Below are 44,877 nucleotides of genomic sequence, written 5' to 3' on the forward strand. Positions count from 1 at the left end.
TAAAAAAATGCCTCATGGAATAAATAAATTGGAAAATATATATTCAATCAAATTAAAAAACAATCCTATTGAAAAATTGCCTGAAAGTATGAATTCTCTCAAAAAATTGCGTTTTTTGGAATTGCCGACAGAATTTTTAGCAACTATTCCTATTGAATTGCCCCAACTGAGAAGTATTAATGGCATTGCACCTAGCAAAATATTACCTTATATTTTGAAGAAGAAAGGTCTAAGAGCTGCGATGAACTTATTACAGGAAAATTTTTATGATGTTGGTTCGCTTTTGCTTAAAAATTTTTATTCAGAGGACTTTTCTAAACAATTCTGTATGGATTTAAATGAATGGATAGATGTCATAGGTTTATTTAGTTCTCTTAAAGATAACTATAGTTTAAAAGAGGATGAGCAATTACTTTGGAAAAAAGGGATATTATTTACAGAGATAACACATTTAACACTATTTGAACAAAAAGAAGAGTATTTTGAAGCCTTTACTAAACTTACTAATTTATGTTCTATCTATCTCGATGGAACATATTCTACTTATACTCTTAATATTATACCAAAGAGCATAAAAAGGCTTCAAGTATTGAGAAAAGTAAGCATATATAACCACCATATATTTGAAATACCCCAAGAAATTTTTGAATTGGAAAATCTTGAAGAATTAAACCTTAAAAATAATTATATATCTAAAATACCGAAGGAAATCATTAATCTTAAAAATTTGAAAAAGCTTAACTTACAAGGAAATCGAATAAATAATGTGTCTGAGGAAGTAGAAAATTTCTTGAATGAATTGGAGGATTATATTTGTTAAAATTTATCACTTTCCTTAAACAGTTGAAATTCAATAAGAATATTCTTTTTATTGGATTTCAATTTGGATACCCTTTATTTTATTCTTTCCAAATTTTATGTTCTCTTTATCACCTTATTTATGTAGGTAGATTCTAAATCTGAATTGTACAACGAGTGATTTATTTTATATTGTCATATGGTCACTTTCTCTGCTCACACTCAAAAGTCCTTGAATGATAATTGGATTATGAACAATAGTCAGCTTGAAAACCCCTTTTTTATTATTCTGTTTCAGTTGAAAAGCCAACCATTCTTTTTGGTAATATATCTAGAGTCCTGATGTGTAAAGTTCGATACTTCTGTTAAAAAACTATCTCCTGAAATAGTGTTTCGAATGGAATAGTCAGTTCGTCTATTATAAAATCCAAAAGCTGCTGCTTTGATTTTTTCATAAATAAATCAATTTGCACATATCAAGGCTTATTTGAATTTTCCTTGTTTAGATAATGGCACTATTTACGATTTTCTATGAATTTCAAAGAAAAGTTAAATGGATATGGTCTACAACCTCTTCGGAATTTCTTCTAAAAACAGTTTATCAACTTGTTTTTTTATATAAATTTGTGTGGTTTGGTAGTCTGTATGCCTTAGTTGTTTCTGAATATAATCTTTATCTATTCCTTTTTCTACCATGATTTGAGCAGCAGAGTGTCTCAAGCTATGTAAGCTTAGTTTAGTTTTTTTTTCTTTTGCAAAAGGTTTTAAGTAGGCTTTATCAACTATTTTATAGAGTTTGTGATAAGACATTTTACCAAAAATCAATCCATCAGAACCAATAGTGTTTTTACTTAGATATTCTACCAATACTTCTTTGGTGTTTTCAAAAAGCCTGATTTTATCAGCCACATAACGTCCTTTTCCTTTTACAAGAATAGTGTTATTTTCTAAATCAATGTGCTTAAGCTCTATAGCACATACTTCAAAAGCTCTTAAACCCTCAAATACTTGTAACGAAATGGCTAGTTTGCTCTTGAGTTCATCTGTTTTAGCTAATAGCTCATCTCTTTCTTTAATATTCAAGCTTTCTTTGTGATAAGTTTCTTTAGGGATTTTAAATGATTTCATTTTCAAAATATTCGCCAAATCTTTCATCTGAATATCATTAATCTCTGATATCAAGTCATTTTGATCAATGAGCCAACTCACAAAACTTTTAATACTGGCAAGTTTGATATTGAGAGTAAATACACTCAATTTCCTGACCAGCCCTTCTTGCAAATAATCTTTAAGCGTTCCATAACTAAATCCTTTGTTCTCTTCTATTAGATGCCTAAAAAAAGCATTAATATGATTGAGATAAGTTTTTTTTGTATTGACATTTTTAAAATCTGTTTGGGCAATAAACCTTAAAATAAAAGGATGCTCTCCTTTGAAAAGTTTCTTATAAAGGAAATATTCTATTTGATTTTTACTACAGAATTTAACAAAGTGATTGATAATACTTTTCAGAGAAGAGGATAAAATATTTCTATGAGCTAGAAATTGATTCAAAGCAATTGGAGACATGCTTAAATTATGCTCTATGCAAAACATCATAAGAGCTTTGGCATAACAGGTGTATTTAATAGTCTGTTTTTTAGAAGATAATTCTTTTTTATAAGAATCCAAAACTTCAGATACCAGATACTTGTGTTTATTTTGATGAATTACAAGATGATTATTTTGAAAGATATCCATCACATATATATTTTTTTAAAGTTAAGTAATATTTCTATATAAAGAAATTCAAATTACTTTATATTTAGAAATATTTTAGATAAAAAATATATGTAGTAGATTTTCATACACTAAAAAAAAGCAACCTTATTTAAGAAAGTTTATGTTTCTCAAATAAGGTTGTAAGAATAAATTGACGAACGTTTTATTGTGAAGGTTTAAATACTACAGTTTTAGGAAATCTGCAAGCAAATGTTCTCCTATTTTGTAATTCATTATTTTTCTTTCTTTTTTAATTTTTCCTGTTTAACAACTTTTTCTTGAAGTTTTATTGTCTTTTTAACAGGTTTAGCCACTTTTTGTGGAAGAATGATTTCTTGTCCATTTTTATAAAACTTTTTTTGAATTGGGCTTTGCTTTCCTTGTTTATAAACATACAACCAACCATTCTTTAAACCATTTTTATATTTCCCTTTTGTGAGGGTGGAATCTTGAGCATTTAACTCTGTAAATTTCCCATTTTGTATTCCTTTGATATAAAATGCTGTTATCGTTTTTTTATCTTGAGAGTAATCTATATTTTTACCATGTAGAAATCCGTTTTTATAATAGTTTTTATATAAAAGCGTTCTCCCATCTTCAGAGAATCTTTCTACTTTACCATTTAATAAGCCATTTTTCCAAGATTCAATACTTTGTAAATGTCCTGTTTGTGGATACCACGATTTCCAAACACCTATTTTTAAGCCATATTTTAGATTGCCCTCCATTAAAATATCTTTATTACTAGTTTGTAGTAAATAGGTTCCATTCAAAAGCTTCCCACTATATCCACCTTGTGTGTTTTTTAATTTTCCACCACTATACCACCAATAAAAGCGTTCTTTTTGGGGTTTAATTTCTTTAGGTTCACCAACAACATGAAAAATGATAACAGAATCACCACTTGTAAGTGTAATTTTTTGGGTATTAGTAGCCTCTTCAAGCATTTTAGATAATTTTTGTGCTTGAAGAGAGTAACTTACACCTATTAATAACCATATCAATTTGAATAATTTCATGGTATTTTATTTTTTGGAAGTAGAATCTTTTTTGATAGTTGTATTGTTTCCTACTCTATCAGCTTTATATTCAGCATTTAAACCTTCTAATACTTCATCAGTAACATTATAAGCATCTTTGGAATAAGCTATTACACCAGCCGAAGAAAGTACCAAAACCATTCCATAGCCTTTTTCTTTTCCATATTTTTGGATAAAAGCATCAGCTTTTTCAAGTACTCTTTGGGATATTTTTAAATCTTCTTCTTCAGATTTAGCTTGGATGACTTGCTGATAGCGTATATATTGGTCTCTTTGTCTTGTAATCAGAGTAATAGACCTTTTTCTTTCATCAAGACTCATTTTAGCTGAATCTGTTCTATATAAAAATATAGATTTATCCATTTCAGATTTTAAGGTGTCCAAGCTTGCTTTCCAATTATTTACTTTTTGGTCATAAGTTTCACGAGCATCTTTCATGGCTAAATAACCTGTCATTAATTTGCTGGAATCAACAAATACAATGTTTTGTTTTTGTGTAAAGTGTAAAATATAAATCCCTATAAGTCCTGCAAGCAAAATGCTACCAAAAATTACTGTATTTCTGTTCATTTTTTTATGATATGTTTTTTGTTTTGATAAATAATTTCTAAATAATCTTTTTGAATACCTTTTACCTTCACCCCATGAGCCTCTGAGCCTTCTTTTAACAAATGCTGCTTTCCATTGATCTGAATAATAGCCACTTTACTACCTACATCTTTATTTTCAACAAGACCTTTATATAATATCTGTGCATCTTTTGGGGTAGAAGATTTTTCTAATTTTATTTCTTTTTGAGGTTTAATAGGCTGATAGTTATATTTAGGCTTTTCATAAGCAATAGGAGTACTATTTTCAGCATTTGCAATATAGGAAACATCTAAAAAAGGGTCTCTATAATTTGCTAATAGCTCAATTTTGATAGAATCATCTTCTACTACATTCTTTTTAACCATTTGATTAGATGATACATTTGTATCAGAGGTGTCATCTCCAAACAAAGTATTTGCTAACTGATAAATAATTGCTCCCCAAACCAATAGGACTGCCACTAATAAGAAAGGGGTTAGTTTTTTATTCTTCATTATTGTATTCTAAATTGCCTTTGAATAGAAAGAGGACTTTTATTACCTGCTCTATCTATAGATTTTACAGCCCATTTATATTGTCCAACTGTTAAGCCCATTGCATTTGTAATATCAAAGCTTGTATTGGTTACAGCTTTTGGGAAACCTGATACAATTTGGGAACTATTATTATAGACAAATAAACTATCTACATCTACATCTGTTGCTGTTCTACTCCAACTTAATGTGATTGGATAAGTTGTAAATATAGTGTTATCAGCAGGGTTTACGAGATTGGGAGTAGTAGGTAATGTAAAATCTAGGCTAAATCCAAATGTAGCAGACTCTTTGAGGCTTACACTATTGAGTGCAGTTACTTTCCAAGTATATGTTTGTGAAGTATTTGCAAATGTTTTGGTAAAAGTATTTGTGTTTGTAGTAATCAATGTATCAAATTTTGTTGGAGACAGTATTTGGAATAAATATCTTTGAGCTGTGGGCAGCTTTTTCCATTCAAATGTAATGTCTTGCGAATTTGACAAAGTATTGTTAGTAGGTTTAGTCAAGGCAAATATTTGATTTGATAAATTTGCATTAGGGCTTATCCATAAATTTCTTGTAGCCCATTTTGTTGCATACCCATTATTAAGAGCTTGCACTCTCCATTGAAATCGTCCAGAATCAAGTTCTACTTCTAAGGTTGTGTCTTCTATTATTTTATCTTCCCAAAATTTAATAGGATTGTCAAAGTTGGGGGAAGCAACTTGTACTTTATAAGATTTTGCACCATCTATTGATTGCCACTTGAGAGAAAGTGATGAACTTTCTACTAAGGCACTATCTGTTGGTGCTACTAAAACCACATTTTTGTTGGTAATATCAATTTCTATAATTTCACCACATCCCCATAATAAAAATAATACAAGGATAATAATCCAACTAGTTTTCATTCTTTCTATTTTTTAAATTTTGAATATATAGATAAGCGTACAAATATTGAACCCTCATTCTTCTATCTTCTTCTGTAACAAACTTTACTGAAGCAAGCATCCCCAAAGATGTTTTATACTCAATTGTATATATAAGTTTTAATAAGTCAATAAAATTACCTCTAAGCTTAATTTCTTGCGTTTCTATGGATTCTGTTGCTTCTTTCTGAAAAAATGATTCAGGAAGTGATACCATTACTACATTATTCTCTTTACAAAGTTGTGTAAGAATATTTAATCTATACTCATCTTTACTGAGAGAATCCTGTCCAAACTTTTGCATCTTTGCTTCATAAATTCCTAATTGTTTTTTCAAATTTCTTATTTTTTCAGGAGCATTCTGAGAAAGTATTGCTTTTTTTTCTAAACCTTTATTTTGAATGTATAGATCAAGGGTTTTGCTAAAAGATAAAAAATAAGCCAAAATAACAAATAATATACTTCCTATTATAAGTAATTTATTTTTATTTCTATATGATTTTAAATCAAACATTTACAAAGTAATTATGATTTCAAAATTAGCATGTTTTTTAGCATTATCATAAGTATAATTCTTGTTTTCTACTGATTTTATCCAATCTATTGTAGATAATTTTTGAATCCATTGATTGAAAACAACTGCTTCTTTGGATATACCTTTCAATAAAATCACATTGTTAGTAAATTGATATTTTTTATCTTGTCTTAAAATGAGATCATCTACAGGGTTTATGAACATCTCTTTGAGTATAATACTATTTGGTACACTTGATGCCAACCTATCAGCATAGAAACTATGTTTACTATTACCTAAATTATAATTTTTGACTAAAATTTCTTTCTCTTTTAAGTTCTTTTGTAATTTCTCAATTTGTTCTAAAGTGGATTTGTTACTGCCAATTTGCTCATTAAGTACATTGTTTTTTTGTTGAAATTGATAAAAAAGCAAAAAATTTATCAACAAAGTTATAAAAAATGTAATTAATAAAGTTAAAGATATATTCTTGAATCTTTTTTTGGCTTTCCATTCTAAATTGTTTTCTTTAACAGATACTACATTTATTGTAAATAAAGCTTGGAAGGTATCTATTAAAAAACATAAACCTGTTGCATAAGCCAATAAATAAGTGTTTTCTATAATTTCTTCTCCTATTGTATAGTTTTGTATTTGATTGTTTTCTTGGTATTGATAGCTCTGAACAATATCATTCTTGATAGAAACATGACCATTTTCTAGAAAAATATCTTTATTTTGCCACTCAGTTAATATGGAAGATATGGTATTACAAATAAAACCTCCTAAACACAGTTCAACAATATATACTCCTTCTTTTCCTGCATCATTTAGTAACGAATCTATAGTTTCCTTTCTAATAATAGATAAAAAAGCTGTTTTCCCTAATTCTTTGTTATATAGTTGAATGTAAAAATCTTTTAAAACTATATTGGGAATTGCATTATTAGCAATTTGCTCTATTGATAGTCCCTCTATTTGGTGGTTGATAGTCTTATTGATGATGCCTTTGCCTGTAACACAAATAGTCCAAGGAATGCTCTTACTTTCTTCTTTGAGACACTTTTGCCAATCTGTATAGACTTTTTTATGATGTATAGATATAGTATTTTTATCAAACACCAAATGACATACTCTAATTGATAATCCACTATTACCAAAGCTTATCTCTACACCCAAAATCTCTTTAGGAGATGTAAAAAATGATTTCATTGGATTAATGGATTAAAGTAGGTTTAATAAAGACTACCAACTTGTTTTTTTGCTTTGTTTTGGTTCTAGAACTAAAAAGCCATTTTAAAATTGGTATTCTTGAAAGCAAAGGGACACCCGAACCAGAATTAGACTGTCTCGCTTCCTCTAAACCTCCTAAAACTATCATTTCCTCATTTTTTACTCTGATTTTAGAAGTAAATTTTCTAGTTGCGTTTCCTGGAGGAGCACCATTCACTGTTGGAGGAATAAAATCTGAAAATTCAGCAGATACATCAAGTGTAATATTCTCATCTTCTGAGACTTTGGGATTTATTTTTATATTCAAGTCTGCATTAACCCTTTGAAATCTTTGTGTAATGGTTGTAATAGGTGTAACACCAGGATTAATATTTTGAGTTTGTTCAACATAATAAACAGACTGACCTATTGTAAGATTAGCCTCATGTCCATTTAAGGTTGAAAGTTTTGGTGTAGAGCGAACTTGTAGATTTTCGTTAGTTTCTAATGCTTGAAGCGTAAGATAGAAATTAGAGGTTACTCTGCCAATATTGATACCTGCCCCACTACTTAATGTTGATAAAAAACGATTAATAGCTTTTGAACCTAATGTAAAATCTAATCCTGATAATATTTCACCTCCTGTTCTGACTGTGCTATCAGAAACGCCAGCTTTTATGCCTGTTTTAATAGTATTCCCTTTCCTTATCTCAACTACAATTACTTCTATAAGTACATTTTTTACAGGTTGATCTATTGCTTGTAAAAACAATTTAATTTCTTGAATTTGTGGACTACTCCCACTCAAAATAACAGCATTCAATTCTTCCATTACTTTTATTTCTACCCCTTGTTTGAGTTCTTTAGGGATCATTTCATCTATTTTTTCTGAAGGGCGATGAGCTAATTTCACAAGACTTACACTTCTAAAACCTTCTGAAACACGCTCTCCTATTAAATAGACCCCTTGCGAAGTTTTATAGGTGTGTGCTGTTCCTTGTAAAATAAGAGAGAGAAAACTATCATAAGTAATATTCTTTACTCTGAGTGTTGTATTACCTTTCACATCTGAAAATAATACATAATTGATTCCCAACTCAGAAGAAATCATTTTAATTAAATCTGCTATAGGGGTATTTATAGCATCTATATCAATAAAGGTATTGCCATTTTGTTTGTTTATCTTTAAAGATGCTCCATCAGCTATTTCTGTTTTCTTTTTAGAATTATTAGAAGAAATATTGTTTGTTATTTGTTTCCCATTTTTATCTATTTCTCCAGCAGGCAGTTCTAAAATATATGTACTATCATCTGTTTGGGATAAAACTAATCCATTTGTAAGAGCTATCTTTTCTAAGCCTTTCTTAAAAGGCATTTTTTCTACATAAGCTGATAGAAGTTTAGGTGGCACACCAGAAGCCACCAAAACATTTTTATGTGTTAATTGTGTGATTTGTTTAGCAAAAAGGCTTAAACTATCATTAGCCAAATCTACAGAAACCCAATCTTTAATATCATCATAAATAAGTTTTAATTTTTTGGGGCTATAAGCTACTTTTTCTTGTGTAGGTACATATTTTACAAATGATAAAATATTGCCAAAAAACCTAATATCCAATTCATACTCTTGACATAAATACAACAAAATATTGATGACACTTGCATTCGTAAAATTATTGGTTATCAATACTTTTATATTAGGGTCAATACTGATATTAAGATTATGCGTTTCTGCAACACTACGCAAAAAATCTTGTATAGGAGCATCACTCACAGAAAAATTAGCTAATTCTTTGAGACCTTTATTACCTGTGTTTGCTAAATCGTTTAGTTTTTGTTGAATTTTCGCTATTCTTTCAGTATAATTATTTGTTTGCCCATGTGTATAAATAGGCAACAAGAATAGAAATAAAATACAAACTCTAACCCAACAATATAGGATAAACTTCCTCCAAAGAAGTTTCTCCTTTTTCGAGTAATTCAAAAGCATTATCTGCTAAACTTTTTATATTTTTTTGTTCTAAAATATTTTTTATGTCAAATTCATTACTACGTATAGATTTTGATAAATCCTGATCTATTAGTATAACTTCATAAATGGCTCTTCTGCCTTTATAGCCAGTATAAAAGCAATGTTCACAACCTTTAGGTGTATAATGTTTAGTTATTTTTTTAGGAGGAATATAGTTTCTGGGTAATTTAACATTAGAATTTTCAAAACTCTCTTCTTCTTTACAATTATTACACAAAAGTTTTATCAATCTTTGTGCAACTGTTAAATTTAGAGTATTAGATAATAAGTATGCAGGGACTCCCATATCTGCTAGTCTCTGTACTGTTCCCCATGCTGAGTTAGTATGTATTGTAGAAAGTACTAAGTGTCCTGTAAGAGCTGCACGAATAGCCATTTGGGCAGTTTCAACATCTCTAATCTCTCCAACCATGATAATATCAGGGTCTTGTCTTAAGAATGTTCTTAAAGCACTAGAAAAGTTTAAACCTATGCTTTCCTTTAACTGTACCTGATTGATACCCTCCAAGGTATATTCTATGGGATCCTCTATTGTCAGTATGTTCCTGTTTTCTTTGTTGAGATACTTTAAAGTTGCGTATAAAGTTGTTGTCTTTCCTGATCCTGTTGGACCACTAATTAAAACAATACCATTTGATTTTTGAACACCTGTTAAATAATTCTCTAATTCAATTTCAGACAAACCGATATTTACAATATCCAAATGGCTTGCATTATTACCCAAAAGACGCATTACTACTTTTTCACCATAAAGAGTAGGTACTACAGATACCCTGATATCAAACTTTTTATCTCCATTTTGAAAGAATATTCTACCATCTTGGGGTAATCTTTTTTCTGCTATATCTAAATTGGCTAATATTTTAACACGATTAATTAGAGAAGGATAATCCGTTTTAATAATGACATAACGTTCAACCAATGAACCATCTATTCTTATTCTAATTCTACATTTTTCTTCATAAACTTCAAAATGTATATCACTACTTCTCAATACTTTTGCTTCTTGAACCAAATCAAGCAAAAAATCATTGCTTTCTGTACTGATAGAACCTTTACTTAGACTTTGTTTATCTTCTTCTTTAAAATAGTATTGAGATAAAGTTCTTGAAATGATTAGAGATTCTGTAAGTTCTAAGAGAACTTTTTTCCCGAATAAAACTTCTAATTCTTCTTGTATTTGAGAAATATCATTAGATTTATCAATAAAAAAACATATTTCATGGCTGTGATTATAATTGGGTATTATTTTATAATGCCATGCCTGTTCCTTTGATATGATTTGTATTTGTTCTGGAGAAAGTGATATAAATTGATTATAAACCATATAAAGTTTTCAAAGTAATATTTTCATCTCGACACAAGTCGCCCCATAAATGTAATAAATTCCCTAAGATCAATATAAAAAGCAAAAAAGCTTGAAATCCTGCTAAAGGAATTAATTTTTTATTATATTTTTTTGCAAAGCTACACAATAAATGTAATATCAAAGAAAATATTAGACTAAAAGGTATAAATAATATAAAGTTAAAAAATGAGAACTTTAGTGTAAGTATTGTTACAAACAATATGTCACCCAACCCTATAGCATTTTTGATGCCTTGTAATTTATTTTTGATATAAAAATAGATAGTTATAAAAACTGAAATTAAAACTATCAAGAAACAATTTAATAACAAATCTTCCCAAAAATACCAACCATTTAATATTATAGATTCTGTAAAGCTTATAAGAGCCAAGATAACAATAAAGATGATAGAGATTGTTCTTTTTTGTAGGTCTTCAATAAAAATGATTAATAGGATGATTAGATATATAATATTTAAAAATAAAATCATCATTAGTCTTTCACTACTTCTTTTAGATTTCCTTCATGATCTATCTCCCAAACATTCATTTGACCATCTCCATCAAAATCTACAACAGCTGTAGCTTTTGCTGTAAATGTTGTTTTACTTGCTCCTATAACTTCTATACGATAATTAGCTTTTCCAGTATCTCCGTCTCCTGATAATTTCTCTTGTTCAAAGCCTATATCATCTAAGCTATTGGAGTATTTGGCATGCTCATAAAAATAAGCTTTTTGTAAAGAGTGAAGATGCTGTAAAGCTTGTTTTGCTTCTAAACTTCTGGTTTTACTTATCAAAGGCATTAATACAGGTAATGCCATGAGTATCAAGATACCAATAATTACAAGTACTACTAAAAGCTCTGTAAGTGAGTAAGCAGGTAGTTTGTTTTTTTTAGAAAATATCAAAAATTCTAACTTTCTCAAAATCATAGTTTTTGTATTTTAATTGTCTTTTTAATAAAACCATCTTCAATTTGTAATAGATACATTCCTTGTGGAAATTGATTTAATTCTATGGCAAACTTGAATATTTCTGATGAAACGGTTTTTTTGCCAACCTTTAAAGTCTGCCCTAAAACATTTCTTAATGTCCAAATCAATTCATTAGAAGTTGGGCTTTGTATTTGAATATTTATTTCATTTAAAGTTGGATTGGGTGATACACTTACCTCCCAAGGCAATATGGGCTTTTTTATACCTCTACCCTTTACTATAAATGAAGAATCTCCTTGTGTTGCATTACTTGAAATTTTAATAAAACCTTCATAACTTTCTTCTTTTATAGGCGTAAATTCAATCTCTACCTGTTGAGTTTGATTTGATAGAATATCTCCTAACCATTGACCTTTAAAAACTAAAGAGTTGGATGTGATACCTTTAATTTGAAGGACATCTACACCTGTATTCTTAATTCTAATAGTTTTCTTACTAGATTCACCTATAAATACATCTCCAAAATCTAAAATGTCTGTTACATCCAAAATAGCTTCATAAGCAATGATATTTAAGGAGTATGTTTTTGTGGAAATACACGCTTCTGTACTTGCTTCGACTACAAAGTGAAATACTCCAAAAGAATTCGTTTTTCCACTAATGATACCAGTAGATGAATTTAAAGTAAATCCTATGGGTAAATTTCCACCTACAACAGACCATGTTATATTTCCAACTAAGCCTGTTTGTGAAATATTCTGAGTATAATCTACATATTGTTTTGCATTTGAAAGAATACTAGGTTGTATCTGTGTGTTTGGACAATCAATAGCTATATCATAAACCTTAGTAATAAGGCAGTTACTATTGTTTTGAGAGGCTGTAACTGTATAAGAAGTTAAAGAACTTATGTTTGTAGGCATTCCTGTAACCATCCCTGTGGTTGTGTTTAGACTCAATCCAGCAGGTAAACTGGGAGCAATGGAGTAAGTTAAAGGTTGTGTATTACCAACCACACTTGCATTGAGACTATAACTTACACCCACAATTCCAAAGTTAGTATTTGGATTGACAAAAGTTAATGGTGGACAATTAACAGCAAAAGTATATGTTTGTGAAATACTACATGCACCACTGTTTTGGGAAGCTGTAACTGTATAAGTTGTGTTGGGTGTACTTGTTGTAGGAGTCCCTGATATTAATCCAGTATTGGTATCTAAACTTAATCCAGATGGTAAACTTGGGATAATTGAATAAGTTAAGGGTTGTGTATTGCCTGTTACACTTACATCAAGATTATAATTGACACCTACAATTACTGTAGAAGCAGATGTATTTGTAAAAATTAAAGGTGGGCAATTAATAGCAAAAATATAAGTTTGTGATACGCTACATGCACCATTATTTTGAGAAGCAGTAGCTGTATAAGTTGTATTAGGAGAACTGATTACAGGAGTCCCTGATATTAATCCAGTATTAGTATCTAAGCTTAATCCAGCAGGTAAACTTGGAGTAATAGAGTACATTAAAGGTTGTGTATTGCCTGCTACGCTTGCATCAAGGCTAAAACTTGTTCCTACTACTCCATTACTCACAGATGTATTATTAAATGTTAAGTTAGGACAATTGATAGCAAAAGTATAAGTCTGAACCTTTTGACAACTCCCTCCCAAGCCTTGAGAAGCAGTAACTGTATAAGTTGTATTAGGAGAACTGATTTCAGGAGTACCTGATATCAATCCAGTATTGGTATCTAAGCTTAATCCAGCAGGTAAACTTGGATTAATAGAATATGTAAGAGGTAATGTATTTCCTGTTACCCCTGCATCAAGATTAAAAGGTAATCCTACAACACCATTGTTCACTGATGTGTTATTGAATATTAAATTAGGGCAATTAACAATAATTGTAAAACTTTTTTCTAGCACACATACAGCACTTGCTTTTACTTTAAACTGGAATGTTCCTATTGTAGTGGGTATTCCTGATATTTCTCCTGTACTGGTATTAAATGTAAGTCCATTGGGCAAAGAACCTTCTGATAAACTCCAAACAGGTGAGGTTAAATTAGTAGTGAGTGTTTCACTGTAAGACAAACCTTGAGTTGCATTAGACAAAGTATTATTTTGAATTGTACCAGCAAAGTTAGAAATATTGAAATCTAGAAAAGTGCCATTATTTGTCATATTATTATCTAAATGACTTGATAATAAGATAGAACCATAAGCTCTAAAATTTCCAGAGGTTGTAGCATCTCCTTCCAATGTCAAGGTTTGTGTTGCTCCAGGAGCAATAGATGGAATGTTCCAGTATCCAGAAGACATGTTATAAGTGCCACTACTTAAGCTATGAGAAATATTAGAAAAAGCAACTGGAAAAGCTCCTGTAGCAACTATGTTATTCACAGTTTGGGTTCCATGATTGGTAAGCGTAAAGGTAAGACTTATTCTAGAGTTTTTACAGGGATTGGTGTTAGAAGTGGTAACAGATATTCCTATATTAGATTGTTGTGTTGGGGTTGTTCCAAAAATCAAAGCTCTATCCATAAACCTACCCACAACAAATAATCTACCATACAAATCAAAAGCAGCATTGTAGATTTCAGCCATATTTTTGTTATCAATAAAACCGTTAGGATGATAATAAGTGGATGTACTAAAATCTGCTTGTCCTAGCACCACATCAGCAGGTTGTCCATTAGTGGTGGGAATGGAGTTATATACTAAAGCTCTATTATTGGCAAATTCCCCTACCACCAATCTTCCTGTAGGAGATACAGTTACCCCACTAGGCTTATTCATTAATGTGGAAGATGTACCAGATGTAACTGTATTAAAGTCTGCTTGTCCTATAACTATATCAGCAGGTTGTCCATTAGTAGTCGGTATTGAATTCCATACCATAACACGATCATTATTTGTATCTGCTACAAATAATTTTCCATCAGGAGATATGTAAACCCCCCAAGGACTTTTAAGCTTACTACTTGAAGTACCAGCCTCATTACTATTAAAGTCAACTTGTCCAATGACTATATCAGCAGCTTTTCCATTGGTAGTAGGTATTGTATTCCATATCAAAATTCTATGATTATTTCTGTCACTTACAATTAATCTGCCATCTGGAGTCACATATAATGCTGTTGGATATCTTAACTTGGTGCTTGAAGTTCCAGCACTATTTGTAGTAAAGTTTACTTGACCAATTACAACATCGGCAGCTTTCCCATTCGTAGTAGGGATCGTATTCCATATCAAAATTCTGTTATTGTAAGAATCAGATGCTAATATTTTATTTCCATCAGGAGAAAATGCTATTCCATCACAACTAGTCAAATAATAGTCAGCAACCATTACTTGAGCATCACAAAAAGTATTTGAGAATTTACCCAATACTAAATCAGAGGGTTGTCCATTATATGAATATGGTTGTGTCCAGAGTTTAACTTTACCATAACTTTGTTCATTTGCTGCAATAATTCCTTTAGAACTAATAGCAACATGAGTTGGGCTTTGAATATTAAAAATTTCACAATCATTGCTTGTAGAAGTAAAATCTGGTCGTCCAAGCACCATATCAGCAGGCTGAAAATTAGTAAGAGGTTGTTGGCAGTAGGCTTTACTAATACCCCAAATAATAGTTATAAAGGTTAAAAATAGTTTCATATATTCAAATATTAGATATATGATGCAAATATACAATAAAGTTTTCAAAAATATAAAAATGGAATAATCAATAGTTTAAGTACTAAAACAACCTTATTTGTTTTATATTCAAAACTATTTTCTTGAAAAAATAATGATTCCAACAAAATTTTTAATTAAAAAACATGGATTTGTTCTAAAAAACTGTTAAAGTAGCCAAAAAAACACTTTGTAGCATTAAAATAACAGTTTAGAACATTTATTTTCAAAAGTTATCAGTTTATAACATAATAATATAATATGTTTTGAAAATGAAAACAAGTGTTTTATAAAACCCAAAAAGATACAAATTGGAGCAAGAGTTACCCTTATTTATGCTGAAATCCTTGAAATGTTCTCTGAAATCAATGAAGATAGTATGAGTGAAACTATTCAGTTTACTTTAGAGAAATATTTTAACCCAGAGCTTCTTAAAAACAAGAAATCCAGTCTATTATTAAGAAAAAAGAATTTAGAAACTATTTTAAAGCTAAATCCTGAGGATGAAAATATCAAGAAAAAAATTGAATATTTTGAAAAATATATAGCTAAAATGGAGGTTTTTATCAAGGAACTTTCTACTCCACAAAAAAATAAAGAAAGATTATGAACGCTAAAAGTTTGAAAATAAGTGAAGAGAGTAAGAAAAACTTAGATGCTTTGTGTGAATATCACAATATAAATATTGGTGAGGCTGTAGAAACAATGATAGCTTTTTTTCATACAACCCACCAAAATCCTAAGAATTATAAAGACCTCAAAAGTGAGTTATCTAAACTTGTAGAAAAACAAGTAAGTACTCATCAAAATACTATTATTCAAGCGATTAGGTCTCATAAAGCAGAAGAAATAGCTAAAAAAGCTAACAACTTATTCAAAAAATTTAAAGAAGACTTAGAAGAGCAAAGAACAAGTGTTGGTTATGTGGGTACAGTCGTTTCTGATACTATTAAAGTTTACCTAAAACAATTTGACACCTTAGAAAAAGAAAATTCTACTTTTATTTTTCCTGTAAACAAATAAGAATCAAAATATTATAAAATATTTTTAAAGTTAATTCTACTAAATTATTTTTACTGAATATTTAAGTATTTTTGGTAGAAAATATATTGTATATATTATCTGTCATTATTTTATAATATAAAAATTGGTGGAAATTATAAATTTATATAAAAAGTAGTAAGGGATTAAAAAATCATTTTTTAATCCCTTTTACAGTTATAATCTACTTCTCATAGCTTCAAACATTTGAACTAATGTAGATTTTAAATCATATTTGTAACTCCACTCTGGGTAATGCTGTTTAAACTTAGAAACATCTGAAACCCACCAAATATGATCTCCAATACGATTATCTTCAACATAACTATAATTCATTTTATTTCCTGTAATTTCTTCACAAAGAACTATTCCTTCTTGCATAGAACAGTTAGAAAAACGACTACCCCCAGCATTATATACTTCTCCTTGTCTTGGATTCTGGTAAAAATGCCAAAACATATTCACCAAATCCCAAGAATGAATATTATCTCTTACTTGCTTACCTTTATATCCAAAAACACTATAATGATTACCTGTAATAGCACATTTCATCAAATATGATAGGAACCCATGTAATTGAGTGCCAGAATGTTGAGGACCTGTCAGACAACCTCCCCTAAATACACCTACATTCATACCAAAATATCTTCCATATTCCTGAGCTACAACATCACCAGCTACCTTAGAAGCTCCAAATAAAGAATGTTTGGTTTGGTCAATACTCATGGTTTCATCTATTCCATTTTTATAATAAGCATGGTTTTCTGAAATTTCCCAACGAGTCTCAAGTTCAACTAATGGTAGATAGTTAGGAGTATCTCCATATACTTTGTTAGTTGAAGTGAAGATAAAAACAGCTTTTTCAGCGTATAGCCTTGTTAATTCTAAAAGATTAAGCGTTCCGTTGGCATTAATCGTAAAATCTGTGAGGGGCTCTTTGGCTGCCCAGTCGTGGCTTGGCTGAGCTGCTGTGTGTACAATGAGTTTTATATCACTACCATACTTCTTAAAAATAGTTTCTACATCTGTATAATTACGAATGTCTAAACTATAATGTTCATAATTATCTACTTGTTTTTGAAGGCGTTCTATATTCCATTGAACAGAGGCATCTGTTCCAAATAAAGTTTGTCTGTAGTTATTGTCAATACCAATTACTTTATCAAACTTTTGGCAAAAAAAATTAACAGATTCGCTTCCTATGAGTCCAGCGGAACCTGTAACAATAGCTATTTTCATATTTTATGATTAATTTAATTCTTTCTTTTTAAAATCTCCTCTAGAAAAAAACTTCTCTATAAGACAATACAAAAGTATAAAAAAGTATCGACTTCCCATCTCTTTAATTTTAAGTTTAGAGACTCCATATTTCCGATTTGTCCAAGAATTTGGCAAAACTGCATAAGAATAGCCCCTTACAATTGCTTTTAAAGGTAATTCTAATGTGAGATTGAAGTGAGGAGATAAAAATGGTTTTAAGCCTTCCATTGTTTCTCTTTTGTAAAGTTTAAAAGCATTTGTAGTATCATTATAACGCATACCAACAGTAACTTTTACAATGAAATTAGCTAAACGATTGATGATTTTTTTTACTTTGGGGTAATCTATTACTTTTCCACCTTTCATAAATCTGCTTCCAAATACACAATCAAAATTTCCATCAATCATTTTTCTATAGAATTTGACTAAATCTTTTGGGTCATCAGAGAGATCTGCCATCATAATTGCCACACAATCACCTGAAAATCTTTCTAAGCCATATCGAACCGCATATCCAAAACCATTAGGACCTTTGTTTGTATAGTATTTAAGTGTAGGTATTTCTTTTGATAATTGTTCTAAAGTTACCAGAGTATTGTCTTTGGAATTATCATTTACCACAACTATTTCATGTTCAATTTGCTCTTGTAAAAGCTCTTGGTAAACATCTTGAAGCGTTTCCGTGATAGAGCCTTCTTCATTATAAGCAGGTATAACAATGCTTAATTTCATATTTTTTATAACAATAATTTTTTTAACTGAATTTTGATGGTACTTTTTATGCCTTTTGGTTGTGTATTGACAATTTTAAATGCTGTAATATTAGGATTTTCTTTTCCTTTATAAACTTGCAATGCCAAAGCTTCTAAATTATCTAAAACTTGTTTATTAATTAAAATACCCTCTTTAGCAATTGTTAGAGGCAATCGAAAAGGATGTTCTATACCATTTTCAAATCGTAAATAAATAACAACGTGAGGTGGTTGGAATAGCAAACGTCTTATTTTACCATACCAATCATGTTGGATATCTGCAAATAAATATATTAAATCATCCGTTTTAGGTATTTCAATCCATTGATTTAGGGTCAATGTATCAGATTTAATAGTTTGCCATTTTAAAGGTTTTATGGTCTTATTTTTTTTTAGTAAAAATGGTAAAGCAGATGATTCTTTGTTTTCTAAATATCCTATATTTTTATAATGATCTTCAGCTTTTTTATCTTTATTGATTTGTAAATATGCACTTACTTCAGCAGAGTAATTATTTCCATAAATATTAGCATCAAAATTAAAGTTTTGGTAATAATCAATTTGTCTTTTTTCTTTACGTCCAAAAGTAAGAAAATGATGTAGGGGACTTCTCGCAACACCTTTTTTTATTAGAGAATCAACATCAGAATATTTTTCTAGATATTTCTGAGCATCAAAATTAAAATGACTAGGCAATACTAGACTGTAATTTTGTAATAATGCAGTTTTAACACCTACATCATCCCAATATGGGTATCTATCATCAATGCTACTATTTCTATAAAAAACAAATTCTGGGGCATTAGAAGAATAGTATTTTTTTGTATTTAAATCAATAAGATATTTATTTTGAACTGCATACGATTGCATGACAGGACGTGGCGTATATTGGAGTTGATTATAATATATATTTGCTATATCCCAAGGTATTATATCAACAGACTGCTTTCCTATTTTATGAAGTATACTATCTGATATCTTTAAATGCCCTCGTAAATTATTGATTTCTTCATTTTTTTTCTGAGTATGTTTTTCTTCACTTAAATAAGAAGTATATCCTTTTATACTAAGAAATTTATGGTCTATCCATCCCCAAATTCCTTTATCAAATGAAAATAAATCTGTTTTTTGTAGTCCTATTAAAGACACAACTAAAGCTATACAAGTCGTTGTTAAAGCAAAATATTTATATATAGTTTTTTCAGAACTAATGTTCCAATAATGTAAAATAGCAAAGATACTTACAAAAGAAAAGAATGTTACATAATGTGGTTGGTCTGCTCGAACAAAAGATTGTTTTAATAAAACAAAATATATAAGCAATTGTATAGCAAATATCCATTTTAGAAAATGATCTTTCCAAAGAGTTTTGTAAAAAAATACGACCGTAAAAGAAAAATATAAAAACAAACCATTATAACCTAAATCAAAAAGCCTATCTGTTGGATTTTTGGGAGGAAAATCCAAATACATCACATCATTGTAACTACTAATGGTTTGGAGATTGCCTATAGTATAATTCCATAAATCAACACGATAAATAAGAGCAATACCTATCATCATCATTGATAATATACCTAAAGAGAGTAGTAACCATTTTATACTTATCTTTTTTAATAAAGCAAAATATCCCAAAGAACTAAAAAAAATAAATAAGGCTATCACTCCATTACTAACTTTAATAAAGTAAATTATGCTGGTTAGAATAATTGCTTGGATAAGAAAAAATTTCTTTTGTTCTTGATAGAAAAGACTTAAAAAAAAGATTTGTAAAAATATAAGCAAACTGCCTTGTTCTAAAGTAACGACAAAATATCTTTCTGAGAAAAGTATAACTACACCTAAATATAAAATTAGATAATGATAAAATCCTTTGTTTTGAGACAAAAAACGATGAAAAAAAAGAGCTAAACTTGCCATTATATAGATATCTAGTAAAGCAATCAACCATGGATTTTGAATGATTGGTAAACGTAAGGTAATGGTACTTAAAGGTCCATATGTAAAAACAATATCATTGCCAAAAGATAAGCCTTTTTCAACAGCCTGATAAATAGCAATTTGCCAAGAAGGGTCTATATGAAACCCCATTGGGTTGAAGAAGTTATCAGGAAATATGTAAATTATTAGGAAAAAAATAAATGAATATTTAAAAAAATACTCATTATTTTTAATGAACCAACTCTTAAAAAAATCAAATGTCATAATATCTTAATTCAAAATGTTTTTTAAATCAGTTTCATTGGTTTTTATCCATTTAAAAATATCTTGAATAATATCTTGTACAGAGATAGAAGGTTTCCAACCTGATAACTTTTCTATTTTTTCATTATCAGTCAAATAAATTCTTAAATCTGCTACTCGGTTTTCAACTACTTTGGTTATATCAATCTTGTTTCCTGTTACTTCTTCACAAACTTTTGTGAGTTCTTGTAGGGAAATACTAGTTTCTAAACCACCACCTACATTAAAGGTTTCACCATTTACTTTATCAAAATGATGGATTTGCCAATCAAGTAAATGAAATAAATCTTGAATATGTAAAATATCTCTCACTTGTTTTCCTTCTCCACCATAACCAAAATAACCTAGTTTTCCTTTCCAAAAATGTCTTGCTACCCATAAAACTACTACTCCCTGATCAACTTTACCCATTTGCCAAGCTCCTGTAAGAACGCCACAACGGTTAATAACTGTTTGAAGTCCAGCTAATTCATTGTATTCTTGAATTAATAACTCAGAAGCTAGTTTAGTTGTTCCATAAAATGAACGACTGCCCTGAAGTGTAAAATCTTCTGTAATTCCTTTTGAAGAAACCCCTTTTAATATTTGACTATCTGACCATTTAAATCTTGTCGTATCTTCTGTAAAATGAACATTTTCAAGATGTTTGATAGGATAAACTCGACTAGTAGAAAGAAATATAAACTTAGCTTCATTTTTTTTTGCAAGTTCTAAACAGTTAACTGTTCCAAGTAAGTTATTATTAACGACTTGTTCTACTGGAGATGTAATGCCTGCTAAAACAGATGGTTCAGCAGAAGCATCTATAACTACATCAAAACCTTCTAATTCTACTAAATCTTCTTTATTACGAATATCACCATGTATAAAATGGATATTATAAGCTTTTAAACGAGGTAAATTGAGTTCTGAACCTCTACGTTTTAAATTATCAAGGCAAGTTATTTGATAATTGTTATATTTATTTTTGAAATAAATTGCAAGATTTGAACCTGCAAAGCCTGCCCCACCTGTAATCAGAACTTTCATAATTTATAATAGAATTTGGTTGGACAAAATAATATTAAATCTATTAAAATAACAAGTATTTACTAATATAATTAAACAATTATTTAGCTTTTTATAGTGATTTTTTTATAATAGTCTAATCATTTTTAAAACATAAAATTTTGTTAGTTAATATTTTAAATAATTAAAACATATTATTCATATTATATGTTATTTATGATTAAAAAATATTTGTCATACAATATGTTTTTATCATAAAATATGTCTAATATTGCTTTTGCATATAATATGTTATTTATGAATTACTCATATTATGTGTATTTATCATAAAGTTCATATAAAACATATTATACACATTTTACATAATTGTCATATCATACATAAAACTTATGGGCAAAGTCATTGCAATTACAAACTATAAAGGTGGTGTAGGAAAAACTACCTCAACTATTAATTTAGCTTATTTTCTTGCTAATGAACACAAAAAGAAAGTATTATTAATAGATTTTGACCCTCAGGCGAATCTATCGTATGGTTTTGGAATAGAAGATGATATTGAAAATAACATTTATTCTGTTCTTCGTAATGACTGCAAATTAGAAGAAGCTATTATTCACAAGTTCAACATGGATATTATTTCATCCACTCTTGATTTATCAGTAGCTGATGTAGAATTTAGTGGACGTACTATGCGTGAGTTTATTCTAAAAAAGCTATTAGCACCCATTAAAGATAATTATGATGTCATTCTTATTGACTGTCCTCCAAACTTGGGATTACTAACCATCAATGCAATTGTAGCATCAGATTATTATCTCATACCATTACAAGCAGAGTTTTTTGCATTAAAAGGGCTTACAAAACTTGTAGATGCAGTAAAAATGATAAAACAAGAAACAGAATGTAATATAGAACTCATAGGTGTATTCTTGACTCGTTATAACCCACGTAAAACACTTAGTAGAGATGTTCTTACACTTGTACAAGAAAATATGGGTAATAAGGTTTTTGAAACTTACATACGAGAAAACATAGCCCTTTCAGAAGCCCAAAGTTTAGGATTGCCTATTGCTGTTTATGACGAAGAAACTGAAAAACAAAATAATGGAACAGAAGATTATCAGAACCTTACCAAAGAATTATTGAACAAAGTTAAACTCTAGGAAATATGAATAAAGAAAAGAAAGGTTTTCTAGGAGCTCTTAAGAAAAATATATCATTCACAGATGAAGTACAAGAAAAAGAAGTTCCTCAAGAAAAAACTATAACCCATCAGTCTAAACAGGAAACTCTCAAAGAGACAAAAAAAGTAATTCCAAATGATGTTCAAAATAACTTGGAAGTTCGTACTACACTGGTTTTAGAAGCTTCTTTATTTGATCTTATGGAGAGAGAAGCCTATTGGGAAAGAACAACTCTTAAAGATGTTCTAAATGAAGCTTTAAAGGTTTATTTTAAAGAAAAAAATTATGACCCTATCCCAAATGGAAAGAGAGTTAATAAAAGAGGTAAAAAAAGAATTAAATAACTTTAAAAACGAAAGTCTTAAAAGAACCTAAAAAATAAAAGCAAAAAAATCATCACAATTTGTGTATTTGTTATATATTTATATATTTGAGAGAGCTTATAATATCTTAATATACAAATAGATATGAGGTCTAAAAACTACCTTTTATAAGTTAAAAACTACCTTTTATAAGTCTAAAAACTACCTTTTATAAGCTAAAAACTACCTTTTATAAGTTAAAAACTACCTTTTATAAGTCAATCGACTACCTTTTTTTGTAACAGTAGTTTTTATATGTATTTTTTTATTATATATTGCTCAAAAAATAACATCATTATCATGGCGAAAAACAATTCAGTTGAAATTAGGCAAAGTAATGCAATAACCACAGCAAGATATGATTACTCTGCTTGTCAGTTGGATATTATTTTCTATTTACTCTTTAAATTGAAAAAAGATGATGTTGGTACTCCTGAGCTTGAATATACTATTTATGTTCGTGATATTGAGAAAATTACAGGCAGAACATGGAACTATCAACAACTTCGAGAAGCTACTGAAGATTTAGGTAGAAAAATGTTTGAAGTAGAAGATAGCTATTCTTATAAACAAATTTGGACATTTCAGAAAGTAGAATACATCAAGGGAAAAGGTTGTTTAGAAATAAGTCTTTCAAATGCTATTATCCCATACCTTTTTGATTTAAAAAATAATTTTACTTCCTATCAATTACAATCAGCTTTAAAGGTTTCAAGTAAATATGCAAAACGTATTTATCAAATTTGCTCTCAGTGGAAAGATGTAGGAATGACAAAAACCTATGAAATTAGTGATTTAAAAGGAATCTTGGGACTCAAAGATCCTCATGGGAGAACTCCAGAACAGTTTGAGCGAATCAGTGCATTCAAGGCCAAAGTATTAGATATTGCAAAAACACAAATAAATCAAAATACAGATTTATCTATTGATTATGAATTAGTAAAACAAGGAAAAACATATAGTCATATTAAATTTTTTGTTGCCAAACAAGGTCTGAAACAAATACCCATAGATTTTGGTGGAGATGAGAAAAAGGGTAGAGCAAAGCAATTGTTAAATAAGTTAGGAATTGCAGATGAAAAGATAGTGGCTGAGATAGTGACTAATCATCTTGATAAATTTTTCAAATGGCATTATGATTACCAAACCAATAAAATTAAAGTCAAAACCAATCCTGCGGGTTTATTGCTAAAAACTTTAGGCTTGTTATGACTTATAAAAGGTAGTTTTTAGAATAATTTCCACTTATAAAAAGTAGTTTTTGGAAATGAAAACATATTATTATTGAGCCTAAATAATGACTATAATACCTATTTTGGACACTTCAACATCAAATATTATAAAGAAAAAGCCTTTTATGGGTTTGACTTATAAAAGGTAGTTTTTGGAGAATAAAAATAGGCTTTATGATGTTTAAATAATGATTTTAAGTCTTACTTTTAGACGTTTTAACATCAAATATTATGAGGAAAATGTTTCTTTATATATTAACTTATAAAAGGTAGTTTTTGGAGAATAAAAATAGCTTCTATTGTATCTAAAACAAATATTTTGATTTAAAAAATGTCTCTAAAAAAAATAAAAGCAGGAGTATTCAATTTAGTTTTAGTAATAAGTATTGTTATTACATTTTTAATAACATCATTGATTTTATTATTTTATTATCAAAATAGAGTATTACAAAAAAATAACCTTGAAAGGAAAGTCATCACAAATGCATTTTCAGGGATAGAATATACTTTAGGAACTTATGAAGATATAAAGTTTAATGACACTTTGTTTTTTAATTTATTAAAAGATGAAGAAGATACAACCACTATTATCAAAAGTACTTGGGGTTTATGGGATATTGTCTCTGTTACAGGACAAAAAAATACTTATAAACATACAATACATGCTCTTATAGGAAATATACTATCACCAGAAGATAAAAAAGTAGGTTTGTACATAATTGGAAATAATCCAGACGATTTTATTGGAATATCTGGTAATTTTCGTTTAAAAGGAGATTATTATACTCCCAAATTGGGATTAAAACCTGTAACCATAGAAGGAGAACTAATTAAGAATAGTCAGTATGCAAATGGTTCAAAATTTCAATCAGCAATAAAACTCCCACTTGCAGAAAGTTCTATTATAGAAAGATTGAAAGAAATAAAAGAAAAGAGATTCAAAAACACTGAAAATATAGTTTTGGAAGACTCTATAAATATTTCATTTGGAGAGAAGACAAAAATAATATATTTATCTAACAATATAACTCTCTCTAATAACATGAGAGGAAACTTAATTTTATATAGTAATGCTGATATAAATATATCTAAAAATGCGGAATTAGAAGATATTATAGTTGTTGGAAAAAATGTAAGAGTTGAAAAAGAGTTTAAAGGTAGAGTACAGATTTTTGCAACAGATAGTTTAATAATAGGAGAAAATGTAGTTTTAGAGTACCCTAGTACATTAAACTCCTTAGATGGAGAAAAATCTTATATAAAAATGAAAGAAGGAAGTTATTTACAAGGCATCATCTTGAGTTATCCATTAAACATTGAAAGCAAAAAAAACAGGATTTTATCCATTGACGAAAAAGTTAAAATACATGGTTATATTTATGCTGATGCTCAGGTTGAAATAAAAGGAGATTTAATAGGAGGGTTATTTTGTACAAGTGTTTTTTTGAAAACAGGAAGCAGCTTTTTTGAAAACGTTTTAAAAGATGTACAAATAGATGCTACAAATATCTCACCTTATTTCCTCATACCATCAATTCTCAATAAGAAAAATGAAAAGGCAATACTTCAATGGCTATATTAAAACTTAAAAAAATAAAAGGTTCTTCGTTAATAGAAATAGTTGTGGGGCTTGTCATCATTAGTTTAGTTTTTACCATGTCTGTGATGGTATATGTGAATCTAAGTACAGGAAAAACGAGTGCAACTAAAGTTATATACATTGCTTATTTGAAGGATTATATCGCAACAACAAAGAAAAACAAAGAATACTTCAATGAAAAATTAGAAATTGAAAAAGGGTATTTACAAAGAACTATTGAGGAAATTTCAAAAAATGTTATTTTACTTAAAATAGAAATTAGAAATTTAGAAAACAAGTTAATAGATGGCCATCAAGAGCTTATTTATCAAAGGTAAAGTAAAGGCTTTTACAATTATAGAGCTTTCTGTGGTAGCTTTACTAGGCAGTTTTTTACTATTTATAGCATATTTTGCTTTAGAGATAATAACAAAAAGATATTTTGTTTCTAAAAAACAACAGGATAAGTATGTAGAGTTAGACTATTTTCTACATAGAATAGAGAAAGATATACTATTATCCAATGAAACTTTATTTGATGGGTATAAAATTGTTTTTTTTTATGATAAAAGAGAAGCCAAACATACTTATGAGTTTGAAAAAGAGTACGTTTTATATGAACACCAAGGAAGTGTAGATACATTTCATATCAAATTAGAAAATATTGAATACTATTTTGATAAAAAAAATGTAAAAACAGGGATAATAGATGAAATGGAGGGTATTATACTTATGGATAAAGAAAAAATTCCTTTCCATTTTTTTAAAAAATATGATTATTTAAGACTTTTTCAAAACGAAGAAAATAATGAGTGGACTCAAAATAGATAAAAAAAATATCCATAAGCAACCACAAAATGAGGGTAATAAAACTGCTCAAATCATAGATTTTTTCAATAAAGATATATCATTTGGTAAAAAAACATTATCAAACAACTTTAAGGAAGGTTTTTATACAGAATTGGCTGTTTTGATTGGCTCTGGAGTTGATTTAAAAGCAAGTCTTGAGCTAATTGCTCAACAACAAACAAAAAAAAATCAAAAAGAAATAATACAGGATATTTTAAATAATTTAGTTACTGGTTCTAATTTTTCTAAGGCTATCCAACAAACAGAAAAATTTACCAGCTATGAATATCACAGTGTTAGAATTGGTGAAGAAACAGGGAAATTAGTAAGTGTTTTTTCTAATTTGGCTGAATTTTATGAAAAAAAGGTAAAACAAAGAAGGCAAATCTTGAAAGTTATTTCATACCCTTTAATGGTTATTTTAAGTTCTTTAGGAGCAATCATTTTTATGTTACAATTTGTTGTTCCAATGTTTAGAGATGTATTTAAACGTTTTGGAGGGGATTTGCCATACTTAACAAAAGTAGTTTTAGGTGTTTCAGATTGGGTTAAATCATATTTTTTGTTTTTTTTATTTTTTGTAATCATTTTAGTTTTTCTATTTAGATTTTTATTAAAGAATCCATTCTGGAAATATAAATGGCATCAATTTCAACTAAAAATACCAGTTATAGGAGAAACCATAAGACTTTTTCAACTTGCAACATTTGCAAATTCAATGGCAATGCTAATAGGAGCAAAAATACCTATTGTAAGAGCTATTGAACTTATGGAACAGATGATGACATTTATGCCTATCAATAAATCTTTAAAAGAAGTTGAAAATAAATTAATACAAGGTGAAACATTACACAAAAGTTTAGCGAATTATAAAATCTATGACAGCAGAATGTTGGCTCTGATAAAAGTTGGGGAAGAAGTAAATCAGTTAGAAAATTTTTTCTCAAAACTTTCAGACCAATATTCTCAAAAGTTAGATGTTAGAACATCAATATTAGGAACTTTATTAGAACCTTTTATTATCATATTTTTGGGAATAATCGTTGGAATTATTTTAGTAGCTATGTACTTGCCTCTTTTTGAATTAAGTACAACCATTGGAAGATGATTAATTAAATGTTAAATTTTAGATTTTTTCTTCAAAAAATTTGCAAAAAAAAAATCATGTGATTAGTTTTGTGTGCCTATGTATTAAACTATGAAAATTGAAAACTTTATATTAATAAAATCAAAATGCTTAATAGCAACAAATATTCTGCTATTAAGTCTTATATCCTGCCAATCAAATATTTCGTCTTTAGAAGATTACTCCAAATATATCTCCAATCCATCAAATGGCTTTTTTAAAGAAACCTCAATTTCAAACTTTGATATAAACATAAAATATCTACCAGAAACATACTGGGCTCTCAAGGAAAAAAATCAAAATATTGATAAAAATATAAATGAATTATCTAAAAAATATCAAAATTTTTTAATTTTTCAAGTTTCCATTAAACCTAAAGACAATTCTAAAGTTGTCTTAAAAGATTTCATTCATAGAAATGCTCTCCATCAAAAAGATTATATGGAACAAATATCCATTCTAAATTATCGAATGAGTGATTATTTTTCCATATCAAGTCAAAATAAAGTATTTAAAGCAATAGATGCCAAACTTGAAGATAACGCTTTTGATAAACAAATTAGTTTTTTAATAACATTTATAAGACCTAAGGAGATAACAAACTCTGAAAGTATCTCTTTTTTAATGACAGAAAATTTCTTCTTAAATAATACAGTAAAAGTAGATTTTTTACAAAAAGATATATTTAGTAATCCTAAAATAGAAATTAAACAATAATAATTATGCTAATAGCATTTATAAGAAAACCTAAAATTTTAAAGACATTTGTTAAAGTAGTATTGTTTACAATTGTTTTTGAAATATTAGCTCCCTCCGCTGCTTATGCTCTTACAAGTGGTCCAAGCCAACCAGAGTTCTCCAGCTTTGAACCAGTAAGTAGTAGCAACATGGTAAATGAATTTACGGGTGATTTTACTTACAATCTTCCTGTTTTAGAAGTACCAGGACCTCATGGTAGTGGCTATCCACTTTCTTTATCATACCATAGTGGTGTTTCTCCAGAAGAAGAAGCTTCTTGGGTGGGTTATGGCTGGACACTAAACCCTGGAGCTATTAATAGAAATACAAGAGGTTTGCCTGATGATTATAAAAACACTACTATAAAATATCACAATAGAATGCCTACCAATACTACAATTACTGCAAGTTTGGGTGGTAGTACAGAAATTTTTAGTGGTGATATTGGTGTAAATGCAAGTGTAGGTCTACGTTATAATAACTACAGAGGATTTGCAAGGACTGCGGGTTTGGGCTTAACTTTAGGCAAAGGATTTGTTTCTTTAGGGTTGAATGTAGCCTCAGACCAAGATGCTACATTTTCTGTTGCTATCAATCCAGCAGCTTTGTTAAATACAAATAAATTGAAAGAGAGATTAGTGGTTGAAATGGCAGATAAAATTGACAAAAAGTTTCCTGAATATGAACAACATGGCAAATGGATGAAAGCTTTGGGCAGGGTCACAAAGTTTGCTGGCCAAACAGCAAATAGTTTGACCAGCCAAACAATCAGTTTAGGAGGGAGTTTTGGATTAGTAACACATGCTTATGAAACAAGATCAGTTGCTACCCAAAAAATGATAGGCGTAGCAGTAAACGCTTCTATGGGTTTTGAAACCAATCCCAGTTTTTTGCCTGCGGGTTTTCAAGGACGTGTGATGGGAAGTTATACAGCTCAATACCCTGATAGAGAGAGAGAATTAGGAGGTTGTGGTTTCTTGTATGCAGGTAATGCTACAAATTACAGCATTTCAGACTATTATGTAGAAAAAGATAACCCTTATGAAAAACAAGATGTATTTTTAGGAATACCTTTCAATAATGCAGACAACTTCATGGTAACAGGTGAGGGAGTTGCAGGAGGTTTTAGAATGCATCATAAACAGATAGGAGAGTTTGGACCAAATGAAGAAACAAGTAATATAATTATTTCGAATATTGGTGTAGAAGTTGGAGTTGGAGGAAATATTGGAGGAGGATTAGATTTAGGTCTGGGTTACCAAAAGATGGAAGAAGAAGCATGGGGGAATAGAAACTATAAATTTTCAACTTTAGATGATAGAGAAACAATAGATGAACCCGTATTTTTTAAATTTACCAACGATTTGGCAGGTGAGTGGGATTTGGATGGAAATGATGATCCTATCAATGTAGGTTATACAGGTTCTGGCAATAATTATAATCCATCTTTGCCATTTGCGGGTAAAATAGAAATGAGAGAAAGAGGAAATACAGCTAAACGCAATAGCCGTTCTACCTATATTTCTTTTGGTATCAATAAAGAAATGTTGGCTTCAGGCTCAAATAACTTTTCTGCAAAAGCTATCAATAGAAGGTCAGACATTAGAGATATACAAAACAATAAAACTAATCCAGACATAAGTGATAGAATAGGGGAATTTGCGATACATAATCCAGGTGGTGAAAAATACATTTATGGGCTTCCTGTTTATTCCAGAAATGAGAAAAACCTGCAATATTATCCAAAAAGCTTTCCAAAAAATCTTCCAAATGATAATGATCGTAACCATTTAATATATGGCTCCAATAGTGTTGATAAGGATAAGGTAAAAATAGGAGAAGAAAGACCAGCTGCTTACCCCACAACCTATTTGCTCACAGAAATTACTACACCTGACTATATAGATAAAGGGTTTAATGGACCTGATGTAAATGATTATGGAGGATATACTGCATTCAATTATGATAGAAAATATGGAGGTAGTGGTGCTTGGTATCAGTGGAGAGCACCTTATTCAGGTTTTATGTTTGAAAGAGGTTCTCTTTCTGATAGAAAAGATGATAGAGCCTCATTCTCCTCTGGGGAAAAAGAAATATACTACTTGCAGTCTATTGAAACAAAAAGTCATGTGGCAATCTTTACAACAGGTGAGAGAACAGATGGATATAGTGCTGCACTAGGAGAAAGTGCTGAACAAAAGAATGCAAAAGGATCTGAAAAATTATCCTATTTAAAAAGGATAGATTTATACACAATTAAACAAGTAACAAAAATAGGAGGAAAGTGGCAAGTAAATGATAATGAAAAACCTATAAAAACTGTGCGATTCAAATATGCTAACTTTGATGTGAATCCTGACCCTAATAAACTTTTAGCAAAAGGACTTCCCAATACTTCTAGTAATAATCTTGGAAAACTTACTTTGGAAAAAGTTTGGTTTGAATATAATGGCATAGAAGAAACACAGATAAGCCCTTATACTTTTGAATATAAATATCCTAATTTCAATGATTATCCTGCAAAATATAGAGCGGGTGGAGTAGATGATGTAACCAAAAATTCAGAAGGTAAATCTTTCGCAGGTTTGTTGGAAAACCCTAATTATAGTGCTTTTGATACAGATGCTTGGGGAAATTATGAAATGGATGCTTATGAACAAGATAAAAGCCGTAAAGAAGACATGAAAGATTGGGTAAATCAAAATCCTCCTAATAATTTCGATCCTGCAGCATGGCATCTAAAAGTAATAAAACTACCATCAGGTGGACAAATACATATTCAGTATGAACAAAATGATTATATGTATGTCCAGAATGAGATTGCCCATACAATGGTGAGTGTATTGGATACAGGTCAACCTGACACCTTTATTCTCAATCTGAATGATTTTAATTTGACTAATCAAGAAAAAGAACAGTTAGTACAAATGATACAAAAGAAATACAAAGATGAGAGTATAACACCTCAGAAAGAAAGAATGTATTTTAAGTTTTTATATAAGCTTATGGGAAGTACAAATCCACAAATTGCTCATCAAAATGTTGATTTTATAGATGGTTATGTAAGATTAAAAGATGTTTATTTACAAAATAGTAATGTTATCTTGAAAATAGCAAATGAAAATGGTAAAAATCCCATTAAAAAACTATGCCAAGACTTTGCAAAATATGAGCGTTCAGGTATATTAAGCTTATCTCCTGCTAACGAAATGGATGAGTACACGAACCCACTAGATACTCAAACAGACGTTTTGGAAAAAATAAAATCCTTAGCAGCACAAATGGCTGTACCACAAAATATACTTACATGTATAAATTACAACCCTAATTTATCTTATTTTCGTATTCCAGTAGTTAAGAAAAAGAAAGGTGGTGGAATAAGAGTAAAAAGATTGCTTACTTTCGATAATACACTTAATCAGCCTGTTCTATATGGTAGCGAATATATCTATGAAATTTATGACCAAGATTTAGGTAGAGTTGTGAGTAGTGGTGTAGCTACAAATGAACCTGCATCTATTCGTGAAGAAAATATTTTAACAAAGAATATTCAGAGAAAATCTAAACCTTTCATACAAGAACTCATGGGTGGAAGAGATAGAGAGCAGTCTGAAGGACCAATAGGAGAAAGTATCATGCCTGGACCAAGTATAGGGTACTCTAGAATAATTGTAAAAAATATACATAGTGGCAAAAGCAATGCTGGCTTTTCAGAATCCTTATATTATACAGCCAAAGACTACCCTGTCATTGTAAAAATGTCAAATTTACAAACTCCCAGACCTTATTACAAAAATGGAAATTTTCCTCCATTTGTCATTAATATGGTAAATAATCTCTGGGCTGTACAAAATTTTAGTTTTATATTTAATAATATGCATGGACAAGTTAAACAAAAAACATCTTATGCTGGTGTTTATAGTAATGATTTGTCTAAGGCAAGTGTAATAGCTCGCCAAACATATGAATATTTCCAGCCAGGGGATAAAATACCAATGACAGATTCTAAAGAAGAAGCTTTGAGTAATATAACAACAATACCTAAATACCAACCAGGTAGAGAGGTTGATGTTACTTTGGCAAGCAAGGCAGTAAAAGAAAATATGGTAGATGGAAATAAAGAGGTTGATTTTACTGTAGGTGTCACTTCTCTTATACCTATCCCTTTCTTTGCCTTTATGCCTACGATTACCAAAACACAAGCTGAATTTCGTACTTATGCAACTTCTAAAATAGTACGATATCCTGCAATACTCAAAAAGACTGTAACATATCAAGATGGCATAGAACACACTTCTGAAAACTTAGTATTTGATAAAAATACAGGGCAACCAATAGTTGTTAAATCTTACGATGAGTTTAAGGGAGCTTACCAATCATACCAGACAATGGCTGCATGGGAATACAAAGGAATGGGTAGCAAAGCATTGAATGAGGGTAAAATTGTAAAACCTATTCAAGGAAATTTATTATTTGCTTTAGAAAGTGACAATAGTAAACTCTATTTGAAATTGACAGGAAATAAAGCCTGTGAATATATGTTGGATTTTTCTGAAGGAGATTTAGTAAACTTGGGAGAAGCCAATAGCAATAAACTCTATAATCTTGGAGAAGCAGATTTAGTAAATAATAGGTTTAGACTTTATAAGTCTAATATGCCTAATAGTGTACCTTTGGGTGCAAATGAAGGTATTAATAGAGTAGAAGTCATTAAAAGTGGTAGAACACACCAACTATCAGCAACAATAGGAGGTACTACTTATCATAGCAAAAGTGATACTTTTAAAGGATTAGATATCAATCCTGCTAATGGAACATCTCCATTTACAGCTCATTTACAGACCCAAATACAAGGCCTAAATAGTGTTGAGGGTAATTTTACACTCCCTGCTACTGAATACACAGGCATGAATATATCGGCTTATAATATTGGTAATAGTTGTGTAACAAACCAAGAAGATGCAAAAATACGCCAAGTAAAAATGGCTTACAGAAGGTATAATAATGGTGAAATAGAACTACAAATTATCAGTTTTGAGGTTTATTGTACTAATAGTGCTACTTGGTTAAAAATTGATTAATCTTTTATTTATTAGAATCTGATTAATATGAAAAGAATAGCTATAATTATATGTTTGTATTTTTCTATAAGTATAATTTCGAAAGGGCAAATAGTAGAAATACAAGTTACTAATACTCTCCAATCAGGAGAAGGGTCTTTTGCTAATGCTGTAAGTCAGGTTAATAGTTTCCCTGTAGCATCACCTCCAGTTCATATTATATTTAATATATCAGGTAATGGACCACATTATATAGATATTTCTAATCCTTATTATGTTACTTTTACTAAACCTGTAGTTATTGTTGGGCAATCTTCAGTAATTATTAGAGGGGGAATAGTTTTAAATTATTCAGGATCAACTATAAATGGATTAAATATAGATGGTACACCTATACCAAACCAAACATATTGGACATATTGGTCTCATTATGGTATAATGATTAATGCAAATGATATAGAAATTAAAAATTGTAAAATATCAAATATTTATGCTCAAAGTATATTTGGACCGTGTTTTGCAGCAGCTCCAGCAGGATCTAACCCTCCAATAGTTTCTGTTCCATGCTCTAATCCCCCTGATGGAGGTACAGGTATTTATATTGCAAATACTGTATTGAGAGCAAAAATTAAAAATAATACTATAACAAATTGCCAAAAGAATGGAATTGAAATAAATACTCCTTCTCCATCATTAATTGAAGGTATAATAGAAATAACAGGTAATCATATATACAATAACGCTAATAACCCCTATTTTTTTACAATACCACATCCTAACTCAGGAGGAATTAGAGGTGCAAATATTTATCCAACTTATTCTTTCAATAATATAATTAAGAATAATGGGTTGCTAAGTGAGCATACACAATGGAGTGGTATGGGTGGAACGGCATCCATAAGTAATATCACTAAATCTGGGGATACTTATACAGTAACGGGTACTAAACCTGTTTTTGATCCATATACTGGTTTTCAATCATCTGTACAAATATTTAAGATTGATAACCCATCCGAAAATGTTACTAATAGATATAGTGTAAGTGGGGTATTAGGAGGAAGTCCTGTGACAGTAGGTAACACATGGTCAGTACAAGTTCCAAGTTACTTGTTAGATCCAATAGTTAATTTTTCAGACAACACAATTTATTTAACTACAATATCAACGATAAGTATGTTGTGGTCTAATGTTCCTTATGCTCTATATTCTTCAAGTTATTCAACTAAATTTAAGTTTTGTGTTGATAATGGATTATATCCAACAGTCTATATCAATGGAAATCAAACTCATCCAAAAGCAGGTGAAGAAGTAAACTTCACACCAACAGTAATTAATGGTTTAAGTAATTTGGTGTATCAATGGGAAGTTATTAATTCTGAAAATAATGTAGTTGCAACTTCTAATCAATCAATTTTTAATTATAGTTTCCCTTTTGCTGGAGCAACATACACTGTAAAACTTACTTTGAATTCAATAGATGGGTGTGGAAATGTTAAACAAAGTATAGCAATATACACAATTACTACACAACCTCCTATATGTAGTGGCCGATATATAGGTATTAATCCTGCTAGTGATATTGGTGTTGTAAAAAACGGCTCAACAGGAGCAATCTTATTTTCTTATCCTCTTGTAAACTGTAATGCTAGTATTCCTTTTGACTGTATAGGTGAAAAGGCTACCATAAAATATGATTCAATTGTTTCTGCAAGTGCAAGCCAACTGACTACCAACTGGGGTGAACCCACTCAAGAAATAACTTATAATCCTTTTGAAGCTGGGCATAGAGGTAGATGGTTTGCCCAAAGAGCCTATACATTCAATACTCCTTTAAACGCTAAAAATGCCAATGGTACAGACATGCCTAATTATGAGTCAGGAACTTTCAGTTATATACCATTTAACTGGCAATCTAAAAGCCGTTATCGTCCAACTAAATGGTTAGCACCTACAGAAGTAGAAATATACTCCCCTAATGGAGAAGTTTTGCAAGAAAGAAATATGTTAGGTATAAGAAGTTGTGCAAAATTTGGTTATAATGGTAATTTAGCATACTTAGTAGCAAAGAATGCTTCATTACAAGAAGTACTATTTGAAAGCTTCGAGAATACCTATACAAATGGCTCAGTAACAACACTTGAGGACAACCTATTGTCAAATATTATTATTGTCCCTAATTTAACTAATCCAGAAGAAGTAGCTCATTCAGGGAGGAGTTCTGCTTTAATGAGTGGAAGTACTTACACCCTTGAATTTAATAATCCAGAAGCAAATGGCTTAAAAATGACTGAACACATACAAAACAAGGGTGTGTTAGTGAAATTTTGGGTAAAATCAACTGAATTACTGAATAATGAGAGTAGTAATACTAAGTATATATCAGTAAGAGTCTTAAATAAAAGTAATGCTGTGATAACAAATAAGCGTGTTAATGTGGTAGCTCAAACAGGGGAATGGCGTTTATGTGAGGCTAACTTTGTCTCATCAGAACTTTCACAAATTCTTTTAAAAGATTCTTTCAAGATAAGTTTAGAAAAAAGCGTTGGATTCTCATCTCAAATATTTATTGATGACATTGCTGTACAACCCCTTGATTCTGAGATTGCAAGTTATGTATACGACCCTAAAACTTTGAGATTATTAGCTTCTTTAGATTCTCAACACTTTGGTATGTATTATCAATATAACTATGAAGGAAAGTTAGTAAGAAAGTTAGTTGAAACGGAGAGAGGTATTAAAACAATTCAAGAAACACAATACAATACTCCCAAAGAGGCGAGACCATGAAATTGATAAAATATATCATCATAGCATATTTGACTTTAGGTTTGGAAGGAATTTCTTGGGCACAAGATGATTGTTTAAATTTATTAAAACAATCACACCAAAAAGCATTAGATGAACTAAATAATAATGAAGAAATAGCTTTTACATTAAGAGTAACTAATCATTATCAAACTCCAGACTCAAAAAATATTTCTCAAAACACAGAGCAATCTAATGTGGTTGTAAAAGGTAAAAAATTGCATTATAATACTCCAGATATTGAGTTAATACAAGATGAAAAAAAAATTGTGGTTGTATTCAAAAATGAGAAAAGAATATATATATATAATCAGAATAAAAAAATTGTAAATGGAATTTCTGGTTTAGCATTGCAAACAGAGCTACTAAAAAATGCTCAATTAAAAGAATGTGTGAATGTTTTAGAACTAGGTAAGAAACTGAAAAAAGTAACTTTGAAAGTACCATCAAATTATGTTCAAAAATCTATGATTAATGAGATGGTTATTTGGATAGATGAAACAAGCCAAGAAATGATAAAATCTAGTAGTATATATGACTCAAAAAGTCCTATAAAAAAAATAGATTTAGAAATTATAAAAAAAGAAAAAGTAACTGGAAAATCTATTATTGATGACTTTACACAAAGTAAAATCATTAATAAATATCCAAATTTTACAGTAATAGAAGAAGACAAAAAAAATACTAAAAATATTTATCGTTAGCGGAATATGAAAAAAGTTCATGGCTATTTCAGTTTATTATTATTAATGATTTTGGCTTTTAGTTTTGAAGCTAAAAGTCAGATAGTAGGCAATACTCAAGTTTGTTCTGGTGGGCAAGGTGAGGTATATAACTTTACAAGTGGAATATTAGGCACCAATTACCAATGGTCTGTTACTCCTGCTGCTGCTGCTACTGGTACACAAATCACAGTTGACCCTTCTGATAGAAGAAGGGCTTTAATTGTTTGGAATACTGCTGTTGGTTCTGGTAGTGTAACAGCAACAATACGTATCAGAATAGGTACTGGTATAACAAATGTTGCAATATTAAATCCTATAACAGGACCTGGTTCTGCACCAACAGTACAAGGAGATAATGTTATCAATGGGCCTACTAATCCTTGTGTGGGTGGTATTGTAGAGTATTCCTTTGCAGGAACAATACAGGCCTGGGAACTTTTAAATTGGTCTAGTACCTCAAATGGTATTACTAACTCAATTGTATTACAAAATGTAGATATTATACAAAGAAAAGCCACGTTTTTGATAAATGACTCACAGGGTGGGTCTGTTATAGTAAGAAAAACAAATAGTTGTGGGCAATCTTCACAAATTGTAAAAGCAATAAGTCCTATTAACATTCCTACGATTAGTAATGTAGAAGGACCTTCTGTTGTTTGTATTAATACACAAGCTACATATAATGTAAATAATATAGCTAATACTTCATATCAGTGGACAGTTCCTTCAGGTGTTTCAATAGTAAGTGGAGCAGGGACTAATCAAATTACAGTACAAGTTAATAATTTTACAACTGGACAGATTAAAGTTCGAGCAAGTAATGCCTGTGGACAGAGTGCAGAAATAGTAAAAAATGTTTCTGTAAAGGCTCCCCTTACATCTGCAATGAATTTGCCCTTGAACCTAGGTACAACCTACTTAGGTGTAAAATCTTGTACACCCCAAACAACATGTCCAGAACTCACGCTTAGAAACCTGAGACTAAATATATTATTTGACTTTTTAGCAAGAAGTAACACCTATGATTGGGGTAAACAAAGCATTAGTGCTTCTGTAAAGTTAAAAATTACACCCTACACATCACAAGGTGCTTTACCATCTCTTACTACTACACTACAAATTAATAATAGCAATACATCTCAGTTGTTTACACAACCTTATAATATAACTGTTTATGATTTGGACTACTTTCAAGTAGAAATAGTTGAAATAACAAATGGAAGTGTGGCCTCTCAAGATGTGAGACTACAAGTAAGTTATGAAGAAGATAGAATTTATAATCCTACAGTTGCTAATATAACTTTAACACCATTAACTGTTAATAATACTAATTTCGAACAAATATTCCAATGGCAAAGTACTTGTTATCGTTTTCCATTATACGAATTAGAGATTGTCAAAGATCCTAATGTTAGCCCAAACTGGAAAAATGCTCTTAGAATACAACTAGATGGTAAGAAGTTTTTTGATCAGCAAAATGGGGATAATAATATTTATAAATATCGCCTTGTTCTTGCAGAAGGTACAGGGAATTATCATTGGAGAATTAGAGCTATTGGAAATGTTGATCCTAATGGAGAAATTGCTAATCCTGTCAATTTGGGGATGTGGAGTACCTCTCAAAGTTTTTATTATATTCAACCACAAGGAAATTATAACTGGATATATAGCCGTGTATTCAGTGAAGGAAGTAGATTAGCAGAAACTATGAGTTTTGCAAATGGACTTTTGCAAACACAACAACAACAAAATAGACTTCAATCAAATAATAGAATAATAGGTTCACAAACTTATCAAGACTATCTTGGGCGAAATGTTTTGAGTACATTGCCTATGCCAATGTATAATAAAAGCTTATTTGGTTATGAATCGAGTTGGTTAAAAAATAATTCCAATCAAAATTATTCAGTATCTGATTTCGATGAAGATTTAAAACTGAAAGACCCATCGATTCTTATTCAATCAGGGGGTGATTACTATGGTGGAGTAGACTTGGGAGATGGAAGTAATAAAGGTGTTGCAAGTGCAGAAGGTTATCCTTATAGTCGTACTTTATTAGGACCTGATGGAAGACCTATTGAGCAATCTGGTGTTGGGAAAACTCATCGTTTGAGTTCAACTAATGATGGTGGTAAAACAGTAAGAACATACTACAGCAGTGTTGCTGATGCTGAGCTACAAAGAGTCTTTGGAAAAGAGGCTCCTCCTGCAAAAAATGCTCGTAAGATTATAACCATTGACCAAAATGGTGTTGCATCAGTACAATATCAAACTAAAGATGGCAAAACAATAGCCACAGCTTTGTCTGCAAGTACTCAAAGCCCAACTTTAGATGCTATAGGTTCTAGTTCACCACAAACTATAACAGAAACTATAACAGAAAAGGTTCTTATCAATGGCTTCAATAGTGTTAGCTCAAAATTAATAACCTTTGAACAACCTGAAAATAGCTTTAACTATAGCTATAAAATGACCCCTAAAGCTTTAAATCAAATTTGTGGAACACTACAAATTTGCAAGACTTGTGGTTATAATATAGTCATAGAATTAAAAAGTGTAACCAACCCAACAGGGTTTCCACCAAGAATTTTAGTAAATGAGAAAATAAATCCTGCTGCTGCTTGCCAAGGTTTATCGTCTTTAATAAACCTAACATCTGTTGTTGTTAATGAGATACCTGCAGGTACTTATACAATAGAAAAAAGAGTGATTAGCAATGTTTCTTATGATGTGAATGGAAATTTGCAAAATGCACCTATACAAGATGCTTTAGAGTCACTTAAAAATCACTATAATAGTTATCTTAAAGATAACAATAATCCAAGTCCTATATGGCAACAGATAATGATTTATTTGAACGCTAAAGACTTGCAAGGACTATATAATTATTTAGATACCACTATAGGGCTTATAGAGGTAGGTCAATCTTACCAAGTACCTATTGGATGTGATAATACATTAATATCAATCCCTAAATTAAACTTGAGTCAAATATGTAATCAAACACCATGTTCTAAGCTCGATGTAAGTGAAGCAGCTTCGGAATATATAACTTATCTAAACTTAGAACTTGGTAACTTGGGTTTATCATTAAACCAAATTGTAGATACACATAACCAAGGTGATATTCAGTCTATGCTTGTATCACTATTAAACAACAATCCAACTCCACCTCAAGGGGCATATATATGTTCAAATGTTTGGAATGCTTGGCAACAACAAGTAGGAAGATTAGCTTGGATAAAAGAACAAGCTGCTTTAGAAAATAAAGCAATGTTAGTGTGGATGAAAGAAAATAATCAGGAATTTCTACCAGCATTCTTTAATTCTATTAAAAGAATAACAACAAATGGAGAGATATATGGAACAGATAAAATAGGTTGTACTGTAGCACCACAAACTCTCAATAAAAATGAATTTTATAAAATCTTTCATGTAACAAGTACAAGTATTGATGCTTTTGTTCGATGTGTAAAAATATATAATTCTAGTACCAACAATCTAACTGTTCAAGCGGATTTCCAATTATTGCTTCCAGAAGTGAGAAACAATGTCTATCATTGTTATATAGCAAACCAAAATGCTGTAATAAATGGAGTTCCAGTTACATACCAAGAGATTATAGCACAAACAGAAGCCACTTGTATGGCTGCTTGTGATTTGAGAAGAGAAGAACTCATTAGTAAAATTAGGGCTTATGTAATTGCCAATAGCTTATCTATAGATGATTGTGAAATCAATGAAATGGCTGATAATTGGGTAGCCCAGTGCAAACAAAATTGTGATATAAATTATACTGTTAATGGTGATGGCAGTATCACTGTGAATAACCAAACTGCTGTAACAGCTTGGTATGAAAAACTAATGCTTCATAATTTAGATGTAAATGTACCTAATATTGGTGCAAGTTGTCCCACAGATACTCAAAACCCTTGGATTACAATTTCAGGGCAAAACTCTGTAACTTCTGGTATATTATGGAATGGTAGAACAAGACCTACTGGCACTTCTGTTGAGGGTTCATCTAAAAAAATATTATTTAATAAAGAAAAAACATTTGTTTATTCTTTGTCAGGGCAGTTTTTGTCTAAACATGCAACAAATCTAGCTAATGAGCCGGTATCAGCAACACAATCTCCAAACGCTATTATTAATCTATACGACCATTTCAATATAGACACACATGGATATTATTTTATTGATTTTACTATTGATACAAATAATGATATTTATATTATAGCCTCTTACATGGAAGGTAATACTGGAAAATTCAAATTAAGAGTAAAAAAATATAGTTCTAACTTAGTGACCGTGGGGCAAGATTATTCTTTAGAGTATGATAGCACTAATCCTCAAACTAATCCCTATAATAACCAATTTAGAGCTCAAGGGATAGCACATGACAAAATTTCTAATAATATCTTTATATTATTTAAAAACTTTATTAATGGTAATGAAACTGAACCTCAAACAGAGATTCATGAATTACCATCTAATAATTTGAGTGGAGGAGCTCCTTGGAAAACTTTTGTTGCTCCAGAGATTGCAAATAGTCACGGAGAATTATCCCTTCATATAGACGATTCAGAATATAGAACGATATATATAGCAGCTAAAAATAACAAGATATTAGGTATAAATAAAGATACAAAAGTTATTATTTGGAATAATATAGAGATAGCAGATGTACAAGACTTTAAAGTAAACAAAGGAAAAGCTTATGTACTTAATACAAAAATTGTAAATAGTTTACAGGAAAGTTATGTTACTACCTATTCAAATACTGGTTTTTTGATGAATACAGTTAATCTTAAAGGCTTAACAAGTAATATTGCAGTTGGAAAAACAAAAGTGTATGCCATAAGTAATTTGAGTGGAACGTCTGCTTTCTTTCAAACATTATCATTAGATGGTATAGACCAAGGATTTGCAACTATGACAAACCTTGTACCAGGAACACTCCATGATTTTATTGCAGAAGAAAAAGATAATATCAATGATAGCAAAATTTATATTTTAGGTGATAATTCAAACTCTGGCAGTAATGGTGTTGATGAATATTACAATGCTAAATATACCATGCCCAGATGTGGTTCTAGAAATCTTTGTTATCGTTGGTTAGAACCTCCAACAGTCATTAACCCTCCAGGAGATTTGGGAAGCTATGATCCAGAACCCGTAGATTGTAACTCTGCTAATACAGAGTGGGTATATGGAAACATAAATAATCAATTGCAAGATTGGATTAATTCTCAGCTTTCTACAGCCGAAACAAATATGAATACTCAATGTAATGTAGCTAATTTAGAAGAAGAATTTAAAATCTCGTATTCTATTGGTTATTACCATTATACACTATATTATTACGACCGTTCAGGCAATCTAATTCGCACTGTGCCACCAGCTGGTGTTGATATTATAACACCTAGTCCAACAGGAACACCAAACCACAGAATGGTAACCTACTATTATTACAATAGTTTGGGTAAACTTATAAGCCAAAATACACCAGATGGCGGAGAAACAAAATTCTGGTATAACGCCATCAGTCAAATAACACACTCCCAGAACGCTAAACAGGTTCTTACTTCAGATTATTCGCATACAGACTATGACGAATTAGGAAGAACAACAGAAGTATATGAAGCAAAACTGAATAAAACAACAGATAAAAAACATATCACCAAAACAGTTTATAGTAACTCATATAGTGATGGCTTATATCTGAATGGCTCTACCCAACGCTATTTGCGTAATAGAGTGAGTTACAGTTTTACAGATGCTGATGGTAATTTGAATAGTTTAGAAGACCAAGTAACAACTTATTACAGCTACGACCCCCATGGAAATGTAGAATGGATGGGGCAAAAACAAGACTTTTTGGGTAAATCTTTTGTGAAATATAATTATGATCTTATTAGTGGTAAGGTATTGAAAGTAATCTATAATGAGGGCAAACCAGACCAATTTATGCATCGTTATGATTATGATGATGAGAATAGAATTGTAAAAGCTGAAACTTCCAGAGATGGTTATTTATGGGATACAGATGCCGCATATAGCTATTATTTACATGGTCCTCTGAAACGTACAGAATTGGGTAATAACAAGGTACAAGGGCTTGACTATACCTATACCATACATGGTTGGATAAAAGCGATGAATCACCCTACTCTGGATGCAACTAAAGACCCTTCTAATGATGGTAATGGCTTAGTAGGTATTTACAAAACTGCTAAAGATGCCTATGGGATGTCTTTAGGGTATTATCAGGGGGATTATAAAAATGCGACATCTTCTAATGTTCCATCATCTTTAGATGCTTCACAAGTGTTTAATGTGCAACCACTTATGAATGGTAGTACAGCAAGAAACTTATACAATGGAAATATTAGTACTTGGGTACAGCGTTCAAGAGTGAATAGTAGTATTAACTCTGCTGCTATTGGTTCTACTTCTTATTTGGGTGATATGACTGCTGATGCATTTAGTTATGATTTGCTAAATCGTATTACATCCAGCAAAATGAATATCTTTAATGACCAAACTTCTTCTTGGAGTGTTACTACTGATTATTCTACCAATTATAGTTATGATGGTAATGGAAACCTTTTGAAACTTAGTCGTAGAGCCAATGGAAATATATTAATGGACACTTTAACTTACAATTATAACTTGGTTGGAGGAAAAATTGTCAATAATAAACTAAAAAGTGTTGATGATGCTGTGAACACAGCGTCTATTGCTACTGATATAGAAGACCAAACAACAGAAAATAATTATGTATATGATGCCATAGGCAATTTGGTAAGTGATGCACAAGAAGGTAGTGCTGTAACTTGGAATCCTTATGGTAAAGTGCAAAAGGTTGTAAAAAACTCTACTACTATAGAGTACATTTATGATGCCTCTGGAAATCGTGTACGTAAAAAAGTAACAAATGATAATACTGTATTAAGTAAAACTACTTATTATGTACGTGATGCACAAGGTAACCATTTAAGTACTTACGAAAAAGAAGATACTTCTCCTATTAATTATACCTTTAACCTTACAGAAAGAATGTTATATGGTTCTGATAGATTGGGTATGGATAAGACTGTGGTGGATATTAAGAATCAAAATGAGGGACCTTCTACACCAATCAATTATATACCTCCTGGTGCAGAATGGATTACAAGCGTTGAGACAAGAACAACTTATGTGGGTAATTCTTATTGGCTAAAACAAGACCAAGGGCAGTTAGAGTTATTACCTAATTTTGATGTAGATGTAAATAATGCCCCTAATGGATTCTTTATAGATTTTGCAACAGAAGACCAAATGAGTGTTTCCTCTGGGGTGGTTGCGACTAGTAAAATAGGACAAAAACAATATGAACTTAAAGACCATTTAGGTAATGTGAGAGTGGTAGTAACAGATGTGAAATTATTTACTTCTATAGGTGCTAATAACACTCCACAAGGTTTTGAAGCAGAGATAAATCATATCTCACATTACTATCCCTTTGGTATGGAACAACCTAATAGACAATATACTAATAGTGAGGCGTA

30 protein-coding genes and 2 pseudogenes (2 of these 32 only partly in view) are annotated in these 44,877 nt (G+C 30.3%); 15 read left to right on the forward strand and 17 right to left on the reverse strand.

Annotated elements, in window-relative coordinates:
- Nucleotides 1-16 carry the start of a hypothetical protein gene (locus AD998_21160; protein KOY84379.1) on the reverse strand. 626 nt of this gene lie to the left of the window's left edge, so 16 of the gene's 642 nt are visible here — the first part of the coding sequence; its start codon is at nucleotides 14-16; its stop codon lies off the left edge, out of view.
- On the opposite strand from AD998_21160, the gene AD998_21165 reads away from it, so the two are divergent.
- Nucleotides 1-820 carry the 3' portion of a hypothetical protein gene (locus AD998_21165; protein KOY84380.1) on the forward strand. The gene continues 17 nt to the left of window position 1, outside the view, so 820 of the gene's 837 nt are visible here — the last part of the coding sequence; its start codon lies beyond the left edge, outside the window; it ends in the stop codon at nucleotides 818-820. The genes AD998_21160 and AD998_21165 overlap by 33 nt on opposite strands.
- Before the next feature lie 542 nt (nucleotides 821-1,362).
- Here AD998_21165 and AD998_21170 read toward each other — a convergent pair.
- From AD998_21170 to AD998_21225, 12 genes and pseudogenes are all read right to left on the reverse strand, one after another.
- Nucleotides 1,363-2,538 (reverse strand): hypothetical protein, encoded by a 1,176-nt coding sequence (locus AD998_21170; GenBank protein KOY84381.1) that lies wholly within the window; start codon nucleotides 2,536-2,538, stop codon nucleotides 1,363-1,365.
- A 254-nt stretch (nucleotides 2,539-2,792) separates the two neighbouring features.
- A complete protein-coding gene (locus AD998_21175) occupies nucleotides 2,793-3,578 on the reverse strand; it encodes a hypothetical protein (GenBank protein KOY84382.1) in 786 nt (261 codons plus the stop codon).
- Nucleotides 3,579-3,653: 75 nt separating this feature from the next.
- Nucleotides 3,654-4,169, reverse strand: a pseudogene (locus AD998_21180) (hypothetical protein).
- Between the two features lie 311 nt (nucleotides 4,170-4,480).
- Nucleotides 4,481-4,684: pseudogene (locus AD998_21185) on the reverse strand (hypothetical protein).
- Nucleotides 4,684-5,616 (reverse strand): hypothetical protein, encoded by a 933-nt coding sequence (locus AD998_21190; protein KOY84383.1) that lies wholly within the window; start codon nucleotides 5,614-5,616, stop codon nucleotides 4,684-4,686. The pseudogene AD998_21185 and the gene AD998_21190 overlap by 1 nt, the downstream one beginning before the upstream one ends.
- The gene (locus AD998_21195; protein ID KOY84384.1) at nucleotides 5,606-6,148 is read right to left on the reverse strand and encodes a hypothetical protein; all 543 of its coding nucleotides are present in this window, start codon (nucleotides 6,146-6,148) and stop codon (nucleotides 5,606-5,608) included. Before AD998_21195 ends, AD998_21190 begins: the two co-directional genes overlap by 11 nt.
- Nucleotides 6,149-7,360 carry a hypothetical protein gene (locus tag AD998_21200; protein KOY84385.1) on the reverse strand — a complete coding sequence of 404 codons (1,212 nt, stop codon included), beginning with the start codon at nucleotides 7,358-7,360 and terminating at the stop codon, nucleotides 6,149-6,151.
- A 4-nt stretch (nucleotides 7,361-7,364) separates the two neighbouring features.
- Nucleotides 7,365-9,203 (reverse strand): hypothetical protein, encoded by a 1,839-nt coding sequence (locus AD998_21205; GenBank protein ID KOY84408.1) that lies wholly within the window; start codon nucleotides 9,201-9,203, stop codon nucleotides 7,365-7,367.
- Between the two features lie 79 nt (nucleotides 9,204-9,282).
- Nucleotides 9,283-10,719: a general secretion pathway protein GspE gene (locus tag AD998_21210; protein ID KOY84386.1), complete on the reverse strand. Its 1,437-nt coding sequence runs from the start codon at nucleotides 10,717-10,719 to the stop codon at nucleotides 9,283-9,285.
- Nucleotides 10,709-11,233, reverse strand: coding sequence for a hypothetical protein (locus AD998_21215; protein KOY84387.1), 525 nt, complete (start codon nucleotides 11,231-11,233; stop codon nucleotides 10,709-10,711). Before AD998_21215 ends, AD998_21210 begins: the two co-directional genes overlap by 11 nt.
- Nucleotides 11,233-11,673, reverse strand: coding sequence for a general secretion pathway protein GspG (locus AD998_21220; protein ID KOY84388.1), 441 nt, complete (start codon nucleotides 11,671-11,673; stop codon nucleotides 11,233-11,235). Before AD998_21220 ends, AD998_21215 begins: the two co-directional genes overlap by 1 nt.
- Nucleotides 11,670-15,341 (reverse strand): hypothetical protein, encoded by a 3,672-nt coding sequence (locus AD998_21225; GenBank protein ID KOY84389.1) that lies wholly within the window; start codon nucleotides 15,339-15,341, stop codon nucleotides 11,670-11,672. The genes AD998_21220 and AD998_21225 overlap by 4 nt, the downstream gene beginning before the upstream one ends.
- Before the next feature lie 370 nt (nucleotides 15,342-15,711).
- On the opposite strand from AD998_21225, the gene AD998_21230 reads away from it, so the two are divergent.
- Together AD998_21230 and AD998_21235 are read left to right on the forward strand one after the other, a co-directional pair.
- Nucleotides 15,712-15,969: a hypothetical protein gene (locus AD998_21230; GenBank protein ID KOY84390.1), complete on the forward strand. Its 258-nt coding sequence runs from the start codon at nucleotides 15,712-15,714 to the stop codon at nucleotides 15,967-15,969.
- The gene (locus tag AD998_21235) at nucleotides 15,966-16,382 is read left to right on the forward strand and encodes a hypothetical protein (GenBank protein ID KOY84391.1); all 417 of its coding nucleotides are present in this window, start codon (nucleotides 15,966-15,968) and stop codon (nucleotides 16,380-16,382) included. Before AD998_21230 ends, AD998_21235 begins: the two co-directional genes overlap by 4 nt.
- A gap of 195 nt (nucleotides 16,383-16,577) precedes the next feature.
- Here AD998_21235 and AD998_21240 read toward each other — a convergent pair whose 3' ends face one another.
- From AD998_21240 to AD998_21255, 4 genes are read right to left on the reverse strand one after another with little or no spacing between them, the layout of a single operon-like run.
- Nucleotides 16,578-17,639: an NAD-dependent epimerase gene (locus AD998_21240; GenBank protein ID KOY84392.1), complete on the reverse strand. Its 1,062-nt coding sequence runs from the start codon at nucleotides 17,637-17,639 to the stop codon at nucleotides 16,578-16,580.
- A 9-nt stretch (nucleotides 17,640-17,648) separates the two neighbouring features.
- A complete protein-coding gene (locus AD998_21245; protein ID KOY84393.1) occupies nucleotides 17,649-18,392 on the reverse strand; it encodes a family 2 glycosyl transferase in 744 nt (247 codons plus the stop codon).
- 5 nt (nucleotides 18,393-18,397) lie between these two features.
- Nucleotides 18,398-20,617 carry a hypothetical protein gene (locus AD998_21250; protein KOY84394.1) on the reverse strand — a complete coding sequence of 740 codons (2,220 nt, stop codon included), beginning with the start codon at nucleotides 20,615-20,617 and terminating at the stop codon, nucleotides 18,398-18,400.
- 6 nt (nucleotides 20,618-20,623) lie between these two features.
- A complete protein-coding gene (locus tag AD998_21255; GenBank protein KOY84395.1) occupies nucleotides 20,624-21,685 on the reverse strand; it encodes a 3-beta hydroxysteroid dehydrogenase in 1,062 nt (353 codons plus the stop codon).
- 368 nt (nucleotides 21,686-22,053) lie between these two features.
- On the opposite strand from AD998_21255, the gene AD998_21260 reads away from it, so the two are divergent.
- From AD998_21260 to AD998_21315, 12 genes are all read left to right on the forward strand, one after another.
- Nucleotides 22,054-22,827 (forward strand): hypothetical protein, encoded by a 774-nt coding sequence (locus AD998_21260; GenBank protein KOY84396.1) that lies wholly within the window; start codon nucleotides 22,054-22,056, stop codon nucleotides 22,825-22,827.
- A gap of 5 nt (nucleotides 22,828-22,832) precedes the next feature.
- Complete coding sequence (locus AD998_21265; protein KOY84397.1) at nucleotides 22,833-23,192, forward strand: hypothetical protein; 360 nt, start codon at nucleotides 22,833-22,835, stop codon at nucleotides 23,190-23,192.
- 318 nt (nucleotides 23,193-23,510) lie between these two features.
- A complete protein-coding gene (locus tag AD998_21270) occupies nucleotides 23,511-24,422 on the forward strand; it encodes a hypothetical protein (GenBank protein ID KOY84398.1) in 912 nt (303 codons plus the stop codon).
- Between the two features lie 351 nt (nucleotides 24,423-24,773).
- Nucleotides 24,774-26,024, forward strand: a complete 1,251-nt coding sequence (locus AD998_21275; protein KOY84399.1) for a hypothetical protein — start codon at nucleotides 24,774-24,776, stop codon at nucleotides 26,022-26,024.
- Entirely contained in the window at nucleotides 26,012-26,359 is a 348-nt protein-coding gene (locus AD998_21280; GenBank protein KOY84400.1) for a hypothetical protein, read from the forward strand. Before AD998_21275 ends, AD998_21280 begins: the two co-directional genes overlap by 13 nt.
- Nucleotides 26,328-26,852 (forward strand): hypothetical protein, encoded by a 525-nt coding sequence (locus tag AD998_21285; protein KOY84401.1) that lies wholly within the window; start codon nucleotides 26,328-26,330, stop codon nucleotides 26,850-26,852. The genes AD998_21280 and AD998_21285 overlap by 32 nt, the downstream gene beginning before the upstream one ends.
- A complete protein-coding gene (locus tag AD998_21290) occupies nucleotides 26,830-27,978 on the forward strand; it encodes a hypothetical protein (GenBank protein KOY84402.1) in 1,149 nt (382 codons plus the stop codon). Before AD998_21285 ends, AD998_21290 begins: the two co-directional genes overlap by 23 nt.
- Before the next feature lie 90 nt (nucleotides 27,979-28,068).
- Complete coding sequence (locus tag AD998_21295) at nucleotides 28,069-28,713, forward strand: hypothetical protein (protein ID KOY84403.1); 645 nt, start codon at nucleotides 28,069-28,071, stop codon at nucleotides 28,711-28,713.
- Nucleotides 28,714-28,718: 5 nt separating this feature from the next.
- Nucleotides 28,719-33,815: a hypothetical protein gene (locus tag AD998_21300; GenBank protein ID KOY84404.1), complete on the forward strand. Its 5,097-nt coding sequence runs from the start codon at nucleotides 28,719-28,721 to the stop codon at nucleotides 33,813-33,815.
- A 27-nt stretch (nucleotides 33,816-33,842) separates the two neighbouring features.
- Nucleotides 33,843-36,581 (forward strand): hypothetical protein, encoded by a 2,739-nt coding sequence (locus tag AD998_21305; GenBank protein KOY84405.1) that lies wholly within the window; start codon nucleotides 33,843-33,845, stop codon nucleotides 36,579-36,581.
- On the forward strand, nucleotides 36,578-37,303 hold the full coding sequence (locus tag AD998_21310; GenBank protein KOY84406.1) for a hypothetical protein: 726 nt from the start codon (nucleotides 36,578-36,580) through the stop codon (nucleotides 37,301-37,303). Before AD998_21305 ends, AD998_21310 begins: the two co-directional genes overlap by 4 nt.
- Nucleotides 37,304-37,309: 6 nt before the next feature.
- Nucleotides 37,310-44,877 (forward strand): hypothetical protein (locus tag AD998_21315; protein KOY84407.1); only part of this gene is annotated, 7,568 nt, incomplete at its 3' end.

This window comes from bacterium 336/3 (genome assembly GCA_001281695.1).
Classification (GTDB): Bacteria; Bacteroidota; Bacteroidia; order Cytophagales; family Thermonemataceae; genus Raineya.

Coding starts and splice junctions, on each gene's coding strand:
- AD998_21225 (KOY84389.1), bottom strand. CDS start 15,341: ATGAAACTATTTTTAACCTTTATAACTATTATTTGGGGTATTAGTAAA.
- AD998_21190 (KOY84383.1), bottom strand. CDS start 5,616: ATGAAAACTAGTTGGATTATTATCCTTGTATTATTTTTATTATGGGGA.
- AD998_21230 (KOY84390.1), top strand. CDS start 15,712: ATGTTCTCTGAAATCAATGAAGATAGTATGAGTGAAACTATTCAGTTT.
- AD998_21285 (KOY84401.1), top strand. CDS start 26,328: ATGGCCATCAAGAGCTTATTTATCAAAGGTAAAGTAAAGGCTTTTACA.
- AD998_21260 (KOY84396.1), top strand. CDS start 22,054: ATGGGCAAAGTCATTGCAATTACAAACTATAAAGGTGGTGTAGGAAAA.
- AD998_21300 (KOY84404.1), top strand. CDS start 28,719: ATGCTAATAGCATTTATAAGAAAACCTAAAATTTTAAAGACATTTGTT.
- AD998_21170 (KOY84381.1), bottom strand. CDS start 2,538: ATGGATATCTTTCAAAATAATCATCTTGTAATTCATCAAAATAAACAC.
- AD998_21305 (KOY84405.1), top strand. CDS start 33,843: ATGAAAAGAATAGCTATAATTATATGTTTGTATTTTTCTATAAGTATA.
- AD998_21200 (KOY84385.1), bottom strand. CDS start 7,360: ATGAAATCATTTTTTACATCTCCTAAAGAGATTTTGGGTGTAGAGATA.
- AD998_21295 (KOY84403.1), top strand. CDS start 28,069: ATGAAAATTGAAAACTTTATATTAATAAAATCAAAATGCTTAATAGCA.
- AD998_21280 (KOY84400.1), top strand. CDS start 26,012: ATGGCTATATTAAAACTTAAAAAAATAAAAGGTTCTTCGTTAATAGAA.
- AD998_21195 (KOY84384.1), bottom strand. CDS start 6,148: ATGTTTGATTTAAAATCATATAGAAATAAAAATAAATTACTTATAATA.
- AD998_21235 (KOY84391.1), top strand. CDS start 15,966: ATGAACGCTAAAAGTTTGAAAATAAGTGAAGAGAGTAAGAAAAACTTA.
- AD998_21175 (KOY84382.1), bottom strand. CDS start 3,578: ATGAAATTATTCAAATTGATATGGTTATTAATAGGTGTAAGTTACTCT.
- AD998_21255 (KOY84395.1), bottom strand. CDS start 21,685: ATGAAAGTTCTGATTACAGGTGGGGCAGGCTTTGCAGGTTCAAATCTT.
- AD998_21210 (KOY84386.1), bottom strand. CDS start 10,719: ATGGTTTATAATCAATTTATATCACTTTCTCCAGAACAAATACAAATC.
- AD998_21240 (KOY84392.1), bottom strand. CDS start 17,639: ATGAAAATAGCTATTGTTACAGGTTCCGCTGGACTCATAGGAAGCGAA.
- AD998_21245 (KOY84393.1), bottom strand. CDS start 18,392: ATGAAATTAAGCATTGTTATACCTGCTTATAATGAAGAAGGCTCTATC.
- AD998_21250 (KOY84394.1), bottom strand. CDS start 20,617: ATGACATTTGATTTTTTTAAGAGTTGGTTCATTAAAAATAATGAGTAT.
- AD998_21270 (KOY84398.1), top strand. CDS start 23,511: ATGGCGAAAAACAATTCAGTTGAAATTAGGCAAAGTAATGCAATAACC.
- AD998_21265 (KOY84397.1), top strand. CDS start 22,833: ATGAATAAAGAAAAGAAAGGTTTTCTAGGAGCTCTTAAGAAAAATATA.
- AD998_21220 (KOY84388.1), bottom strand. CDS start 11,673: ATGATTTTGAGAAAGTTAGAATTTTTGATATTTTCTAAAAAAAACAAA.
- AD998_21215 (KOY84387.1), bottom strand. CDS start 11,233: ATGATGATTTTATTTTTAAATATTATATATCTAATCATCCTATTAATC.
- AD998_21275 (KOY84399.1), top strand. CDS start 24,774: ATGTCTCTAAAAAAAATAAAAGCAGGAGTATTCAATTTAGTTTTAGTA.
- AD998_21290 (KOY84402.1), top strand. CDS start 26,830: ATGAGTGGACTCAAAATAGATAAAAAAAATATCCATAAGCAACCACAA.
- AD998_21310 (KOY84406.1), top strand. CDS start 36,578: ATGAAATTGATAAAATATATCATCATAGCATATTTGACTTTAGGTTTG.